58 protein-coding genes and 1 tRNA gene (1 of these 59 running past the window's edge) are annotated in these 54848 nt (G+C 56.5%); 34 read left to right on the top strand and 25 right to left on the bottom strand.

Features of this window, described 5'->3' with window-relative positions; all coding sequences use genetic code 11:
• A protein-coding gene (locus KEHDKFFH_RS15165) for a PaaI family thioesterase (RefSeq protein WP_104322679.1) crosses the window boundary here: on the bottom strand, positions 1–33 show its start. Its footprint begins 522 nt before the window's first position; 33 of the gene's 555 nt are visible here — the first part of the coding sequence; it begins with the start codon at positions 31–33; its stop codon lies off the left edge, out of view.
• A gap of 284 nt (positions 34–317) precedes the next feature.
• Here KEHDKFFH_RS15165 and KEHDKFFH_RS15160 point away from each other — a divergent pair, with 284 nt between their 5' ends.
• Positions 318–1175 carry a hypothetical protein gene (locus KEHDKFFH_RS15160; protein WP_338418385.1) on the top strand — a complete coding sequence of 286 codons (858 nt, stop codon included), beginning with the start codon at positions 318–320 and terminating at the stop codon, positions 1173–1175.
• 9 nt (positions 1176–1184) lie between these two features.
• Here KEHDKFFH_RS15160 and KEHDKFFH_RS15155 read toward each other — a convergent pair whose 3' ends face one another.
• Entirely contained in the window at positions 1185–3071 is a 1887-nt protein-coding gene (locus KEHDKFFH_RS15155) for a methyl-accepting chemotaxis protein (RefSeq protein ID WP_104322677.1), read from the bottom strand.
• 150 nt (positions 3072–3221) lie between these two features.
• On the opposite strand from KEHDKFFH_RS15155, the gene KEHDKFFH_RS15150 reads away from it, so the two are divergent.
• The 4 genes from KEHDKFFH_RS15150 (at position 3222) to selD (ending at position 8299) form a co-directional block, all read left to right on the top strand.
• Positions 3222–4742, top strand: a complete 1521-nt coding sequence (locus KEHDKFFH_RS15150) for a bifunctional GNAT family N-acetyltransferase/carbon-nitrogen hydrolase family protein (RefSeq protein WP_104322676.1) — start codon at positions 3222–3224, stop codon at positions 4740–4742.
• Between the two features lie 172 nt (positions 4743–4914).
• On the top strand, positions 4915–5313 hold the full coding sequence (locus tag KEHDKFFH_RS15145) for a hypothetical protein (RefSeq protein WP_104322675.1): 399 nt from the start codon (positions 4915–4917) through the stop codon (positions 5311–5313).
• A 41-nt stretch (positions 5314–5354) separates the two neighbouring features.
• Positions 5355–6023, top strand: coding sequence for a helix-hairpin-helix domain-containing protein (locus tag KEHDKFFH_RS15140; RefSeq protein WP_104322674.1), 669 nt, complete (start codon positions 5355–5357; stop codon positions 6021–6023).
• Complete coding sequence (gene selD, locus KEHDKFFH_RS15135) at positions 6023–8299, top strand: selenide, water dikinase SelD (RefSeq protein ID WP_104322673.1); 2277 nt, start codon at positions 6023–6025, stop codon at positions 8297–8299. Before KEHDKFFH_RS15140 ends, selD begins: the two co-directional genes overlap by 1 nt.
• Here the strand turns inward: selD and senB are convergent.
• Positions 8296–9282: a selenoneine biosynthesis selenosugar synthase SenB gene (senB, locus tag KEHDKFFH_RS15130; protein WP_104322672.1), complete on the bottom strand. Its 987-nt coding sequence runs from the start codon at positions 9280–9282 to the stop codon at positions 8296–8298. The genes selD and senB overlap by 4 nt on opposite strands.
• A gap of 177 nt (positions 9283–9459) precedes the next feature.
• On the opposite strand from senB, the gene KEHDKFFH_RS15125 reads away from it, so the two are divergent.
• The 4 genes from KEHDKFFH_RS15125 (at position 9460) to KEHDKFFH_RS15110 (ending at position 13217) form a co-directional block, all read left to right on the top strand.
• Positions 9460–10335: a putative selenate ABC transporter substrate-binding protein gene (locus tag KEHDKFFH_RS15125; protein ID WP_192875795.1), complete on the top strand. Its 876-nt coding sequence runs from the start codon at positions 9460–9462 to the stop codon at positions 10333–10335.
• Positions 10335–10985, top strand: coding sequence for an ATP-binding cassette domain-containing protein (locus KEHDKFFH_RS15120; protein ID WP_104322671.1), 651 nt, complete (start codon positions 10335–10337; stop codon positions 10983–10985). The genes KEHDKFFH_RS15125 and KEHDKFFH_RS15120 overlap by 1 nt, the downstream gene beginning before the upstream one ends.
• Before the next feature lie 15 nt (positions 10986–11000).
• Positions 11001–12467 (top strand): PhnE/PtxC family ABC transporter permease, encoded by a 1467-nt coding sequence (locus tag KEHDKFFH_RS15115; protein ID WP_104322670.1) that lies wholly within the window; start codon positions 11001–11003, stop codon positions 12465–12467.
• Positions 12468–12605: 138 nt separating this feature from the next.
• Positions 12606–13217: a hypothetical protein gene (locus KEHDKFFH_RS15110; RefSeq protein WP_104322669.1), complete on the top strand. Its 612-nt coding sequence runs from the start codon at positions 12606–12608 to the stop codon at positions 13215–13217.
• On the opposite strand, the gene KEHDKFFH_RS15105 is transcribed toward KEHDKFFH_RS15110, so the two are convergent.
• Positions 13210–13521: a hypothetical protein gene (locus KEHDKFFH_RS15105; RefSeq protein WP_104322668.1), complete on the bottom strand. Its 312-nt coding sequence runs from the start codon at positions 13519–13521 to the stop codon at positions 13210–13212. The two genes, KEHDKFFH_RS15110 and KEHDKFFH_RS15105, sit on opposite strands and share 8 nt — an antisense overlap.
• 84 nt (positions 13522–13605) lie before the next feature.
• On the bottom strand, positions 13606–14091 hold the full coding sequence (locus KEHDKFFH_RS15100; protein WP_104322717.1) for a hypothetical protein: 486 nt from the start codon (positions 14089–14091) through the stop codon (positions 13606–13608).
• A gap of 132 nt (positions 14092–14223) precedes the next feature.
• Here KEHDKFFH_RS15100 and KEHDKFFH_RS15095 point away from each other — a divergent pair, with 132 nt between their 5' ends.
• The 3 genes from KEHDKFFH_RS15095 to KEHDKFFH_RS15085 are packed head-to-tail and all read left to right on the top strand — an operon-like array spanning position 14224 to position 16446.
• A complete protein-coding gene (locus tag KEHDKFFH_RS15095) occupies positions 14224–15144 on the top strand; it encodes an ABC transporter ATP-binding protein (RefSeq protein WP_104322667.1) in 921 nt (306 codons plus the stop codon).
• Positions 15145–15169: 25 nt separating this feature from the next.
• The gene (locus tag KEHDKFFH_RS15090) at positions 15170–15931 is read left to right on the top strand and encodes an ABC transporter permease (protein ID WP_104322666.1); all 762 of its coding nucleotides are present in this window, start codon (positions 15170–15172) and stop codon (positions 15929–15931) included.
• Positions 15928–16446: a DUF192 domain-containing protein gene (locus KEHDKFFH_RS15085; RefSeq protein WP_241956527.1), complete on the top strand. Its 519-nt coding sequence runs from the start codon at positions 15928–15930 to the stop codon at positions 16444–16446. Before KEHDKFFH_RS15090 ends, KEHDKFFH_RS15085 begins: the two co-directional genes overlap by 4 nt.
• 25 nt (positions 16447–16471) lie before the next feature.
• On the opposite strand, the gene KEHDKFFH_RS15080 is transcribed toward KEHDKFFH_RS15085, so the two are convergent.
• Positions 16472–17263 carry an enoyl-CoA hydratase gene (locus KEHDKFFH_RS15080; protein ID WP_104322665.1) on the bottom strand — a complete coding sequence of 264 codons (792 nt, stop codon included), beginning with the start codon at positions 17261–17263 and terminating at the stop codon, positions 16472–16474.
• A 187-nt stretch (positions 17264–17450) separates the two neighbouring features.
• On the opposite strand from KEHDKFFH_RS15080, the gene KEHDKFFH_RS20245 reads away from it, so the two are divergent.
• The 4 genes from KEHDKFFH_RS20245 (at position 17451) to KEHDKFFH_RS15065 (ending at position 20290) form a co-directional block, all read left to right on the top strand.
• Positions 17451–17594, top strand: a complete 144-nt coding sequence (locus KEHDKFFH_RS20245; protein ID WP_162841257.1) for a hypothetical protein — start codon at positions 17451–17453, stop codon at positions 17592–17594.
• A 38-nt stretch (positions 17595–17632) separates the two neighbouring features.
• Positions 17633–18511 (top strand): DMT family transporter, encoded by an 879-nt coding sequence (locus KEHDKFFH_RS15075; protein WP_104322664.1) that lies wholly within the window; start codon positions 17633–17635, stop codon positions 18509–18511.
• A gap of 53 nt (positions 18512–18564) precedes the next feature.
• Positions 18565–19368, top strand: coding sequence for an enoyl-CoA hydratase-related protein (locus tag KEHDKFFH_RS15070; protein ID WP_104322663.1), 804 nt, complete (start codon positions 18565–18567; stop codon positions 19366–19368).
• 61 nt (positions 19369–19429) lie between these two features.
• Positions 19430–20290, top strand: a complete 861-nt coding sequence (locus KEHDKFFH_RS15065; RefSeq protein WP_104322662.1) for an OST-HTH/LOTUS domain-containing protein — start codon at positions 19430–19432, stop codon at positions 20288–20290.
• A 290-nt stretch (positions 20291–20580) separates the two neighbouring features.
• On the opposite strand, the gene KEHDKFFH_RS15060 is transcribed toward KEHDKFFH_RS15065, so the two are convergent.
• The 4 genes from KEHDKFFH_RS15060 to KEHDKFFH_RS15040 form a co-directional block, all read right to left on the bottom strand.
• Positions 20581–21294, bottom strand: a complete 714-nt coding sequence (locus KEHDKFFH_RS15060) for a hypothetical protein (protein WP_104322661.1) — start codon at positions 21292–21294, stop codon at positions 20581–20583.
• A gap of 97 nt (positions 21295–21391) precedes the next feature.
• Entirely contained in the window at positions 21392–22336 is a 945-nt protein-coding gene (locus KEHDKFFH_RS15055) for an IS5 family transposase (protein ID WP_104322660.1), read from the bottom strand.
• A gap of 490 nt (positions 22337–22826) precedes the next feature.
• A tRNA-Leu gene (locus tag KEHDKFFH_RS15045) sits at positions 22827–22913 on the bottom strand.
• 75 nt (positions 22914–22988) lie between these two features.
• Entirely contained in the window at positions 22989–23630 is a 642-nt protein-coding gene (locus tag KEHDKFFH_RS15040) for a class I SAM-dependent methyltransferase (RefSeq protein WP_104322658.1), read from the bottom strand.
• Positions 23631–23814: 184 nt separating this feature from the next.
• Here KEHDKFFH_RS15040 and KEHDKFFH_RS15035 point away from each other — a divergent pair, with 184 nt between their 5' ends.
• The 4 genes from KEHDKFFH_RS15035 to cydC are packed head-to-tail and all read left to right on the top strand — an operon-like array spanning position 23815 to position 29583.
• The gene (locus KEHDKFFH_RS15035) at positions 23815–25257 is read left to right on the top strand and encodes a cytochrome ubiquinol oxidase subunit I (protein WP_104322657.1); all 1443 of its coding nucleotides are present in this window, start codon (positions 23815–23817) and stop codon (positions 25255–25257) included.
• 2 nt (positions 25258–25259) lie between these two features.
• Positions 25260–26261 carry a cytochrome d ubiquinol oxidase subunit II gene (gene cydB, locus KEHDKFFH_RS15030; protein WP_104322656.1) on the top strand — a complete coding sequence of 334 codons (1002 nt, stop codon included), beginning with the start codon at positions 25260–25262 and terminating at the stop codon, positions 26259–26261.
• The gene (gene cydD / locus KEHDKFFH_RS15025; protein WP_104322655.1) at positions 26262–27974 is read left to right on the top strand and encodes a thiol reductant ABC exporter subunit CydD; all 1713 of its coding nucleotides are present in this window, start codon (positions 26262–26264) and stop codon (positions 27972–27974) included.
• The gene (gene cydC / locus KEHDKFFH_RS15020; RefSeq protein ID WP_104322654.1) at positions 27967–29583 is read left to right on the top strand and encodes a thiol reductant ABC exporter subunit CydC; all 1617 of its coding nucleotides are present in this window, start codon (positions 27967–27969) and stop codon (positions 29581–29583) included. The genes cydD and cydC overlap by 8 nt, the downstream gene beginning before the upstream one ends.
• Here the strand turns inward: cydC and KEHDKFFH_RS15015 are convergent.
• Together KEHDKFFH_RS15015 and KEHDKFFH_RS15010 are read right to left on the bottom strand one after the other, a co-directional pair.
• Positions 29580–30821 (bottom strand): saccharopine dehydrogenase family protein, encoded by a 1242-nt coding sequence (locus KEHDKFFH_RS15015; protein ID WP_104322653.1) that lies wholly within the window; start codon positions 30819–30821, stop codon positions 29580–29582. The genes cydC and KEHDKFFH_RS15015 overlap by 4 nt on opposite strands.
• 67 nt (positions 30822–30888) lie before the next feature.
• On the bottom strand, positions 30889–31305 hold the full coding sequence (locus KEHDKFFH_RS15010) for a hypothetical protein (protein ID WP_104322652.1): 417 nt from the start codon (positions 31303–31305) through the stop codon (positions 30889–30891).
• A 207-nt stretch (positions 31306–31512) separates the two neighbouring features.
• Between KEHDKFFH_RS15010 and KEHDKFFH_RS15005 the strand changes: the two genes are divergently transcribed.
• Positions 31513–31842, top strand: a complete 330-nt coding sequence (locus KEHDKFFH_RS15005; protein WP_104322651.1) for a hypothetical protein — start codon at positions 31513–31515, stop codon at positions 31840–31842.
• A gap of 37 nt (positions 31843–31879) precedes the next feature.
• On the top strand, positions 31880–32353 hold the full coding sequence (locus KEHDKFFH_RS15000; RefSeq protein WP_192875793.1) for a hypothetical protein: 474 nt from the start codon (positions 31880–31882) through the stop codon (positions 32351–32353).
• Between the two features lie 13 nt (positions 32354–32366).
• On the opposite strand, the gene KEHDKFFH_RS14995 is transcribed toward KEHDKFFH_RS15000, so the two are convergent.
• From KEHDKFFH_RS14995 to KEHDKFFH_RS14985, 3 genes are all read right to left on the bottom strand, one after another.
• Positions 32367–33206, bottom strand: coding sequence for a putative RNA methyltransferase (locus tag KEHDKFFH_RS14995; protein WP_104322650.1), 840 nt, complete (start codon positions 33204–33206; stop codon positions 32367–32369).
• 110 nt (positions 33207–33316) lie between these two features.
• Positions 33317–34258: an electron transfer flavoprotein subunit alpha/FixB family protein gene (locus tag KEHDKFFH_RS14990; RefSeq protein WP_064230432.1), complete on the bottom strand. Its 942-nt coding sequence runs from the start codon at positions 34256–34258 to the stop codon at positions 33317–33319.
• Entirely contained in the window at positions 34259–35008 is a 750-nt protein-coding gene (locus KEHDKFFH_RS14985; RefSeq protein WP_008171627.1) for an electron transfer flavoprotein subunit beta/FixA family protein, read from the bottom strand. It lies immediately after the preceding gene.
• Between the two features lie 418 nt (positions 35009–35426).
• Here KEHDKFFH_RS14985 and KEHDKFFH_RS14980 point away from each other — a divergent pair, with 418 nt between their 5' ends.
• Complete coding sequence (locus KEHDKFFH_RS14980) at positions 35427–37079, top strand: electron transfer flavoprotein-ubiquinone oxidoreductase (RefSeq protein WP_104322714.1); 1653 nt, start codon at positions 35427–35429, stop codon at positions 37077–37079.
• A 257-nt stretch (positions 37080–37336) separates the two neighbouring features.
• Here the strand turns inward: KEHDKFFH_RS14980 and KEHDKFFH_RS14975 are convergent, their stop codons facing one another.
• The 7 genes from KEHDKFFH_RS14975 to KEHDKFFH_RS14945 all read right to left on the bottom strand — a co-directional run bounded on the left by KEHDKFFH_RS14975 (position 37337) and on the right by KEHDKFFH_RS14945 (position 42869).
• Positions 37337–37798, bottom strand: a complete 462-nt coding sequence (locus tag KEHDKFFH_RS14975; protein WP_104322649.1) for an FKBP-type peptidyl-prolyl cis-trans isomerase — start codon at positions 37796–37798, stop codon at positions 37337–37339.
• 198 nt (positions 37799–37996) lie between these two features.
• Entirely contained in the window at positions 37997–38563 is a 567-nt protein-coding gene (locus tag KEHDKFFH_RS14970; RefSeq protein WP_104322648.1) for a DUF1285 domain-containing protein, read from the bottom strand.
• 24 nt (positions 38564–38587) lie between these two features.
• On the bottom strand, positions 38588–39484 hold the full coding sequence (locus tag KEHDKFFH_RS14965) for a radical SAM protein (RefSeq protein ID WP_104322647.1): 897 nt from the start codon (positions 39482–39484) through the stop codon (positions 38588–38590).
• 45 nt (positions 39485–39529) lie between these two features.
• Positions 39530–39979, bottom strand: coding sequence for a SixA phosphatase family protein (locus KEHDKFFH_RS14960; protein WP_104322646.1), 450 nt, complete (start codon positions 39977–39979; stop codon positions 39530–39532).
• A gap of 43 nt (positions 39980–40022) precedes the next feature.
• Positions 40023–41090 carry an NAD(P)H-dependent glycerol-3-phosphate dehydrogenase gene (locus KEHDKFFH_RS14955; protein ID WP_104322645.1) on the bottom strand — a complete coding sequence of 356 codons (1068 nt, stop codon included), beginning with the start codon at positions 41088–41090 and terminating at the stop codon, positions 40023–40025.
• A gap of 64 nt (positions 41091–41154) precedes the next feature.
• Entirely contained in the window at positions 41155–41646 is a 492-nt protein-coding gene (locus KEHDKFFH_RS14950) for an STAS domain-containing protein (protein WP_104322644.1), read from the bottom strand.
• Positions 41647–41660: 14 nt separating this feature from the next.
• A complete protein-coding gene (locus tag KEHDKFFH_RS14945) occupies positions 41661–42869 on the bottom strand; it encodes a PP2C family protein-serine/threonine phosphatase (RefSeq protein ID WP_104322643.1) in 1209 nt (402 codons plus the stop codon).
• A 114-nt stretch (positions 42870–42983) separates the two neighbouring features.
• Between KEHDKFFH_RS14945 and KEHDKFFH_RS14940 the strand changes: the two genes are divergently transcribed.
• Positions 42984–44468, top strand: coding sequence for an HD domain-containing protein (locus KEHDKFFH_RS14940; protein WP_104322642.1), 1485 nt, complete (start codon positions 42984–42986; stop codon positions 44466–44468).
• Here KEHDKFFH_RS14940 and KEHDKFFH_RS14935 read toward each other — a convergent pair.
• A complete protein-coding gene (locus tag KEHDKFFH_RS14935; RefSeq protein ID WP_104322641.1) occupies positions 44458–45486 on the bottom strand; it encodes an NAD(P)/FAD-dependent oxidoreductase in 1029 nt (342 codons plus the stop codon). The genes KEHDKFFH_RS14940 and KEHDKFFH_RS14935 overlap by 11 nt on opposite strands.
• Positions 45487–45602: 116 nt before the next feature.
• Here KEHDKFFH_RS14935 and KEHDKFFH_RS14930 point away from each other — a divergent pair, with 116 nt between their 5' ends.
• From KEHDKFFH_RS14930 to KEHDKFFH_RS14885, 10 genes are all read left to right on the top strand, one after another.
• Positions 45603–46559 (top strand): acyl-CoA desaturase, encoded by a 957-nt coding sequence (locus KEHDKFFH_RS14930; protein ID WP_104322640.1) that lies wholly within the window; start codon positions 45603–45605, stop codon positions 46557–46559.
• Complete coding sequence (locus KEHDKFFH_RS14925) at positions 46556–47023, top strand: nuclear transport factor 2 family protein (RefSeq protein WP_104322639.1); 468 nt, start codon at positions 46556–46558, stop codon at positions 47021–47023. The genes KEHDKFFH_RS14930 and KEHDKFFH_RS14925 overlap by 4 nt, the downstream gene beginning before the upstream one ends.
• Positions 47020–47820, top strand: a complete 801-nt coding sequence (locus tag KEHDKFFH_RS14920) for an SDR family NAD(P)-dependent oxidoreductase (RefSeq protein ID WP_104322638.1) — start codon at positions 47020–47022, stop codon at positions 47818–47820. Before KEHDKFFH_RS14925 ends, KEHDKFFH_RS14920 begins: the two co-directional genes overlap by 4 nt.
• Positions 47817–49082, top strand: coding sequence for an NAD(P)/FAD-dependent oxidoreductase (locus KEHDKFFH_RS14915; RefSeq protein ID WP_104322637.1), 1266 nt, complete (start codon positions 47817–47819; stop codon positions 49080–49082). The genes KEHDKFFH_RS14920 and KEHDKFFH_RS14915 overlap by 4 nt, the downstream gene beginning before the upstream one ends.
• Before the next feature lie 2 nt (positions 49083–49084).
• Positions 49085–49969, top strand: a complete 885-nt coding sequence (locus KEHDKFFH_RS14910) for a DUF1365 domain-containing protein (protein WP_104322636.1) — start codon at positions 49085–49087, stop codon at positions 49967–49969.
• Complete coding sequence (locus KEHDKFFH_RS14905; RefSeq protein ID WP_104322635.1) at positions 49957–51231, top strand: SAM-dependent methyltransferase; 1275 nt, start codon at positions 49957–49959, stop codon at positions 51229–51231. Before KEHDKFFH_RS14910 ends, KEHDKFFH_RS14905 begins: the two co-directional genes overlap by 13 nt.
• Positions 51228–51749, top strand: coding sequence for a DUF2878 domain-containing protein (locus tag KEHDKFFH_RS14900; RefSeq protein ID WP_104322634.1), 522 nt, complete (start codon positions 51228–51230; stop codon positions 51747–51749). Before KEHDKFFH_RS14905 ends, KEHDKFFH_RS14900 begins: the two co-directional genes overlap by 4 nt.
• The gene (locus tag KEHDKFFH_RS14895; RefSeq protein WP_104322633.1) at positions 51746–52486 is read left to right on the top strand and encodes a hypothetical protein; all 741 of its coding nucleotides are present in this window, start codon (positions 51746–51748) and stop codon (positions 52484–52486) included. The genes KEHDKFFH_RS14900 and KEHDKFFH_RS14895 overlap by 4 nt, the downstream gene beginning before the upstream one ends.
• Positions 52487–52567: 81 nt before the next feature.
• On the top strand, positions 52568–53380 hold the full coding sequence (gene xthA, locus KEHDKFFH_RS14890; RefSeq protein WP_104322632.1) for an exodeoxyribonuclease III: 813 nt from the start codon (positions 52568–52570) through the stop codon (positions 53378–53380).
• A gap of 18 nt (positions 53381–53398) precedes the next feature.
• Positions 53399–54028, top strand: a complete 630-nt coding sequence (locus KEHDKFFH_RS14885; RefSeq protein ID WP_104322631.1) for a TetR/AcrR family transcriptional regulator — start codon at positions 53399–53401, stop codon at positions 54026–54028.
• Positions 54029–54037: 9 nt separating this feature from the next.
• On the opposite strand, the gene KEHDKFFH_RS14880 is transcribed toward KEHDKFFH_RS14885, so the two are convergent.
• Both KEHDKFFH_RS14880 and KEHDKFFH_RS14875 read right to left on the bottom strand, forming a co-directional pair.
• The gene (locus KEHDKFFH_RS14880; protein ID WP_104322630.1) at positions 54038–54454 is read right to left on the bottom strand and encodes a phasin family protein; all 417 of its coding nucleotides are present in this window, start codon (positions 54452–54454) and stop codon (positions 54038–54040) included.
• Positions 54455–54740: 286 nt separating this feature from the next.
• Positions 54741–54848 (bottom strand): transposase (locus KEHDKFFH_RS14875; protein ID WP_146084220.1); only part of this gene is annotated, 108 nt, incomplete at its 5' end.

Raw genomic sequence — 54848 nt, 5'->3', positions numbered from 1 at the left:
GGTGGCACCGATGAGGTTGTCGATAATTGCCATTATCCTGCTCCATTTTTTGGTCGAAGCCGATGATTACAATGGTCTCCGGCAGCCGCAAGAATCTTTTACAATTTTTTTGGAGATAGTCCGATTTATTTTTGAGTTTTTGTTCTAGAGTGAGAGGTGCCCATATGAATCACGATTGCCAAACAGGCCAGCGTTTCCAGTATTAAGAAAGGATCTCTGATTTGGAATGTTCTCTGCCCGCTTTCATATCCAGTCTCCGCCTTCGGGCACTGGTACTTTGCCTCTCGGTTGTGAGCCTCTGCTTTGGTGCGGCACCCTTGTCCGCTGCAAAGTCAGCCGCCACAACACCTCAAGCTACCAGTCGCGATTATGTCCTCTGGTACCGGAATTATGACAGCCCGGCCATTCGCGCACTCGTTGAACTGGCATTGAAGAAGACTCCGGAGTATGGCGATTTCAGGATTATTCGAAGCGAAGAGTTGAGTCAGGGACGGGTGCTTCGCGAATTGACAGATGGCCAATCCCGCCTGGTTGATATAGCCAATGTAGCCACCTCGGCCGAGCGGGAGGAGTTCCTGACCGCAATTCCTTTCCCGGTTGATGGCGGGCTTCTGGGTTTTCGGGTCTGCGTGGTTCTCCCGGAGTCCTTGCCGAAGTTTGAAGGCATCAAGAATCTGGACGATCTCCGGGCCAGTCAGATCTGGATCGGTCAGGGTTCGCACTGGCCGGACACCCCGGTACTGGAAGCTAATGGCATTCCGGTGGTTACCCACTCCCGATACGAGATACTTTTCGGGATGCTGCGGAATAAACGCTTTGATTGTTTTGCCCGGGGCGTGAGTGAGGTACTTTACGACCTGGAAATGGAGCAGGATCCGAACCTGGTGATCGAACCCAATCTGTTGATTGCTTACCCCATGCCTTCCTATCTTTTCGTCGGCCCCCACGATCAGGAGACTGCCCATCGTCTGCAACTGGGCATTGAACGCGCCATATATGACGGAAGTTTCAGCGACTTCCTGAGGGCCTATTACGCCCGAGCCGTCAGGGATCTCAACCTCGACACCCGCACGGTGATCGCTCTGGAAAATCCGTTTCTTAGCGAGGAATCGCGGTACGTCGGGCGCAGTACACTGGAAAACCTGCGTCGGCGCCTCGATCTGCTCAGTCGTTAGGCTGGCCCGCTACACCCGGAAACGAGCCACGTTCTGGTTCAGCGCGTTGCCGATGCTTTCAATCTGGCCACTGTAGACGTCATTTTCCGTCGCGGCGGCGGCCGCCTCCTGGCCCTGATCCGCAATTCGGGTAATTGACGAGTTCAACTCTTCAGTTACAGACGTCTGTTCTTCAGAGGCTGTCGCAATCTGCGACGTCATCTGGCTGATGGAGGTAATGGCTTCCGCAATACGATTGAGGGCTTCCATGGCGTCCTGGGCTTTCTCCATACTGACATTGGAAACCGCTGTTGAGGCTTTCATCACATCGACCGCATCATTGGCGCCTTTCTGCAGTCGTTCGATCATGTTGTTGATTTCCTCCGTGCTGGATTGAGTGCGCTGAGCAAGGTTGCGCACCTCATCAGCCACAACCGCAAAACCCCGTCCCGCCTCACCGGCCCGAGCAGCTTCAATGGCGGCATTCAGCGCAAGCAGATTGGTTTGCTCGGCAATGCCCTGAATAACTTCAAGCACCGTGGTAATCGAGGCAACATCCTGGCCGAGTGTATCGATGACTTCCGCTGCCGCATTAATCTCCTTCGAAAGCTTCTGGACCGCATCCCGAGAGGCAGCAACGGTCTCCAGTGACGCCCGGCTGTCGCTGTCGGCAGTATTGGCGGCATCGGCGGTTTGTTGTGCGTTCTGGGCGATCTCGCCTGCGGCGGCAGACATCTCGTTAATGGCAGTGGCCACCATGTCGATCTCCGCCTGCTGGCTCTCTACGCTTGAGCGACTGGTACTGGCTGTGTCTCTCAGGGAGCTGACATTCTGGCCCAGCTCGGCGCTACCCTGCTGAACATCCCGAACCACGTTATGGATGTTCTCAACAAACCGGTTAAAGCTTCTCGCCAACTCGCCAAATTCATCCTTTGCACTGTCGTCCAGGCGCTGAGTCAGATCTGCATCGCCGCTACCGATGTCGGCCATGGCCCTATTCAGCCTGCGAACGGGAGCCATCAGCACCTTGATGCCCAGGTGCAGAATCACCAGTGAGACAATCAGGCCGATGACCGCCATGATCAGCCCGGTCATCCGGGCATTTTGAACCGGGGCGTTGATCTTGTCGGCATTCACAAACGTGCCCAGGTACCATTTCACACCCCGAGCCTCACTGATCGGGTGAAAACTGGCCTCCCAGTTCCCCTCCTCATTGCTGTATTCACTGGCAGCCCCGCCGAAGTCTGGCTTGCCTCCAATCAGTTCACTGATGTTTTTGCCGACGAGAGCCTGCCTCGGATGGAACAACACGGTACCGCGCTCATTGATCAGGGCTGCATAACCGGTGTCCGCGAGGGTCACGGTAGACAGGGTTTTCGCGATGGCACCCAGGCCGATATCAGCGCCGGCAACGCCTTCGTATTCGCCGCGTTTCACAGGCGCGAGCGTGGAGATGATCATATCGTTGGTGCTGGCGTCCTGGTACGGCTCGGTAAATGATGCGCTGCCAAGACTCATGGCCTTCTTGTACCAGGGACGTTCCCGGGGATCGTAATCGGACGGCAGCGTTGCATTGGCTTCCTGCGACTTCATGAGCATGTAGCCATCGGTGCGACCGACATAAACATCCCGGAACCCGCCGCCAGTGGTTATGGCTTGCAGCACTACCCTGGCTTCCTCATCATTGTTGGCACTTTCCAGGGCTTTGGCAGTTGCTTCGGTCATCACCAGCCGGGTGTTGAGCCACTCGGCAATGCTTGAGGTGCTTTGCTGCACCGTATCGTCGATCAGAGCGTCTACGTAGGTTTCCGTGGTGTTCTGCAGACGCAAATCGCCGGAGAGCGTGAAAGCCCCCATTACCAACAGCAACAGAATACCGAAAGCAATCAGGAGCTTTTGCCCGAATGTCAGCTGCACAGTCGAATCCTCAGCAATAAAAATTGATATTCGTTAACTTGTCTTTCGGCCTGCGATGCGAAGTCTTTAGCGGCTTCTGTTAAACTTTTACAGTATTGATGCAAATGCTGAGCTTGTCCTCACTTCATAAACGAACGGGAGCCGAACTGAATGGCCCATGAAGAACTGCACCTCAACCTCCGGAACCTGAAGCTTGAAGACTACGAACAGCTTCAGAAGCTCATGGATCGCGTTTACGACGACATCGGAGGCGCCTGGCCCAAGGAAACCATCAAAGCATTGGTGGAGCAGTTCCCTGACGGCCAGATCTGTATTGAGGAAAGCGGCCAGCTTATTGCGGTTGCACTGACGGTCTGTGTGAAATACGAGCGCTTCAGTAACCCGCACACCTACGACGATCTCATCCTCCGGAACGAGAAGATCTGGCACAACGCCAATGGCGACTCCCTCTACGGACTGGATGTCTTCATCCACCCCGACTACCGGGGCTATCGACTGGGGCGTCGACTGTACGAGGCGCGGAAAGAACTCTGTCGCTCCATGAACCTGCGTGCCATTCTCGCGGGCGGGCGTATCCCGAGCTACTTCAAATACGCCGAGCAGTATTCTCCAGAGGAGTACATTCAGCGCGTCGATCGCAAGGAAATCTACGATCCGATCCTGAGCTTCCAGCTCTCGAACGATTTCCAGGTCACCCGCCTGATGCACAAGTACCTGCCGGAAGACGAGAAATCCCAGGGCTACGCCACGCTTCTGGAGTGGAGGAATATCCTTTACACCCCTCCCTCCCCGGTACTGAGCGTAAAGAAAACCCAGGTTCGGCTTGGTGCTGTGCAGTGGCAGATGCGTGAATTTACCTCCGTTGAAGAGGTGCTCGAGCAGGTGGAGTACTTCGTGGATGCGCTATCTGACTACAAAAGCGACTTTGCGATCTTCCCGGAATTTTTCAACGCGCCACTGATGGGCCTGACCGACCAGATGGACCAGACCCGGGCCATCCGCTTCCTGGCCGGGTTCACCCAGCAGTTCCGTGAAGAGATGTCCGAAATGGCGGTCAGCTACAACATCAACATCATCACCGGTTCCATGCCGCTGATCGAGAACGACCGGGTATACAACGTCTCTTACCTCTGCCACCGGGATGGCCGCGTGGATGAGCAGCGCAAGATTCACATTACGCCCCACGAGCGTCGGGACTGGGTTATTGAAGGCGGCAACCAGTTTGAGGTCTTCGACACCGATGCCGGCCGGGTTGCCATCATGATCTGTTATGACATTGAGTTTCCCGAGCTGGGGCGTATTGCTGCCAGCCAGGAAGTCGATATCATCATGGTGCCCTTCTGGACAGACACCAAGAACGGCTACCTTCGGGTTCGCCAGTGTGCTCAGGCCCGGGCAATCGAAAATGAATGTTATGTCGTAATCACCGGGAGTGTTGGTAACCTGCCGAAAGTCGAGAACCTGGACGTCCAGTACGCCCAGTCGTCCGTATTCTCGCCGTCGGATTTCGCCTTCCCTCACGATGCGGTGATGGCCGAAACAACGCCCAACACGGAGATGATCATGTTCTCCGATATGGACCTTGAGAAACTGAAGCTGGTTCGCAACGAGGGGTCTGTCACCAACCTGAAAGATCGCCGCGTTGATATGTATGAGCTTAAAACAAAGTAAACTGGCCTGGTTGGCCAGGTGAGACTGTTAAAAAACTGCCTTAGCGGTCGAACGTATGGCACTGATGGCGTTGCAAAACCAAAACTCAGTGTCTATTGTTTAATCAATATCCAGCCTGTCTCCCGATGAGACAGGTTGCTGTGGATACGGAAATCACCAGAGAACCTGATTCATGAACGAAGCATTGCCGGATCTTGTTGCCCGATTTCGAGTCAGACAGGGCCTTTTCCGAAAGGAGCTTGTCGAGGCTGCCCTCTACGAACTGGACGGCTATGGGTGCGTGATGAAAACCGACAAAGTGTTCAACCCCGGTGATACGGTGGTGCTGGACCTCGTTATGGATATGCCGTTTGACGAGATCCGGGCAGAAGGCCTGTCTGGCCTGGTGACCGAGCGCAGAAAACACTGCAGCAATTTCTTCTACTCCATCGATTTTGTGGAACTCGACTCAAATGGGAGTTCATCATTGGCGGAAAAGCTCCGCAGAATCCGGGAAGTGGTATCCAAAAAGCAGTCACTCAAATCCCGTCGTTCCCCAGGCTCCATTTCCGGTTTCCGGCAAATGGCCTGATCCTGATTTTTCGTTGAAACCTATCCGTAAGGAGACATTCCATGGCGAAGAAAGCCAAACAGAACGTTGATAAAATCGTCAAAAAGGTTAACAAGGAGTTCGAAAAGACTTCCTCCCAGATCGAGGGGCTGGTGAACGATGCGCTGAAGCAGTTCGACAGCCTGCAGAATCAGGTTCAGGAGCCGGTGCGCAAATTGCTCAAGGAAATTGACGAGCTTCGCGACCGCGAGATGAAGCGTTTCCACGAAGAGTTTGAACGGCGCCTTGAGGAATTCCATGAACTGCAGAGCAGCATTCTGGAGCGACTGGGTGTGGCTTCCAAGGAAGCGGGCCAGGAAGTGAAGAAGCTCACCGATGAAGTGAGCAAGGAAGCCACCACAGCCGCCAAGAAGTCGGCTCCGAAGAAAACGGCTAAAACGGCCTCCAAGTCAAAAACGTCTGCCAGCAAGCCGGCTGCTAAAAAGCCAGCCGCGAAGAAGCCTGCGGCCCGGAAAGCACCGGCTGCCAAAGCTGCCAAGCCGGTGGACAAGAGCGACCTGACACTGGTCAAAGGCATTGGCCCTGCCACCGCCAAGAAGATGAAGGATGCGGGCATTACCTCCATCGACCAGATCGCCAACCCGTCTGCGGAAGACCAGGAAAAGCTGAAGGCCTTCTCAAACGTCAAGGGATACAGCGAATTCACAGCTGAAGCCAAGAAAATCATCTGATGCGAACGCCTGACCAGCCTGTATTACGGGACATTGTCCTGATTGGCGGCGGGCACAGCCACGTCGGGGTACTGAAACGGTTCGCCATGAACCCGGTCCCCGGCGTGCGCCTGACCCTCATCTGCCGCGACACCCACACCCCCTATTCCGGCATGTTGCCCGGCTACGTGGCTGGCCATTACAGCTACGACGATGTTCACATTGATCTGAGCCGCCTGGCCGAATACGCAGGCGCCCGGTTTTATCGTGCCGAGGCCATGGGTATCGACCGTGTTCGGAAACGGGTTATCTGCCGTGGCCGTCCGGACGTTCCCTACGACATTCTTTCCATCAACATTGGCTCGTCACCCCGGGTTAATGAGGTGGAAGGCGCCTCCGACTATGCGGTGCCGGTAAAACCTATTACCGGTTTCAATAACCGCTGGCTTGCCCTGCTCTCGCGTATTGAGAACCACGACGGCCCTCTTACGGTTGCTGTGGTCGGGGCTGGTGCTGGTGGTGTGGAACTCACCCTGGCAATGCAATTCCGCCTGAAGAACGAACTGAAGCAGCGGGGTAAAGATCCGGGGCAGCTTCACTTCCACCTCTTTGACGCCGCAGATGAAATCCTTCCCACCCATAACCCGAAGGTTCGCGAGGTTTTTCGCAGGACATTGTCGGAACGCGGTGTGAAGGTCCACCTGGGATCTCCGGTGAGCAAGGTTCAGGAAGGGTTACTGGTCACCGAATCCGGTGAAACCCTGCAAACTGACGAAGTGCTTTGGGTGACCCGGGCCGGTGGTCCGGAATGGTTGAAAGACACAGGCCTCGCGCTGGATGACGGGCTGTTCCTGCGGGTACGCGATACCTTGCAGGTGGAGAACGACGACAGCATTTTTGCTGCCGGCGACATCGCCAATGTGCTTAACCACCCCCGTGAAAAAGCGGGCGTGTTCGCTGTAAGGCAGGGTCCCCCACTGGCCGACAACCTCAAGCGTCTGGCGACCGGCAAGGATCCAAAAGACTTCACCCCCCAGAAAAAATGGCTGGCGCTGATCAGCACTGGCGATAAATACGCAGTCGCCTCCCGGGGCGACATGCAGTTTGATGGCGCCATGGTCTGGCGCTGGAAGGACTGGATTGATCGCCGGTTCATGAAGAAATTCAATGATCTGCCTCCCATGGAGGAAGAATCCAAACTGCCGGATACCGCCGCGGCCCAGAATGCCGAGGAAGCTTCACAGGCGATCTCGGCCGTTGCCATGCGTTGCGGCGGTTGTGGCGCCAAGGTGGGCAGCACGGTGCTCTCGCGGGCCCTGGGAGAGCTCAAGCCCATTGAGCGGGACGATATCCTGATCGGCCTTCACGCCCCGGACGATGCCGCCGTTTTGACGGTGCCACCGGGCAAGGCCGTGGTTCACACAGTAGATTTCTTCCGTGCTTTCATTGACGACCCTTATATCTTCGGCAAAGTGGCGGCCAATCACAGTCTGGGTGATGTGTTTGCCATGGGTGCCGAGGCGCAGAGTGCCACGGCCGTTGCCACTGTGCCCTACGGCATTGAATCCAAGGTTGAGGACGTGGTCTATCAGATGATGTCCGGTGCTGTGGAAGTTCTCAACGAAGCCGGGTGCGCACTGGTTGGTGGGCACACCGGTGAGGGTAAGGAGCTGGCTCTGGGCTTTGCGGTGAACGGCCTGATTGACCCGGAAGAAGTCATGAGCAAGGGCGGGCTTAAGGCCGGGGACGCTCTGATCCTTACCAAGCCGATAGGTACCGGCACCCTCTTCGCCGCCCACGCAAAACTGGCTGCCAAGGGCCGCTGGATCGATTCTGCGCTGGCCTCCATGGTTCAGTCCAACAAGGCGGCGGCGGACTGTCTCAGGAAATTCGGTTCCAAAGCCTGTACCGACGTTACCGGGTTCGGCCTGCTCGGGCACCTGGTTGAAATGACCAAACCCTCGGGTGTTGATGCCGAGCTGGACCTCTCTGCGATCCCCATCCTTCCGGGCGCCGAGGAGACAGCCGCAGCGGGCATCCTAAGTTCTCTGCAACCGGCAAATATCCGTTTGCGCCGGGGTATCAGGGATCAGGAAAAATGGGTTAACCATGCCCGGTACCCACTGATCTTCGACCCGCAAACGGCAGGAGGGCTGCTCGCCAGCGTTTCGGCAGACAAGGCCGAGGAATGTGTTCGGGAGCTAAAGGCTCTGGGTTATCCGCATACAGCCATCATCGGGCGCATTACTGCCCAGGATGATTCCGGGCCCATCGAGCCCATTTCACTCCGGGATTAATTTCTCTGTGAGCAGCGCTGCATCGCAAGCTGTAGCGCCTGTTCCAGGGATGCCTGTTCTTTTTCTGGCAGAAACCGCTCGGCCAGTCCGCCAACCTGCTTTTTGAGGGTATCGAGAAACCCGTGATCGGTCTCTACACGGTACAGCAGATCGGCCAGCGCCTGTTCATCTCCTGCGGGGAAATATCCGGCATAGTCCCGTCCCAACAAACCGGCATTTCCGGGAATGTCGGATGCCAGTACCGGCAAGCCAGCCCGGCAGGCCTCGGATACCACGTTTGCGCCCCCCTCCATTACCGAGCTGATCACCATCACCTGGCTGTTCGCCATCAACTGCCGGGTGTGGGCTTTATCCAACTCCCCGAGCCAGTGGAAGCGGGGGTTCTCCACCATTTCAGCGTCCGCTTTGCTTTGCCACTCTTCGTTGTGAGCCTTGCCGGCACAGCAAACCTGGATCTGCGAATCTTCCGGCAGCAATCGCGCAGCATAGGCCGCCCGGAGCGAATCCTTTTCGTCCCGCAGATGGCCGATCACACATGCGCCGAACGTGCCGTTCTTCTCTTCCGCGCGTGCTACAGGAAAGGACTCCGGACCATCCGCCGACTGGTATAGCGTAACGAGTTTGCTGGCGAACCTGGCGGGTATGTCCTTGGCCACGAGATCGTGCAGACCGATAAGTGCATCCGCCACGTCCATGGAATACAGAGTGTCTTCCGGGAATGTGTGCTGGTGATGGTAGATATCCGTGCCGGTCAGCGCCACGATCAGCGGTTTTTCAGGCCAGGCTTCACGGAACCGACGGATGGCATCCACACTGCGCCAGGCGTGCAGGGCTACGAGGGCATCACAGGGTTCACCGTGGTATTGCGTAACAACCTCCACCCGATGGCCTGCGTTTTCCAGCAAGGTTTTCCAGCGCTCTGCCGTTGCCCGGTTTCCTGCTTTCGAACCGGGCGGTGCCGGCGTGATCATTTTAAGTTGCATAGTCTCTGGTCAGACCCAGGTTACTGAAAAATGAAGCCTTCGGTCCTGAGCCAATTAAACCCGCAAACCGTATAGCTGTTCAGAGTTAACGTAAATCAAGGTATCCTGCAAGGCACCGAGAAGCGTTGACTTCCCAAGTATTACAACCCACACAGTCTGGCAAAGTAAGGAACTGCAATGGCCCTTAATCTTATACGGAAATTGATGGTTTCCAGCCTTTTTTGTTTCACCGCGGCATCGGCATCGGCTGAGACCTTCGTGTTTACCGCCATCCCCGATGAAGACGAAACCAAGCTGGTCGAGCGATTCAAAGGTGTGGCAGATTATCTCTCCAAGGAACTGGACGTAGATGTCCGCTACATCCCGGTTAAATCCTATGCCGCAGCGGTCTCCGCGTTCCGTAACAACCAGGTTCAACTGGCCTGGTTTGGCGGACTGTCCGGCGTTCAGGCACGTCGCCTGGTGCCTGGTTCCGAGGCCATTGCCCAGGGCGTGGAAGACGAAGCGTTCCAGACTTACTTTATTGCAAACACCAGCACCGGAATCGAAAGCGCCGAAGAGCTCTCCGCTCTTGAAGAAGATCTGAAAGGTAAAACCTTCACCTTTGGATCGAAAGGTTCCACTTCAGGACGCCTGATGCCCGAGTTCTACATCCGCGACGTGTTTGGCGCCCAGCCAGAGGACTTCTTCTCCCGTGTTGGGTTCAGTGGCAACCACACACGTACTCTGCGCCTCGTTGAAGCCGGCACCTACCAGGTTGGCGCCCTTAACTTCCAGGTCTGGCAGAAAGAACTGGCCGACGGCAACATTGACACCGATGCGGTTCAGGTAATCTGGGAAACCCCGCCCTACCCGGACTATCAGTGGACCATCCGCGGTGACGTCAACGAACGTTTCGGTGATGGTTTCAAAGATCGTGTAACAGAAGCTCTGTTGAACCTGGACGACCAGGCGTTGCTGGAAAGCTTCCCACGCTCCGGTTTCATTCCCGCATCCAACGACGATTACGAGCCCATTCGCAAAACAGCGGAAGAGATTGGAATCCTGGACTGATGTCAGGGTTTGATCTTTCAGGCCTGACGGCCTCCTTTGGCGGCGAGCGGGTTATCGGCCCGCTCTCGCTGACGGTTAGAGAGGGCGAACAGGTCGCCCTGGTTGGCAAGAGCGGAGCGGGTAAATCCACACTGATCCGACTGATCCACGAGCGGGTAAACCGGGAGTCGTCCCTGGTGCCCCAGGATCTGGGGTTGGTGAACGCTCTGCCGGTGTTCCATAACGTGTTCATGGGCCAACTGGATAAACATGCCACCTGGTACAACACCCTCACCCTGATCCGTCCGTTCTCAAGAAACCGTGACGAGGTTCGTGAGTTGCTCAAGGCGTTGGGCATGGCCGAAAAGTTTTGGTTACCGACGGCCTCGCTCTCGGGCGGCCAGCGCCAGCGCGTGGCCATTGCCCGTGCCTTGTATCGTAACGCGCCAGTGCTTCTGGCGGATGAGCCCATCTCCGCCCTGGATGGCCCCATGGCGCATCTGGTGATGGCACTGTTAAAGGAACGGTTCCAGACCAGTATCATTGCGCTGCACGATGTTGAAATGGCGCTGAAGTATTGCAGCCGTATTGTCGGCATTCAGGATGGCCAGGTGGCTCTGGATGAATCCAGTAAACGCCTCACCGCTAGCGACATTACGTCGCTGTATTAGGGAAACGGCCTCTCCATGCTCTCTTCCCCAACGGTCCGTACCAGTCTCATCTTTGTTGCCGTCGCCCTGATCGGCTTGCTGTTTGCAGACATTGCCATAACCGCTTCCAATCCCTGGAGAGACCTCGGGAATTTCTTTCTTGGAGTCGTAACACCAAATTTCTTCAGCAGCGAGGGGCTGATGACCGCCCTGCTGAGAACGGTTGCCTTTGCGTTTGTTGGGGTGGCACTGGGAAGTGTGTGTGGCTTCCTGTTGTCGCTGGTTTACCGTTTTCTGCCGGTGCGAGTTTTCTGTGCCGTCATACGGGCCATTCACGAGCTTTTCTGGGCCCTGATCTTTCTACAGTTTTTCGGTTTTCACCCGTTGACCGGCGTACTGGCAATCGCCATCCCCTATTCCGGGATTTTTGCCAAGGTGTATTCCGAAATCCTGGATGAGACTGACCCGGAACCGGGGCGATTATTGCCTCCGGGCACCGGTACCATTGCAGCGTTTCTCTATACCCGAATTCCCGACTGCTGGGTGCAGCTTCGTACCTACACGGCCTATCGCCTTGAATGCGGCCTCCGTTCAAGCGCCATTCTCGGGTTCGTAGGGCTGCCGACCCTGGGGTTCTACCTTGAATCCTCGTTTTCACAGGGTCTCTATTCCGACGCGGGCGCCATGCTCATTCTGTTTTACGTGCTGATCGCTACCATGCCGTTGTGGGTGAAGCCGAAACTACTGCCCGTGTATATTCTGGGAGCGCCCTTCTTTCTTGGTGAGGGTTTGCCGATTGTCTGGGGTAACGTAGAGCGTTTCTTCACGGAAGACATTGTCCCGAGCCCACTGCGCAACGGCGAGGGTCTTGCCGGGCTGATCCCCTGGCTCAACGATCTGATGATCAACGAGGCGATGCCCGGTATCTGGAACACCGTGATACTCACCCAGATTGCGCTTGTAGCCACGGGCATACTCACCTCGCTCGCCTTCCCCCTGATCTCCAACCACTTTGGCGGCCCGGTTCGGCGTACTTCTGGCCATGTATTTCTGGTGATTGCACGGTCCACGCCGGAATACATCCTCGCCTACATTCTGCTTCAGCTCTGGGGCCCGTCGATGCTACCTGCGGTGGTGGCGCTTGCGCTCCACAATGGCGGAATCATCGGCCACCTGATTGGCCGCCAGACCAATGGCATTCGTCTGCGGCCAGACGCACCAACCGGCTTCAACCGTTACAGCTGGGAACTGGTGCCCCGGGTATACCGCTCGTTCCTGGCGTTCCTTTTTTACCGCTGGGAAATCATCATGCGGGAGACCGCGATTCTCGGCATTCTCGGAATTTACACGCTGGGCTTTTACGTCGACAGCGCAATCCAGAACATCCGTTTTGATCGAGCGATGGTGCTGATCTTGATCACGGCACTGCTGAACATTGGCGTCGACATTCTTGGCCGCTACATTCGCCGCAAGCTGGCCCTGCAGACCATGCCTACCTGCTAGCCACGATCGGTGCGATCCCCGTCACAGTTCCGTCATTTCAGTCAATCGTAGGCCAGGTTATGGGGACGGGTTGGCGGTATTTGCAGGATACATTCCGTTACAATCCGATCACCTGTTGCAACATTCAGAGTTCTGGTGATGATGGTTAACGGATTGATTCTTTTTATTCAGGTGGGTCTGCTGGCGCTCCTTGTCCTGCTCGCTATACGGATGATCACACTGGTGCGCTCGGAGCCCCTGGCAGCGGGCCATCAGAAAATCTGGTCAGGCAGTCACCTGGTCGACGCGCACCACTCCGAACTTCCCTTAAGCACCTCAGAATGGCCTGTTGCGGAGCGAAAACCGGTGGTGGAGGCTGCCCCGGACCGTGCCGGACTCATTACCCGGCTGCATATCCTGGCAGGTCTGCAGGAAAGGGATTGCCGTGTTAACGGCCTGGAACTGGCAACCGCGCCAGAAGCGGTCAAGGCTTATGCCGCTGCCTGGCTCTATGGCGCCGGTTGTGCCCTCAGCGATAAAAACACCCGACACTCCGCAGCGCTGATCGGCATCGTTGCGCAGATTGCCAGTCGAAAAACCGGGATTCGCCAGCCGGAGGCTGTTCAGGCGATAACAACATTGACGGCCAGCACGGTTTACCTGGCCTGTTTCAGGGCGGGATTGGAAGGCGCGGAATTCTGGCGGTATAACCACTACGTACCGCCGACATCAAGTCTCTACGAAGCCATTACCGCTAACGCATTTATTTAGCAGCCCGACTTGGGGCGGTTTCAAGCACCCAGTCGGTGCCCAGCGCCACGGGTTCGGCATGATCCTGTTCGTCTGCACGGGTGCCGGTAATCTCGGGCCGGCTGAACCCGCCATCATCGGTATTGGCCATGCTGTCCACATCTACCGAACGAACCACGTAGGTCACGCCGCCGGACAACACTTTCGCCCGGTGAGTCAATCCGAACACAAACCGGCAGTAATCCAGCTTGAGCTGAATCAGGTCCTGCTCGGCTTTGCGGATTTTTCTCAGCAGTACCTTCTGAACGCTATCTCCGTAATCCATCACGTTGTCCCTGATAGTGGCGGTATGGTGATTTTACACAATCCCGGCCCGTTGTCAGCCGACGGGCCGCCAGTTCCAGATGGCTCAGTGCGGTTCGGCCTGAAAAACCAGCTTTACCGGGATACCCTCGATGGGCTTTTGGCCCTGCTGAAGGTCAATACGCCACGTCATAGTGGCGTCTACGGCACAGAAGGGTGCGGTAAAGCGGGCGGCGTATTCATTTCCTGCCTGGTTGCCCAGCGGTACCGGGTACTCGCCCATATACATGGATTCGCCCCGCAGAACGGCGAGAAAACGTTCGGGATGCTCTGGTGTAACAACCGTGAGGCGGTATTCCATGCCCTGGGTGCCCTCGCCCAGCTTGCTGAGGCTGACTTCCCAGTCCCCGGAACTGTCTGACCATCGGCACGGGCTATCCTGCAGCAAATCACACCGGGTGTTGGCGGCGGCACTCTCATTTACAGTCCCGGTCTCCGGGTCTTCCTCATCGTCCCCTAGCATGCGTGGACCGAAAACAGCCACGGCAATAAGACCCAGAATCAATCCTGCCACTGCAATAGCGCGTAACATAACGGCACCCCGAACAAACCTGCGGGGCATTATGGAGTTTTCTCCCGCCAAGGCAAAGGTTTCTAAACCGGCGCCAGTCATGAGAAAATACCGCGCCTTCAATTCGACCCATTTTGACCACAGGACACGCCCGTGCAGCCGGATATCTCCGTTAAGCACCTGAGCAAGGTATATGGTGACGGTTTTCAGGCCCTGAAGAACATCAACCTGGACATCCGCCGTGGCGAGATCTTCGCCCTGCTCGGCCCCAATGGCGCCGGCAAGACCACGCTCATCAGCATCATCTGCGGCATTGTCAATCTCTCCTCGGGCGAGGTAAAAGCCGCCGGCTATGACATTGTCAAAGATTACCGCAAAGCCCGCGAGACCATCGGCCTGGTGCCCCAGGAACTGAACACCGATTCGTTCGAAACCGTGTGGGATGCCGTTTCCTTCAGCCGCGGCCTGTTTGGCAAGCCGCCAAAGCCGTCCCATATCGAAAAGGTGCTGAAAGATCTTTCCCTCTGGGACAAGCGCAACAACCGCATCATGTCCCTGTCCGGAGGCATGAAACGCCGGGTAATGATTGCCAAGGCACTATCCCACGAACCTCAGATCCTGTTCCTGGATGAGCCAACCGCCGGCGTGGATGTGGAGCTGCGTCGGGACATGTGGGAGATGGTCCGCAAACTCCGGGAAAGTGGCGTTACCATCATCCTCACTACCCATTACATTGAAGAAGCCGAGGAAATGGCCGACCGGATCGGGGTAATCCGGCAGGGTGAAATCATCCTGGTGGAGGACAAGACCCAGTTGATGACCAAACTTGGCAAAAAGGAGCTGCGCCTCCACCTTGCGCAAAAGCTCGACAAGGTGCCGGGCGAACTCACCCTGGAACCGGTGGAGCTGTCCGAGGATGGATACGAGCTGATCTACACCTTCGATTCCCAGCAGGAACAGGCCGGCGTTGCCAGGCTGCTACGCACACTCGGGGATCTGGGTATCGAATACCGGGATCTGCAAACCCGGGAAAGCTCCCTTGAAGAGATTTTTGTCGGCCTGGTGCACGAGTAAGCCGGCCGGCCCAACGGAGAAAGGCATGAACCTTTACGGTATCCGCGCAATTTACAAATTCGAAATGGCCCGAATGCGCCGCACGGTGATGCAGAGCGTACTCTCGCCGGTGATTTCCACCTGCCTGTATTTCGTCGTCTTCGGCTCCGCCATTGGCTCGCGTATGGGTGATATTGACAACATCGCCTACGGTGCCTACATCATCCCGGGGCTGGTGATGTTGTCCCTGCTGATGCAGAGCATTTCCAACGCCTCGTTTGGCATCTACATGCCCAAGTTCTCGGGGACCATCTATGAAGTACTCTCGGCCCCGGTATCTTACGTCGAAGTAGTTCTGGGTTACGTTGGCGCCGCTGCCACCAAGTCCGTCATCCTGGGGCTGATCATCCTTGCCACGGCGAAATTCTTTGTCGATTACGACGTGCTGCATCCCTTCTGGATGTTGTCCTTCCTGGTGCTCACGTCGGTGACCTTCAGCCTGTTCGGTTTCATCATCGGTATCTGGGCAGATGGTTTCGAAAAGCTCCAGATTGTACCCATGATGATCGTCACGCCTCTGGTGTTCCTTGGCGGCACCTTCTATTCAATCGACATGCTGCCGGAGGTCTGGCAGACCGTGAGCCTGTTCAACCCCGTGGTCTATCTGATCAGCGGCTTCCGCTGGGCGTTCTACGGTGTATCTGATGTCCACATCGCCATCAGCGTGGGCATGACCCTGGTCTTTCTCACCGCGTGCATGGTGGGTATCTGGTGGATCTTCAAAACCGGCTACCGGTTGCGCTCGTGACAGCGCCATCGGGAGTTGTTGGCGGGCTGAAAGTCTGGTTTGTACTGGCGCTCAGTACTCTGATTTACGGTTGCTCTTCAGGCATCGCTGCACCACAGGAAGGTCTTCCGGTTATCGAGGGCTGCTTTGTGTCTGCGGCGGGCACAGTGCCTGTCACACTGGAAGTGGCCAGCAGCTCCGAACAGCGCCAGAAGGGATTGATGGGCCGCACTTCTCTGGCGCCTAACGCTGGGATGCTGTTTGAATACAGCGAGCCCAGGCAAGCCAGCCACGGCTTCTGGATGTACAAGACCCTGATTCCGCTGGACATCGCTTTCCTGAACCAGCACGGCGTGATCGGCAGTATTCGTCAGATGGTACCCTGCGCCTCGGCCAGCGGTTCCGGCTGCCCCACCTACCCCGCCGGTGTGCCCTTTATTCAGGCGGTGGAGATGAACGCGGGCTTTTTCCGGGAACATGAAATCAGGCCTGGCGACCGGCTCTACGTAGGCAAGGACAACTGCCCGGCACGATAGACCGGGCTGATTCCTGCAAGCGAGCCTAACTGTCTTTCCACTCCGGCTTGCGCTTCTCGAGAAACGCGCAGATACCTTCCTGGGCATCGTTGGCCATCATGTTGTCGGCCATCACCCTGGAGGTGTACTCGTAGGCGTCTTCCAGCGGCATTTCCAGCTGCCGGTAGAAGGCCTCTTTGCCAATCTTCAGAGTGTGCCCGGACTTGTCGGCAATGGTGCGGGCCAGCTTGTAGACCATCTCGTCCAGGTGCTGCTCGTCGACTATCTGATTGACCAGCCCGATCCGTTCCGCCTTCACGGCACCGATCATTTCACCAGTCAGCAGCATTTCCATGGCGTGCTTGCGCGAGACATTGCGGGACAGCGCCACCATCGGCGTGGAACAGAATAGCCCGATGTTCACACCTGGCGTGGCAAACCGTGCGGTATCTGCCGCTACAGCCAGGTCGCAACTGGCCACCAGCTGACAGCCTGCGGCGGTGGCAACACCGGCAACCCTGGCAATCACCGGCCGGGGCAGATTGACGATCTGCTGCATCACCTTGCTGCACAGGTTAAACAGCGCCATCTGGAATTCATGGCTATCAAACTGCTCCCGCACTTCCCGAAGGTCGTGGCCGGCACAGAACACATTGCCATGGGCCGCCAGAACCACAACCCGGGTCTCCGTATCGGAGGCGATGATCTCAAGCTCTTCAGACAGGGCCTCCAGCATGGCCATGGACAGGCTGTTTTTCTTCTCCGGCTGGTTCAGCGTGAGCGTGGTAATGCCATTGTCGCTGTACTTGTGAACCAGATCTGCGGTTTGTTCAGTCATGAGGACACTCCATTTTTATCATTGCTGCTCCAGGCAACCTGCAAACTTACCCAGAGTATTGCTGACTGCGTCTATACTGTCGAAGCGACTTTTGTAGGATGCTCAGTTTTCGGGGCCTTGAGGTTGTTATCGCCCTCTGCCGCCCATAGGCTGTCTGTATAAGCCAAAACGCAGAGAGGAAGAACGCATGTCGAAATCGATAATCCTCAAAGCCATCTTTGCCATCGCAGTTATTGGCGGAGCAATCTTCATTATCATCAAAGACGAACCTGCAACACCAACCGGCGACATCAACAGCATCCAGCCGCTGCCAGAGCAGGACAACCCGTAAGCTAAACCACAAACCACTCCGGAACAGGCGAACCCACATTGCAGACAACCCGAATCAAAGGACTGACCATCGCCGCCCTCGGCGTGCTTTTTATCGTCCCGGATGCGCTGCTTGTGAAAATCACCTCCGTGGACCCGGTGGTGTTCCTGTTCTGGCGGGGCTTGTTGCTGGCCATCAGTTTTTTTGTGATCAGCTGGGCCCGTTACCGTTCCCGGCTGTTGCCTGAAATCCGCAAATGCGGCCGTAAAGGCCTGTTCTGTGCCAGTGCCTTTGCCATCAGCACCCTCGGCTTCGTGGTGGGCATGAAGAACACGGCTGCGGGCAACGTGCTGGTGATCCTCAACACCGCGCCGGTGATCGCGGCGGTCATTGCCTGGGCGGTGTGGAAGGAAACCCTGCCGCTGCGAACCTGGGTAGTCATCCTGGTGTGCGTCGGCGGCGCCACCTTGATGGCGGTGGGTGAATTCGGCAAGGGTGACCCGCTGGGCCTGCTGATGGCAGTGGTCGCCGCCACGGCCCTGGCCTCCAACCTTAACGTGGCCCGATCCAAACCCGACAGCGATATGAGCGTGATGCTCATGTTCGGTGCCCTGGCGCTGGCAGTCGTGGCCGCTGTATTTGGCGGAGCCCAGATGCCATTGGGCCGGGATTTCTTCTTTATCGCCCTGCTCTGCCTGGTGTTCCTGCCAACCGCCTGTATTCTGATCCAGATTGGCCCCCGCTATATTCCTGCGGCAGAAGTCAGCCTGATGCTGCTTCTTGAGACCGTGCTTGGGTCCTTCCTGGTGTGGCTGTTCCTTGGCGAGGTGCCGCCAAAACTGAGCCTGGTGGGCGGTGTCATCGTGTTCTCCGCCCTGGCAGTGCACGGCTGGACAGAAGTCAGCCGTTACCGAAAGGCGCGGCTGGCAGTTGATTAATCCGGTTCCCGCGCGCGAAGATACGCGCTGATCAAAAACAAGGAACCGCAATCATGACCACCGTACCCAAGCTCACCGACGCACTGCTCACCCTGGAAAACCGGGTAGCCACCCTTACCCTCAACCGTCACGACCTGCGCAATGCGCTCACAGGCTCAAACCTGATTGACGACATCGTAACCACGGCGGAATGGGTGAACCAGTGCGAGGATGTGTCGGTACTGGTGATCACCGGAGCGGGCTCTGCGTTCAGTGCAGGCGGCAACATCCGGGATATGGCCAACCGCAGCGGCGATTTCGCCGGAGACGTGGCCGAATGCGCCGACCGCTACCGCAAAGGCATCCAGCGCATTCCCCTGGCCCTTCAGAACGTGGAAGTACCCATCATCGCCGCCGTAAACGGCCCCGCTATTGGTGCCGGCTTTGATCTGGCCAACATGGCAGACATCCGCATCGCCTCGGAAAGCGCCAAGTTCGGCGAAACCTTCCTCAACCTCGGCATCATCCCCGGCGACGGCGGTGCCTGGTTCATGCAGCGCCTGATCGGCTACCAGCGCGCCTTCGAGCTCACGCTCACCGGCCGTGTGATCGACGCCGCCGAGGCAAAAGAGTTGGGCATTGTTCTGGAAATGGTGCCAGCGGAAGAACTGATGAACGCTGCGAATACCATGGCAAGCCGCATAGCCAGCCAGCCGCCAAAAGCCACGCGGCTCACAAAGCGCCTGATGAAAATGGCGCCGAGAATGGAACTGAAGGATTTTCTGGACGTTTGTGCCAACTTCCAGGGCATGTGCCACAACGAGCCGGAGCATCTGGAAGCGGTGAATAGAATGCTGGAGGCGATGTCGAAGAAGTGATGGCCAGCGTTCACACAAATCTGGCAGGACTATTCCGGTATCAAGGAGCTGAAAGAAAGCAATGAATGATCTTGGTGGAGAGAGCTTGGAGTCCCTTCGAGCGAAGATCGAGAGAAGCTTCGGTCAATGCCTGCTTCAGCTCCAGAGGTATGAGCTGGGCCTGAAGCGCTTCCTGTCGACGACGGTTATCAGGGGAAACACTGAAACCTTGGAAGCCCATCAGGAAGCTCGCAAGGCCCACTTCTCCAATAAAACCCTTGGGCAACTGATCGGAGAGCTTACGGGAGAATATCTTGTTCCTTACTCAGCTGACGAGGATTCTTCGCCACCGCCGGATGAACCGCTCGAAAACCCGAAACTTTCTGAGTTCCAATTTCGATTCTCGATGTCGATGAACGAAGAACGGCATGAGACTTTAAGGGCAGAACTTGCAGAAATCGTCTTGATTCGAAACGAACTGGTTCATCATTTTCTCGAACGCTTCAATCTCAATGAGGTTTCCGGTTGCGACGACGCTGTCAGGCATCTCGCTAATGTTCAACAAGTAGTCGCTCAGAATTTTAAAAGACTCAAAGAGTGGGATAAAACGCGCCGCTCAGCGGCCAAGCAAGCCGTTGAATTTATGCAGTCGGATGAGTTTGGATCTGTGCTGAGCTACGGCGTTTATCCCGGTCTGCCCATTGTTTGGCGTGATACGACCGCTGTTCACCTTTTGTTCGAGGCAGAAGAACAGTTGGCACGTGATGGCTGGACGGATTTAAAGTCAGCGATCGGGATGATGCAACAAAAGCGGCCAGACCTTGGTCCAAGAATTTACCACTGCAAAACTTGGCGGCAACTTTTAAAGAAGTCTGAGCTTTTCGAGCTCAAAAAAATGATCCATCAAACCGGAAGTACTTCTATGTTGTTCCGCAGTTGCTGAAGTCATCAGGCGACTGGTAAATGAGTGTTGCGATAATTTCTTCTTTGGGTTCTCAACTTGCCTAATTGTGCGCCGAAGAACTCTAGTGACGCATGCACCGATTTTAGGGGATGGTTGCAAAAGGAACCCAACCGGCCGCCGATGTGGATGTGACTGACCTGCGGGAAGCGTTTGATGACGTGCTGGAGTGCGGGCCGATTACGCGCCGCTTTGCCTGGTGAAACGACCTAGACCCGGAATACGTGAGCGCGACGTTTATCCGCTGGTGTGAACTGGATGACTGAACAGCGTCATGCATATCCGTGCCGAAGAGCGAAGTTTTTGCCTGTTTTCGTCAGCGATACTAAAAACTCTCCAGGCATAGTATCGTCTATCTGCACGACACCCAACTGATTGAGTCGATCTATAGTATTTTCGACGCGAATAGAATTCAGCCCTGAAAGTCGCTCAATGTCTTGAGGGCTTATAGGTAGCCCGGCGTCGACCATCGTCCTAAAAAAAGCTTCTATTTTGTCTGAGTCATCATTTTCAAAAACCAACAAATCCAAATTTTGCTGGGAAACCTTGCTCTCCTCGTTTTCCTTCATATTGGAAAACCCATTCGGGCTCAGTTCTGTCGAGTATCTGTTCTTGGCTTGACCAATCTTCTTCTGAAGTTGCTCATTTTCGACCTGCATAGAATCAACTTTTGCTTTTAAATTCTCTATCTCCAACTCTCTTTCATTAAGCTCATCGTGGAACTCTGACTGAAGTGAAGACAGCTTTTGCCTTATCTCCCGTGCCTTTTCTACAGTCAATGGTGTCTCGTTTTCTATTCTGATCTTGATTTGCTTTAGCTTAACTTGCTGAAGGCTCCAGTATTGAAACGCGAACTTTGAAAAAAGAGGATAAATAAAGATAAATGCGAAAGCCGACGCCAGGGGGTATACGAGCAGATTTAAAGCAGAGTCAATGAAGTTAGGGAAGGTCTGAATAACCGCTAATTTTTGCCGATGTTGTTTCAAAGCAGCAAAAATCTCGAATTTCAGACGTTATTTCCCCGTTACTTGTATGTTTCTCGCCCATTTCCCGCCATTTTGGCGGAAAACAGGCGCACTGGCCCTACGCCAGCAGGTATTTTTCACCGATTAGGAGATTACTGAACGCGGCCAACAAGTGCAGCCGATTGGTGTTTTTCACCAGACCGCGATAGCGAACCTTGTTGTAGCCGAACACTTGCTTGATGTACCGGAACGGATGTTCCACTTTTGAGCGGATGCTGGCTTTGATTTTCTCGGCCTTCAGCTTGTCAGCATCCAGGGTTTTCCGTGAACCAGGGCGCTTGGCGATGAACCAAGACACACTTTTACGGTGCTTGTGCTCGCCTCGCTTTTGTATGCCGAGGTAGCCGGCATCACCAAAGACTCGACGCTCTTCGCCGTGCAGCAATTTGCCGGAGGGCACAATGTCATGAACGTTGGCCGCCGTGGTGTCGATGCTGTGAATCAGTCCGAGAGTGTCATCAACGCCGATGTGCATTTTCATGCCGAAGTGCCACTGATTACCCTTCCTGGTTTGGTGCATTTCCGGATCACGTTGGCCACTCTCGTTCTTGGTGGAGCTCGGTGCGGAAATGATGGTGGCGTCAACAATGCTACCTTCACGCAGCATCAGGCCGTTTTTCTCCAGATGCTTGTTCACTTCTTTGAACAGCACCTTGCCGAGACCGTGCTGCTCCAGAAAATGGCGGAACTTAAGGATCGTGGTTTCGTCTGGTAGCCGATCAAGCTTCAGGCCAGCGAACTGGCGCATGGATTCGATCTCGTATAAGGCGTCTTCCATGGCCGGATCGCTGAGGTTATAGAACAACTGCATGCAGTGAACGCGCAGCATGGCAGATAACGGATAGGGAGGCCGTCCGTTCTGACCCTTGGGGTAATAGCGGGCCACCTTCTTCTCCAGCTGCTTCCACGGAATCAGCTTGTCCATGCGTTCCAGAAAGATCTCGCGGCGGGTTTTGCGCTTCTTGGTCTGGTACTCGGCTTCGGAGAAGGTGATCTGATCCATGGTGGCAACGATCCTATGCGGTTGACGATGGCCGTATTATCGCTGATTTTGTAGACTTATTCAGAGTCTCCTTAGGATAAAGATACGTTTCCAAATGATTAATTTTCAGGTAATAGTTTTGGTCATCGAAAACCAGAATAGCTGCTCTAAAGTTAATCGCCAAAAAAGACAAAATAAAAGCCCCGGATAGTGGCGAAACGACCCGGTCATATAGGCTGGCTTTGATAGAGTTTATCAATTCGACAAACATAAATTCCCTTTCAATCCAGTGTACTAAAGTTTGGCAGCAAAGCCAGAGATGCATAGATTCCGCATCATTGATTTAGACGTCAGTCTCTCCTGACGGTCCCACCATTCGGCAGGTGGCGCTACCCCTTGGCAATCCATTGCGAGCGGCTAAATTTTCTATCCTGATGCATCAATGAGGCACCAAAAAATTTGAACAAGTGAAAATCTGAGCGCCCCCCCCCCTGCTACGTACTAGTTTATATGGTGCTCCGGGCCGGAATCGAACCGGCACGACCTAACGGTCGAGAGATTTTAAGTCTCTTGTGTCTACCAATTTCACCACCGGAGCATTCGGGGGAGGTTTTGACGGGCAGAATTGTATAAGTCTGCGTGGGGTAACGCAATTCGGATTCCACCCCCGCCCTCAAGCGGCTGGGCTGGCTGCTGCGGGCTTGGTTGCCCTGCCCTTGTAGATGTATCCGGCGATTTTTGGTGCCTTGGGGATGTAGAGGTTTTCCAGTTCCTGGATTTCGAAGCCCGCGTGTCGGATCAGGTCGGCGATGTGGCGGTTCAGGTGGCAGCCGCCGGCCAGTTTTTTCCATCCCGGGGTGATGCGGTGTTGCCACTTGCGGGTGCCATCGTGGGAGGATTCGCCGTGTTCCAGGAACAGGAGTTCGCCGCCCGGTTTCAGTACCCGCCACATTTGCTGGAGCGCGGCCTGCCAGTCGGGGATGGTGCACAGGGTGAAGGTGAGCAGTACGGTGTCGACAGAGTGGTCTTCCAGTGGGATTTTCTCTCCGGGCAGGTCCAGCCACTCTACCTTGATGGGAGACTTTGCGAGATTCGGTTCGGCCTTGCGGCGCATGCCTTCTGAGGGCTCCAGGCCGTACACCATGTCCACGTGGTCGGCATTGTAGAATTCCATGTTGATGGCCGAGCCCATGCCCACTTCCAGGACCACTCCTTTGGCCTGGGGTACCACCTGGCTGCGCAGCTTCATTACCTGGCCCATCGAGCATGCGCGGTCTATGATGTGGGGCAATATTCTGTCTTCGTAAAAGCTCATTGGGTTCCCCATACTTGTTATAAATCAAGGGGTGCGACAAAACGCCCTATCGGGTTTATCGCCATGTTTAGTAGCATGGTAATCATCTGCCGGTAATAACAACACAACAAAATGAGCTAAGGCAGCGGCTAAACGGGTTCGCTGGGCCCGTTTGTTTTGATGTGAACTTTACCGGAGGGTTCCCATGGAACTTGATCCTCTCATCCTATCGCGAATCCAGTTTGCGTTTGTGGTGTCATTTCACGCCATTTTTCCGGTGTTTACCATCGGCCTTGCTTCCTACATCGCGGTACTCGAAGGCCTGGCTTTCAAAACCGAGAATCCGTTGTGGGTGAAGCTCTCTGCCTTCTGGACCAAGGTGTTTGCGGTGGTATTCGGCATGGGTGTGGTGTCGGGCATTGTGATGTCGTTCCAGTTCGGCACCAACTGGAGTAACTTCGCCCAGGCCTCCGCCAACTTCCTTGGCCCTATCCTGAGTTATGAGGTGGTCACGGCGTTTTTCCTGGAGGCGGCTTTCCTCGGGGTGCTTCTGTTCGGTCGGGATAAGGTGCCGGCCGGCGTTCACCTGTTTGCCGCCATTATGGTCGCGCTGGGTACTTTTATTTCCTCCTTCTGGATTCTGTCGGCCAACAGCTGGATGCAGACGCCGGCTGGCACCGAGCTCCGTGATGGCGTCTTCTATGTGACTTCCTGGAGCGAGGCGATCTTCAACCCCTCCTTCCCCTATAGATTCGCCCATATGGCACTGGCCTCCTTCCTGACCGGTGGCTTTGTGGTGGCCGGTGTGAGTGCCTGGTATCTGCTGCTGGGTCGTGAGGTTGAGGCGAACAAGAAGGCACTGTCCATGTGTCTGTGGCTGCTGCTGTTTATTGCCCCTGCCCAGGCGGTATTGGGTGATTTCCACGGTCTGAACACTCTGGAGCATCAGCCCACCAAAGTAGCGGCGATGGAAGGCAACTGGGAAACCTCCCGCAATGTGCCGTTGCTGCTGTTTGCCATTCCCGATCAGGAGAACCAGCGGAACCTTTACGAGATTGGTATTCCCAGCCTGGCCAGTTTCATTCTCACCCATGAAAGGGACGGTGAAGTGCCGGGCGTGAGCGCAGTGCCTGTTGACGAGCAGCCACCGGTGGCGATCGTGTTCTGGTCGTTCCGAGTCATGGTAGGTATTGGCCTGCTGATGATTGCCTTCGCGGTTACCGGCCTGGTTCTGCGTGCCGGCGGTCGGTACTGGCGCACCGGCTGGTTCCTGCAGGGCATGCGCTTCATGAGTATTGCGCCCTTCTTTGCGGTGCTGACCGGCTGGTTCGTCACCGAGGTGGGCCGGGCGCCCTGGCTGGTCTACGGCCAGATGACTCAGGCAGAGGCCCTGACTCCGTCACTGACTGGCGGTATGGCGCTATTCACACTGATCGGCTATATCGTTGTCTACGCTCTGGTGTTCTCCGCCGGCGTGTATTACCTGATGCGGGTGCTGTATGTCGGTCTTGAAGACCGGGATGAAGACGAGCATGAGGCCGAGCGACCAAAGCGTCCCTTCTCTGCCGCCCATGTGCCCTTTGAAATTGAACATGAATCCGGTGGCACAGTCGGCACCGCCAAGCCAGTCAACGAGGGAGGTCACTGATTATGGAACTGTTTGATCTGCCGCTCATATGGGCATTCATTATTGGCTTCGGCATCATCATGTATGTGCTGATGGATGGCTTCGACCTGGGCGTGGGGATTCTCTTCCCCTTCGCGCCGAATGAGGAAGCGCGGGACACCATGATGAACTCGGTGGCCCCGGTGTGGGACGGCAACGAAACCTGGCTGGTGCTAGGCGGCGCTGGCCTGCTCGCGGCCTTTCCGATGGTCTATTCAATCTTCCTGCCGGCGCTGTACATTGGTGTGTTCCTGCTGCTGGCCGGGCTGATTTTCCGGGGCGTGGCGTTCGAGTTCCGGTTCAAGGCCCGGACGTCCCGTTACCTCTGGAACTGGGCCTTTGCCGGTGGTTCTACCGTTGCCTCCTTCGCCCAAGGTGCAGTTGTGGGCGCCTATATCCAGGGCTTTGAAACCGCCAATGGCGTTTACGTGGGCGGCGCGCTTGACTGGCTCACGCCGTTCACCGTGCTTACCGGCCTGGGCATGCTGGCTGGCTATTCCCTGCTGGGTTCCACCTGGCTGATCATGAAAACCGAGGGTTATCTGCAGCAGTGGGCCTACAAGATCACCCTGCCATTGCTCCTGGCGGTTCTTGTGGTCTTTGGCATCATCGGTGTCTGGACGCCCTTTGTGGATGAAATGGTCCGTGAACGCTGGTTCTCAAATCTGAGCATTATCTGGATTCTGCCGGTTCTGACATTGCTGTGCGCTATCCAGATCTACCGTTCAGTTCGTGATCGCAGGGATGGCATGCCGTTCGTGGCCACCATGGGGCTGTTTATCACCACCTATCTGGGCCTGGTGGTCAGCCGCTGGCCCTATGTGGTTCCGCCGGAATACACCCTCTGGGATGCCGCATCTGCTTATGAATCCCAGCTGTTCCTGCTGTTGGGCCTTCTGTTCGTGATCCCCATCGTGCTGGTGTACACCGCGTGGACCTACTGGGTCTTCCGCGGCAAGGTCCGCGCGGGCGAGGGATACCACTAAGTGCTGGAGCCACGGGCCAAGGGTGGCGGGGAGAATGCCTCCGCCACCGATCAGAAAGCCGTTAAGGGGTGGCTTGCAGACCTGGCCCGTGGCAGCCGCCTGTGGATTCGCGGCACTGTGGTTGCCGGCATCGTTGCCGGCATTGCCACCATCATTCAGATGGTGCTGTTGGCCCGGATTATCCATCTGGGTGTGATTGACGAGGTCCCCGTTGCGGACCTCACTCCTCTCTTTCTCGGCCTGATTCTGGCGCTGGCTGTTCGAGCACTGGGCCAGGGTTATCAAACCCGGTTTGCGGCCCGTTGCAGCGAACAGGTTCGCCGGGATGCCCGGCGTCAGCTCCATAAGCATTGGCAGGCCACCGGTCCTGTGGAACTGGGCCAGTCCTCCGCAGGCACCCTTGCCCGGGAATGGATTGACCACGTGGAAGCCCTGCACGGTTATTTCGCCCGCTTTCTGCCACAGATGACCCTGTCGATAATTGTGCCGGTGCTGATTCTCGCCCTGGTGTTCTGGCTGGACTGGTTGGCTGGCATCTTCCTTCTGTTGTCCGCGCCGCTGATTCCGTTGTTCATGGCCCTGGTGGGCATGGGCGCGGAGAAACTGAACCAGCAGCACTTTGAAACCATCAGCCGGCTTTCCGGGCAATTTCTGGACAAGGTTCGCGGCCTGACCACGCTGCAACTGTTTGGCCAGACAGCCGGAGCAGCCGAACTTATTCGCAAACGCTCGGATCACTATCGGCGCATTACCATGAAAACACTCCGGGTGGCGTTTCTGTCCTCAGCGGTTCTGGAGTTCTTTGCCTCGGTGGCCATAGCCGTTATCGCCATCTACATCGGGTTTGGTCTGCTTGGGTACATCACTTATGGCCCCTCCGAGGATCTAACCCTGTTTTCCGGGCTGTTGATTCTGTTGCTGGCCCCGGAGTTTTTTCAGCCGTTGCGAACACTCTCCCAGCATTACCATGATCGTGCCGCCGCCATGGGCGCTGGCACCGAAATCCTCGAGCGGCTGGACACTCCGGTGAACCCGGAGAGCAAGACCGAGATGGCCTCTGTCGAGGGTGCGGAAGACAGGATTGAGCTGCGTTCTGTCAGTAAAAACTTCCGGCCCGACCAACTGGTTCTGCAGGATCTCGCGTTGACCATCCAGAAAGGTGAAGTGATTGCCCTGACCGGCCCCTCCGGCGGCGGCAAATCCACCCTGCTGCATATGTTGGCGGGTTTTCTGGCGCCGGACACCGGCGAAATCCATCTGTTCGGCGAAGCGCCGGGCAGTTTCCGGTTTGGCTGGCTGGGGCAGAAAGGGTTTCTGGTTCAGGGAACCTGGGCCGATAACCTCAGACTGACTACTCCGGATGCCTCTGATATTGCCATTGAAACCGCCCTGCGCAATGTCGGCCTCGGTTCCCTGCTGGACAGTCGCAAACAGGGGATTCATAGCCCGGTATCGGAAGAGGGCCAGGGGCTCTCCGGTGGCCAGGCCCGGCGGCTGAGTTTGGCCCGTATTTTTCTGGCGGATTACGACCTGATCCTGCTGGATGAGCCCACCGCCGGGCTGGACAGCGACAGTGAAGTGTTCGTGCTGGAGGCACTGCATAAACTGGCGGTAGCCGGAAAAACCCTGATCTTCTCCACTCACCATCAAGCCTTGCTGGCCCTGGCAAACCGTGTGCTGCTGGTTTCTGGCGGGGAGGTACGGGATGCGTGACCTGAAGCCCTGGCTGGACCTGATCTTCAAGCGCCCGGGGCGCCTGGTTGTCGGCGGATTCCTGATTTTCGCCACCCTGCTTTCCGGCATTGGCCTGTTGGCGGTTTCGGGCTGGTTTATTACCGAAACCGCACTGGTTGGCCTGCTACTGGCTGCCGGCGTGGCGGCGACCATAAACCTTTACGTGCCCGGCGGCGCCATCCGGTTTTTCGCCGTTTCCCGCACGGTGTTCCGTTATCTGGAGCGGGTCTACAACCACGATACCGTTCTGAGATTGCTGACAGATATTCGCGTGGCCCTGTTCCAGCGCCTTTCGCGTGCCAGCCCCGTTCGCCGTGGGGAATTGAGCGGCGCACAGTGGCTGTCCCGCCTCACGAGCGATGTGGATGCCCTGGACACCCTGTACCTGCGTTTAATCGCGCCTACCGCACTTGCAGGCCTGGTAACGCTACTGGTAGTTGTTCTGGCCGGGGTTCTCTTCAATATCGGCACGGCGTTGCTGGTGAGCCTGTTGCTGGTGATTGCCCTGGTGATCGCCACCGCCGGGGTTTATCTGAGAACCTGGCGCCTGGCCGCCCGGCAAAGCGACCGGCAGGAAGAACTGAGAACGGCGGTGATCGAACACATCGAAGGTTTCTCCGAACTGACTGCCGCCGGGCGTACCGGAAAACATGCAGCCTGGCTAATGCGCCAGGCCCATCAGGTTACTTCAGAGCAGGCGAAGGCCGACACCCGTGTAGGCTGGCATCTGGCCGGCTCCCATCTTTTCGTTAACCTTTCTGCGGTTCTGGCGCTCTGGGCCGGATTTGCCCTGTTCCAGTCGGGTTCGGTTTCCGGCCCGGTGCTTGTGTTGTTGCCCATTGCCTTGCTCGGCCTTGCCGAGGTCTATGCCATGCTGCCGGATGCCTTTGGCAAGCTGGGAGCAACGGTCGCTTCCGCTGCGCGATTGAACCGGGATTGTCGTGAGGAGGAACAAGCCGCTGCGACCTCCAGTTCCGAATTACCCCCAAACACGGCGCTTCTGGCAGAAAATATTGCGGTAAAACATGATGGTTACGTGCCTCTGTTCACGCGTTTCAATCTGAGGATCGAGGACGGGGAGCGCATTGGTATTCTCGGTCATTCCGGCAGCGGCAAGTCCTCTCTGGCGGATGTACTCGCCGGCCTGTTGCTCACTGCCCAGGGCAGCCTGACGCAAAAGGATTGCGTCTACCTGACCCAGAAAACCGTGTTGTTCGAGGACACCCTTCGCGCCAATCTGTTGCTGGGATCACCTGAGGCCTCGGACACCGAGCTCTGGAGCATTCTGGAGCAGATGGAACTGGCCGAGCGCTTCGCCACGGAACCGGATCAGCTCGATACCTGGCTGGGCAGTGCCGGCAGCCGACTCTCCGGCGGTGAAGCTCGGCGTGTCGCCCTGGCACGGGTGCTACTGAACCCTGCCCCGCTGGTGATACTGGACGAGCCCTTTACCGGCCTGGATGCCGAAACCCGAGCGCGTATCTCGAAACGGATGGAAACACTTCTGGAAGGAAAAACCGTGGTTAGCCTGGCACACGGGCCGGATGCCCTTCCGGGCACCGACCGTGTGATCTACCTGAGTGGTTAGCGGGTTTCCAGAACCTCGAAGGTCAGGCCCGCCTTGCTGGTGAGTCGGTCCATGAGCTTGCCGTCCAGCAATGAGGATGGTGTCCAGAACCCACCCGGCTGATCCGCCGGAATATCGAACGCCAGGCACATGCCCGCCTCGCCCAGCATCTTGCCGGTGGACCCGTAGCCCGGGTCCTGATCGCCGGTCACCTTGGTGATGATGGTTTTGCCATCTTCCGTGCGGCCAACGAAACGAAGGTCATAGAACCCGGCTTTCTGGGCCTCAGGACTGGGGCCTTCGCCCGGCTTGGGTACAAACTTCTCAACCAGCCAGCGAGTCGGTTTGACGGCCGAGGCCATCAAGAATGCCCCCAGGCCACCGGTGACGGCATACGCTGCCAGACGCCCCTTGGTACCTCGCCCGGTCATCATGGCTTCGTCGTAGGTAAACTCTTTGCCATAGCGCGCGTTCTGCAGAGCGTTGGAACGATGCACCACTCGGGTGTTGATCGCTGCCATTACGAAAGGCGCGAGCCAGGCGTTGAAGGTCTTGTCGAACTCTGCGCCTTTAAGGCTAGGCTGACGGGTCTTGGAGCGATGCTCCGGCGGGCAAATTGAGAACGGGTTGGCCATTTGTTTCCGCAGTTTCGGATCGGCCGCCGCTTCCTTTACCGCATTCATCAGGGAGGCAACAGTGCCGCCTGAGAACTCGCCCTTGGCGGTTTTCACGCGCATGCGAACATCCCGGCATGGCGCACCGAAGGTCTGCTCTGCCTGGTTCTGCAGGAACCACACCCCCATATCAGAGGGGATCGAGTCGAAGCCGCAGCAGTGAACAATGCGCGCGCCGGAGGATTTGGCTTCCTCTTCGTAGCGTTCCACCATCTTGCGGATCCACTGCACTTCACCCGTCAGGTCGCAGTAGTCCGTACCACTGCGAACACACGCCTGTACCAGCGGCTCACCGTACAGGGCATAAGGACCGACGGTGGAAATGATCACACGGGTTTGATCGCACATGGCCTTCAGAGCGTCTTCATCGGACGCATCAGCCAGAATCACCGGAACAGTGCTGGCCTTGTCGCCAAGTTCGCCCTTCAGGGTATTGAGCTTGCTCTCGGAGCGACCGGCAATCGCCCATCTCACCGATTGACCCACTCCGTAGGTTTCCAGCAAGTAGCGGGTAAGAATCTGGCCAACGAAACTGGTGGCACCGAACACCACCAGATCATAGGCCGTTTCAGCGGATTTGGTCATTGCTCTTCCTTAGTCAGCTGCATTGAAAACAAGTTGATAGAGAGTTGATTGGGTGCTGGTTCAGAGTTTAACGAACTCCGACAGGCGCTTTCGCACCCATCAGGCGCATGAATACGGCCACGCCCAGGCCCCAGAACCCGTTAAGAAGAAGTCCGCCTACCCAGGTCTGGGCAGACACATCGAGCCCTTTCAGGGGAAATACCACCAGCATGGCGACGGCAGTGGGACCTACTGCCCCTACAATGACATGCCCCAGCCAGAACTTCACCCCCGCCAGGCGGCCGAGGATCAGCCAGAGCAACATGCCCCACAGGCCACCAAAGAATGCCAGGGATACAACCTGGGGAACGCCGAGCGGTGGTACCGGAGACAGGTTAAACGGCGCTGCGGGCACAATACCGCCCAGCCAGAAGAGTGCGAACAGGCCCTGATGAAACACCAGGGTCGCGAGAAAACCACTTGCAAACGCCTTGAACCAAACCATGAACAATCCTCTGTTGGTATGAATAGTTGGCCTTAACTCGTTGATTCTGCGTAGCTCATTTCACAACTGCAACCGATATTAACAGTTTTGAGCGCTCGTTCTACTTTCCTGGCCGCACCGTTGAATCCGTCGTCACGGCCAATCGTTTGTCACACTGCTTGGTGCACACTGGAGGGCAGTGCACGAAACGATTTCCGGAGGTTCGAATTGATCACCTTTTTGATGGTACTGAGTATCCTGCTTGTTCTGTTCAGCGGTTTTGTCTGCTGGCAGGTTCTTGAACAGCGTAAAGTGATCGCCCGAATGATGGAGAACGACGACATCGCAGATTCCGAGCAGGAACCGGAGCTGGTTATTACGCTTCGGGTGCTCAATCCGATTGCCCTGGCCAAGAGGGAATCACGCTCTGCCCGGGTGCTTGCCGACAAACTCCCCGTCATGGTGCGCAAGATGGTGTATCAGGAAGTGATGAAAGAGCTCGAGGAAGAGCTGACCGAGCGTGAAATAGACGTGGAAATGCAGATCGAGTATCGATGATTGGAATATTCAAGATGAATAATGGAAGCGCACTTTCATGATCACTACCGCCATCGTAATCCTGTTGCTGCTTCTGGCATTCAGCGGGTTCTGCATCGCCTACTGGCAGCTGCTGCTGTGCCGCCGTGAGGCCCGGATTCTCAACTCCCATCGGGTGGCGGCCCACAGCGCCATCCAGAAAAGCAGGATGGACCTTCTGGAAGTACGGAACCGTGCCCGATTGTTGGAGGACTCGGTCTCAGGCGGCGCCAGCGCGGTAGAGAAACTCCACAAGGCGATCTCCAACACCACCTTCGGGTTGATTGATCTTTTCTCGAAGGATGAAGAGTTCCGGCAGACGGCCCGTAAAGCCCGGGCCACTCATGATCAGACCAGTCAGCAGATCTACCGAACCGTGCGCACCACCAACAAGGCACTGCATATCCTTGCCGATACCCTGATCATCGGAAAGGCGGAAAAGCGGCTCGCTTCCCGCAAGCGCGGAAAAGCTGAGGGTACTGACGACGGTTAATGAATTTCGGCGGTCAGACCTTTTCCAGACGTTTCAGAACCACGTCGACGGTTACCTCCAGGGATTCGAGTGCCCCAGCCTTCTCAAGCCCCTCAGGGGTAGCCCGGTACAGATGCGGTGTCATGGCCAGCAGATCGGCAATGCTGGCCTGATCTGGAAGGTTCAGCGGCAAACGCACCGCAGTTGAATCCAGCTGCCGGAAACCCTCGGGGGCAGCGCTTTCAGCGTCTGCCGGCGGCTTCAGCTCCGGATAAATGATTTCACGTAGTTCCCTTAGATGGTCCGCACCGGCATCCACCTGTATCACCCGCCCGCCGGGCTTGAGCACCCGGGCGAATTCGCTGTACACCGGAAACCCGAACAGGCAAAGCACCAGATCCAGCGATTCCGGCAGGACCGGCAGGTTGGCATTGCTGCCCACCACCCATCGGGTCTGTTTATCCTGTTTTGCCGCAGCCAGGACTGCCCACTTCGAGATATCAACGCCAATCATGGCAAGCTCTGTGTTGCCGGCCACGTTTGCAAGGTGTCGGAGGTAGTAGCCTTCCCCCGAACCGGCGTCCAGCACCGAGCCAGCGCCCTCCTTCGGGAACGACTGGATCGCAAGATCGCTAACCGCCTCGGCGATCTTTGTGTAGAAGCCGGCACTCAGGAACCGTTGTCTGGCAGAGACCATTTCCTTGCTGTCACCCGGGTCCAGGGTACGTTTCTTCTGAACGGGCAACAGATGCACGTAACCCTGCCGGGCAACATCAAAGCTGTGCCCATTCTCACAGCGCCAGGTCTTTTCATGAGGCGTGAGCGGGCAGCCATCCAGTGGGCAGGCTAAAGCGTCAAACGGCATCGTGGTCATGGTTCGTGTATCCGGTTAACAAGTCGGGGCCGGGTATCATGGCAGGAATTTTGGTTTCACCCAAAACAAAAAGGCACCCGTAGGTGCCTTTTCTCAAGCCGGACAAAAAGTTACAGAACTTTCTTCAGCTCTTCCTCAAGCTGCGGAACTGCTTCGAACAGATCCGCGACCAGGCCGTAATCGGCAACCTGGAAGATCGGTGCCTCTTCGTCCTTGTTGATCGCAACGATCACCTTGGAGTCAGACATACCGGCCAGGTGCTGGATGGCACCGGAAATGCCCACGGCGATGTACAGCTGCGGAGCAACAATTTTACCGGTCTGGCCAACCTGCATGTCGTTCGGCACGAAGCCGGCGTCAACTGCAGCACGGGATGCGCCAACAGCGGCACCCATCAGATCGGCAACCTGCTCAAGCATCTTGAAGTTGTCGCCGTTCTGCATGCCGCGACCACCGGAAACAACGATACCGGCGCTTGCCAGATCAGGACGGTCAGACTTGGCCAGCTCTTCGCTTACGAACTGGGACAGGCCAGCGTCTTTTACAACGTCCAGCTGTTCAACGGCAGCGGAGCCACCTTCACCAGCAACCGGATCAAATGCGGTCGGACGAACAGTAACGACCTTGATGCTGTCACTGGATTTGACAGTGGCAATGGCGTTGCCAGCGTAGATCGGGCGAACGAAGGTGTCTTCGGACTCCACACGCATGATGTCGGAAACCTGGGCAACGTCCAGCAGTGCAGCAACACGTGGCATAAAGTCTTTGCCCACGGTGCCAGCGGCGGCCAGGATGTGGCTGTAGCCCTTGCCTACTTCGGCAACCAGCTCACCCAGGTTCTCGCCCAGGAAGTGACCATAAGCAGCGTTATCGGCAACCAGTACCTTGTTAACGCCTTCGGCCTTGGCAGCTGCTTCAGCAACGGCACCACAGTTCTCACCGGCAACCAGTACGTCGATGTCTCCGCCGATGGCCTTGGCAGCCGCTACAACATTCAGGGTAGCCTGTTTCAGGCTGCTGTTGTCATGTTCAGCAATTACAAGGATGCTCATTTAGATCACCTTCGCTTCGTTCTTCAGTTTATCGACCAGCTCGGCAACGTCGGCCACTTTCACACCCGCCTGACGGGAAGCAGGCGCTTCAACCTTCAGGGTGGAAAGGCGCGGAGCGATGTCGACACCCAGATCGGCCGGGCTCATGTTGTCCAGCGGCTTCTTCTTGGCCTTCATGATGTTCGGCAGAGAAGCGTAGCGCGGCTCGTTCAGACGCAGGTCTGTGGTGACTACCGCAGGCAGGTTCAGGGCAACGGTCATCAAACCACCGTCTACCTCGCGGGTTACATTGACCTTGTCGCCCTCAACAACCACTTCGGAAGCGAAAGTGCCCTGACCCATGCCGGTCAGCGCGGCCAGCATCTGGCCGGTCTGGTTGTTATCGGAATCGATGGACTGCTTGCCAAGAATGACCAGCTTTGGCTCTTCTTTCTCAACAACAGCCTTGAGCAGCTTGGCCGCTTCGAGAGACTGAACCTCCTCGTCGGTTTCGACGTGGATACCACGGTCAGCACCCAGCGCCAGCGCAGTACGGATCTGCTCCTGGGAGGCCTTGGGACCAATGGAAACCACCACGATTTCACTGGCAACACCCTTCTCTTTCAGGCGAACGGCTTCTTCTACCGCGATTTCGCAGAACGGGTTCATTGCCATCTTGACGTTGGCGAGATCAACACCGGTGTTGTCCGGCTTGACGCGCACCTTTACGTTGTAGTCGATTACTCGTTTTACAGCGACCAGAACCTTCATAGATTCCTCGTTCTTCTACGATGGGTTTATGACTTGCAGTCCTCGCGCAGAGCCTGCCGACATTCAATGCGCACTAATGATGGAGGCAACACTCAGCAGAATCAATAGCCTCAAACGACGCGCCAGGACTGAACTTTCAGCCAACTCCCCGGTATTGACCGGGGACGGCAATGAGACGATACTAGATTTCGACTCAAAACACACGATGTTTCAGTGTGCTCTTACAATGCCAAAGGACAGAGCGAATTTCAAACAAACGTTTGTTTGATTCTTCAAATACGGTATCCTTTTGGCTATGCAAGTCGGGTCAAACGGCTTGGGGCAGTCGTCTATAGGGACTTTTACCGGTATGATGGCGGCCCAGAATAATTGGCCTGCGGGCATATAATTTCCATTAAAGATGTTTGAGGAGACCAACGTGGAACGCGAATCGATGGAATTTGATGTTCTGATCGTCGGCGGCGGCCCGGCGGGCCTGTCGGCAGCGTGCCGTGTCATGCAACTGGCGCAGGAAGCTGGCGAGGAACTTACCGTATGCGTGGTAGAAAAAGGTTCTGAGATCGGCGCTCACATTCTGGCCGGTACCGTATTCGAGCCCACTGCCCTCAACGAACTCTTCCCGGACTGGAAAGAGAAAGGTGCCCCGCTGAACACGCCGGTTACCCGTGACGATATTTTCCTGCTGAAGAACCAGGAAAGCGCCACCAAGATCCCCAATGCGTTTGTGCCCAAGAACATGCACAACCATGGCAACTACATTATCAGCCTGGGCAACCTGTGCCGCTGGCTCGCCGAACAGGCCGAGCAGCTGGGCGTTGAGGTGTATCCGGGCTTTGCCGCCTCCGAGACCATCGTTGAGGACGGTCAGGTTAAAGGCATTATTACCGGCGATATGGGCGTGGCCCGTGACGGTTCCGAAAAAGACGGCTACATGCCGGGCATGGAGCTGCGCGCCAAATACACCCTGTTCACCGAGGGCTGCCGTGGTCACCTTGGCAAGCGCCTGATCAACGATTTCAACCTGGATGAAGGCAAGGATCCCCAGCACTACGGTATCGGTATCAAAGAGCTGTGGGACATTGATCCGGCAAAACACGAGCCGGGCCTGGTAGTTCATACCACCGGCTGGCCGCTGAAAGAGACCGGTTCCACCGGCGGCTCCTTCCTGTACCACCTGGAAAACGGCCAGGTATATGTGGGCCTGATTACGGATCTTTCCTACAGCAACCCGCACCTGAGCCCGTTCGAGGAATTCCAGCGCCTGAAGCATCACCCGGAGATCAAGAAACACCTCGAAGGCGGCAAGCGCGTCTCCTACGGCGCCCGCGCAATAACCAAAGGCGGCTACAACGCCCTGCCCAAGATGAGCTTCCCGGGTGGTCTGCTGCTGGGCTGTGACGCTGGCACCCTGAACGGCTCCAAGATCAAGGGCTCCCATACCGCCATGAAGTCCGGCATGCTGGGCGCCGAGGCTGTTTTCGAAGCGCTCAAAGACGGCAAGAGTGGCGAAGAGATCAGCAGCTTCCAGAAGAAGTTTGAGGACAGCTGGTTGTTCAAGGAGCTTTACGCTGAGCGTAACTTCGGCCCGGCCATGCACAAGTTCGGCAACGTGGTTGGCGGTGCTATCGCCTTCTTCGAGCAGAACATTCTCCGTGGCAGCCTGCCGATCACGTTCCACGATACCACTCCGGACTACGCCACTATGAAGCCGGCGGCCGAGTGCAAGAAGGTGACCTATCCCAAGCCGGATAACACACTGACCTTTGACCGTCTGTCCTCGGTGTTCATCTCCAACACCAACCATGAGGAAGATCAGCCGGTACACCTGAAGCTGACGGATCCGGAACTGCCGATTCGCGATAACCTGCCGAAATACGACGAGCCTGCGCAGCGTTACTGCCCGGCTGGTGTGTACGAAGTTGTCGAGAAAGATGATGGCAGCGGCAAGCGCTTCCAGATCAACGCCCAGAACTGTGTTCACTGCAAGACCTGTGATATCAAGGATCCTGCCCAGAATATTAACTGGGTGACTCCGGAAGGGGGCGGTGGCCCGAACTATCCGAACATGTAAGTTTGGATTCCGGTTATAAAACGGCCCTGCGTGGGCCGTTTTTTTTGCTTTCGGAAAAGGGGGCGGATGAAATATTCATCTGAGCCCACTTTTATTGTCGGATTACGGCTTCGCCTAATCCGACCTACAAAGACACATTTCGAAGCTTCACACCAACCCGTAGGTCGGATTAGGCGAAGCCGTAATCCGACATAATTATTTCCGGACACAAAAAAACGGCTCCCGCGGGAGCCGTTTCTGTAGCGCTTCGGAAAAGCTTAGTGAGCGTGGCCGTGCTCTTGCTCTTCGTCAGTCGCTTCGCGAGCTTCTACAACTTCTACGTCGAAGTGCAGAGTCTCTCCGGCGAGCGGATGGTTGGCGTCGATGGTGACGGTTTCGTCGCCAACTTCAACCACGCGAACAACCTGAGGGCCGCCCGGGGTCTGCGCCTGGAACTGCATGCCCGGCTCGATGGTATCGACGCCTTCAAATGCAGAACGCGGAACCGGCTGGATCAGCTCTTCGTTAACTTCGCCGTAGCCTTCAGCAGGCTCTACAGAAACCTTAACCTGATCGCCTGCGTTCTTTTCGTTCAGTGCACTTTCCAGTCCACCGATAATGTTCTGTGCACCTTCCAGATAAGACAGAGGCTCACGACCTTCTACACGGGAGGAGTCAAGCTGCTCTCCCTGATCGTTGGTGAGCGTGTAATGGATGGTGACAACACGAGGTTGGGCCATGTGATCTCCTTGCGTGTCGCAATGACTGTTTAATTGATTTAGGCAATCGAAAGTGATCGTGAACAGCCAGACTGCACAGAGGGACTAACGACCACCGGGCCTCGTTAGAGAGCCAGGCTCATAACAAGTATGAAAACACAGTTTAACAACTGAGCTAATGCGTTTTCTACCGTAATTCTGGGGCCGTAGTATGGGTTTTCAACCACCCTGCCCGATTTCGTAGAAAATTCCGTGACTAAAAACGCCAAGAACAGGATGACCGCCTTCATTCCGCTCGACCACATGCTCGGCCAGATCATAATAGGCGGCGGTTACCAGGCGAGCTTCGACGCCGTGGCGAACCTTGACGACAGGCCGCGGTTCGTCGGAGTCCGGATAGGTTCCCACTTCAAGGGGGTGGTGCTGGCCAATCTCGAGGGTTTCGCCCACGTTGGTGGTCAGTGAGATGATCTGCCGGTCGCCCTCCCCGGTCACCCGGAGCGAATGCGCCAGAAGCGGTGCGTCCTCGACCTGAATGCGCCACTTTTCCACCGGCGTCACCAGGTAGTACTCACCATCTTCCTCCCGGCGCAGAATGGTGGAGAACAGTCTTACAATGGCTTCCCGTGCCAGCGGCTCACCCTTGAAGATCCACTGACCATCACGGCTGATGCGAAGATCCATGTCGCCTGACAGTTCGGGGTTCCACTGATCAATGGGCGGATTGCCGGGGTTTATCACGGTTTCCTCCACCTTTTTAGCGAGATTATCCGGATTCATGCTCATAACGGTGGCTCCCGGTTCAGTGATTTACAACCCGCGCATCCATTCCGCGCGAAGCGGCGCCGCGCCAGGATTTGTGATGGCCAGGTTAACCTGCTCCAGCATTTTCTGCTTGTCGCGCCCAAGGGTTCCTTTCAACACCAGGTAATTCGAGGCGTGGTCGCTGCGGAAGATGGTTCTGTCGAGCTCCAGATGTTCCAGGAAAAGACGGATTTCCTCGAACAGCCCCTGCTGCGAAAGCGGGACGAAATCATCACCGAAACCTTCCCGGAAACGTTCTTCACCCTGGGGGAAGCTCACCACGAGGGTTGACAGGTAGTCTGGCTGGGTTTCATTACAGAGCGTGGCGGTGTTGATGGCATGCTGGCGCGAGAGGGTCTCACCGCCCAGACCATTCAGCACCATCACAGAACTGGTCAGGCCGGCCTCCCGGATCTTCAGCAACGCCGAGCGGGTCGATTCCCAGGTTTCGCCCTTGTTAACGCGGCGTAGAATTTCATCATCGCCGGATTCCATTCCAACATAGAGAATCTGGAGACCAGCTTCTTTAAGCTGTGCCAGCTCTTCCACGGTCTTTTTGGCAAGGTTGCGAGGCAGGCAGTAACTGGAAACCCGCTGAAGGTCCGGAAAAGCCTCTCGGAGCTGGCCGAGAATCTCCAGCAGCCGGCGGGTCGGCAGCACCATGGCATCACCGTCCGCCAGGAACACCCGGCGCACGCCGCCAAGGCTTCGGGCGGCGTTCTGGATATCCTGGAGCACGTCGTCGGGCTTGCGGGCCCGGAATTTCTTCTGCGGTTGGGTGTACATCTCGCAGAAGGTGCACTTGTTCCAGGAGCAGCCGTTGGTAACCGGCAGGATCAGGGACTTGGCTTCGCTGGGGGGCCGAAATACCGGCTCTACGTAGTCAATCGGAAAGCTGTACATAGTCAGGCTCGAATTTGAGGATTCAGAAGTCGGATAACTGGAGTATCAGGGCAGAAACTGCGCTTTCAAGTCTGCGCAGCCAGGGCCAACCACCGGCATGTCGAGCATCACCGCCTGGGAGGTCATGAACGGAATGCCCCGGCGGTGGGCGTCTACCAGAAGGGTGGCAAGGCCACCAACCAGTGGCATGTGGGAGACGATCATCAATGGCGATGCGTGCTGTTCGATCAGCGCATCGAGGCACTCGCCGGGGTCGTCGTCCGGAGTGAGGAACATCTTTTCCTCTACGGGGCAATTGAGGATCTCAGACACAATAGCGGCGGTTTGCCGGGCCCGTACGTAAGGGCTACTCCAGATCAGCTTTGGCCGCCAGGGCGACTCTGCGATGCGGGCAGCAACCTCGGCAACGCCCAGCCGGCCGGATTCGGTGAGTTCGCGCTCCTGATCCAGTGTATGCCAGCCAGCTTCGCCGTGACGCATGATGAGCAGTTGCAAGGGCTCTCTCCTTTCAGACCTTCTCCGGCGTGTCCGGGCCGTTTTACTGGCTGATGGTACGGGGCAATATAAACTCTACGTCGGAATTCTGGACCGACATCATCAGGCTATTGATCACCGCCCTGATTGAAGCATTATCGTAAAGAATCTCGTAAAGCCCACGGACCAGGGGCATATAGATACCGATCGCCTCGGCTTTTTCCTTCACCAGCTTCAGGGTATAGATACCTTCTGCAACCTGCCCAAGCTCAGCGACGGCATCGTCCAGATTCTGGCCCTGCCCCACTGCGTAGCCCACGCGATAGTTTCGGCTCTTCGACGACGTGCAGGTGACAATCAGGTCGCCTACACCCGCCAGCCCCATAAAGGTCATCGGGTTGGCACCGAGGCTGACGGCAAACCGGCTCATTTCTGCAAGGCCACGGGTAATGAGCATGGCCTTGGCGTTCTCCCCCATCTCCAGGGCCGAGGCAAGGCCGGCAACAATCGCATAGATATTCTTCAGTGCCCCGGCGAGCTCGACACCATACACATCCACATTGGCGTAAACCCGGAAGTACTCGCAGCCCAGGAGATCCTGAACAGCACGGCGAACATCCGGATCCTTGGCTGCGATTACAGTGGCGGTCAGGTCCCGGTTGACGATTTCCCCCGCCAGATTGGGGCCACTGAGCACGCCAATGCGACAGCGGGGAATCTCTTCCTGGAGAATCTCGCTCATTAGCTTGAAGCCGTGTTCTTCAATGCCCTTGGTCAGGCTGACAACAATCTGGTCGTCGCGGAATTTATCGCAGTTTTCACGGATAACGGCCCGAAAGGCCTTGCTGGGAATGGCAACGAACACAATCTCGGCCTTGCTGACAGCATCCGCAAGGTCGGTGGTGGGCTGGATATCACCGGCCAGTTCAATGCCTGGCATATAGCGGCTGTTGACGCGGGTGGTGCGAATTTCCTCAGCCTGGGCTTCTCCGCGCATCCAGAAATGGACGCGGTGGCCGTTTTCACCCAGTACCTTGGCCATGGCGGTGCCAAAACTGCCACCGCCGAGAACCGCTACATCGTGCACTGGTCCGGTTGCCCCAGTGTCTTGAGGCATCGATTGTTCAGACATAGTTCTTCCGTTTTGTCAGATCAGGTGTGAAACCGGCGGCGCCGCGCACATAGGGCAGGAGGCGTTAGCCGGGCTCTTCACATTCAAGAGCGCGCACCAGATTCTTGAATTCTTCCCTGTTTCGGTTGTTCAGGCCCATCAGCACCTTGTGGGCATCGAGAACCTTGTCCCGAACCTGCTGTTCGCTGGCCCTGAGTACAGGTATTTCTTCAAGCTCTTCAATACGGGACGCGGGTTCTCGAACAATGATGAAAATCTTGTCGAACCCCATGGAAGTGATAATGCGGGTAATGTCGGGGTTGGTCGAAATGAGTGTGGGCAGGAAATGACTCTGTTTCTGGGCCGCCATGGCGATCTTGGCCAGCAGGCCAAGCGTGGTGCTGTCGATGATATCGGTTTCGGTCAGGTCGATCACCACGGTTTTGAACTGAGGGTCCTGGGTGATGGACTCAACCAGATTGTCCAGCGTCGAACACAGGTTCAGCCGGATTTCCCCGATAAACTTCAGGACATATATGCCCTGTTTTTCAGCTTGCAGGATCTTGTAACCAGCCATGTTTCACACTGCCACTATTTCGACGGGGTGTTATCTGATCCGTTCATGGTATCAGTTACGGACACGATAGCGATATCGTCCGGTAGCTCTGTGATCTGATCGAGATCCAGAGCTTCACTAAGAGAGGCGACAGTGTGACGACCTCCCGATACGAGTTCAAGTAGTGTCCGTTCCTTTTCATCCAAACCTTTTTCCCGGATAACCTCCAGAATTCCATCCGAAAACAGGGTCAGATGAAAAGGTTTGTTCAGGGGTACTTCGTACACCTCCCACTCCGGCGTCTCGAACAGCCCTACCGGCAGCCCGCTGCCTTCGAGAAAAGCCGTCTCTCCTCCCTCGAATGACAGGATGGGCATTGGGAAATGCGCACCCACTGCGTAATTCAATTTACGCTCACTCAGGGAAATGATGCCAACGAAAACGGTTACGTGTTTGCCGAGGCCGGTATCCAGCAGCTCCGAGTTGATGCGCTCCAGGAATCGGTCTGGGTACAGGATATCCTCACTGGACCCCCTTCGCAGGTTTCGCTGCAGGCGGTTGGTGAGGTTTTTCAGCAGTACGGTCACGAACGCGGAGCTGGCGCCATGACCGGAAACATCAGCGATGTACACCAGCACCTTGTCGTCGGAAATGCGGAAGTAATCCAGAAAGTCACCGCTCAGGTAGAGCGACGGCTTGATCAGATGATCGACGTGCAGGCCACTCATTACCTGCTCGTGTTCAGGCAGCATCCGTAACTGGACTTTCCGGCCGGCACGCTGGTCTGCCCTGAGCTCGGCAATGCCATCCCGAAGATCCCGGTTCGCCTCTTCCAGTTCCTGCCGGTACAGCTGGTTCAGGCGGTTGACCCGCACCCTGTCGAACAGTTTGCCGAGAACGTCATCCAGGGCGCCCTTGTCGTCGTTGCAGGGCTTGAGCACAAAGTCCGCGGCCCCGGCCCGAAGCGCACTGACCACATCGGCACTGGATTCACTCGATGAGCAGGCAACGATCGGGGTGAAGGTTTCGGCTTCTTCCAGGCGGTTGGCAAGATCCCGGATGGCCTCCGGAGACAGATCTGCAAAGATGACGTCGGGAATGTTATCGTCAAACAGTGCCTTGGCGCCGGCGAGATCCGGATATCCCGTCACATAGAATCCCCTCGCTTCAAGATACCGGGCGAGATCCGTACGGGCCTTTTCATCGGCGTCAATTATAAGTATGCGCTCGGTGCGCGAGGTCATGGCGACTGCCCTAAACTACCAGCGATAAACGATAAATTGGCATGATTAAGCCTATTCTGGCACGCCCCTGTGATATAACAAGGCCAGTTTTATGAAATTGGGAGATTCCATCTGATGCGACGTGCCGTTAACGATCTTCTCGGAGCCTATGACAAGCTGATCATGGATCCGGTTCACGGAGGGATTCCACTCTACCGGCACGAAATCCAGGTGATCGACCACCCGCTGTTCCAGCGACTGCGCAACATCTGTCAAAACGACATCCTGAGCCTGGTCTTTCCCGGCGCGACCCATTCCCGATTCCTTCACAGCATTGGTGTGATGCATGTAGGTACGCGGATGTTCCGGTCGATGATTGACGCCTATCTGAGAGAACGGCAGCTCAGTGAGCAGACGGACCTGAGCCTGAGCCAGCTGGATGCCATCGACTACCTGGCCAAAACCATCCGGCTGGGCTGTCTGCTGCACGACAGTGGCCATTCCAGTTTCTCCCACCAGTTCACCCAGGCCCGGCGTATTCGGGAACTGATGTCGCGGCCGGGCCGTTTTGCGGATCTCTGGCGGGGTGTGGATTATTCCGCCTACCACCCGGAAGAGCCCGATGAACTGGAACACGAGCATTATTCCGTACGGGTCGCTCATGACGTACTGACGGCCGTAGATCTGGAGAGTGCCGGTCTTTACGCCCGGGATGTCATCGGCATCATGGAGACCACCGAGGTCAGGCCAAGCGAGACATTCTGCCGTCATGCCCGGACTTTCTGGGCTTTTATAGCCGGTGAGGATGCCGCTGCGGGATCGCCCCTGAGTGAAAATATTCCCGGCCTGGTGATGGACCTCCTGTCGTCCATTGTCTCCGGCGAAATCGATGCCGACCGCGCCGACTATATGCTGCGGGATGGCTTCCACTCATCAGTCACCATAGGCGGTTTCAATCTGGACCACCTGCTGAGTAACCTGCGGTTTGGTTGGGATGTATCTGAGCCCTGGCTGGGGCTTGCCATTACCCAGAAAGGGCTGGGGGCGCTTGAAGACTTCGTTTACAGTCGCCACCAGATGTACCGGAAGGTGTATGCCCACAAGACTGCGCTTGGCTTTGACTGGCTGCTTCGGGAAGCGATCAATGAAGTACTGGATGACCCGGAGAATTTCGAATGGGTGGATACCTGCCTGAGCGACATGGCCTACTTTGCCGAGCTCACCGATAACTTTTTCTGGGAGGCCTTCCGCAAAGTGGCGCGCAAACACCCGAAAAGTTTCTCCTTTTGTATTGTGAACCGGGTGAAGCTGAATCACCTGGATACCCGGGAAGACCTCTCGGCCAGGGGAATTGAGCGGCACAGCGCCTGGCTGGCCGGGGAGCTCTCCCTGAATCCGGCCCAGGTGGTGACCTGCTCCATGCGGGCGCGCTTCTCGAATATCCAGGACAATTTCAACGGTATAAAGGTGCTGGTGCGCGAGCCCATTCATCGCACCCGTTCACTGAAGAAGATCACCGATGTGAGCGCCTTCTTCAGTAAATTCAGTGACGGCACGATCACCCATTTTTACACTCGCCCGGATGTCACCACCGGTAGCCAGGAATCCCTTACTGAGTAGCAGTCTCTGCATTCAGCTCAGCAACCACTCCGCAGGCGCTGTCGAACGCGCCCTCAACCCGACCACCGCTGAGCCAGTCGCCCGCCAGTCCGAGCCCGTAATCCGGGAACCACAGGTGACCGGGCTGTTCTCCGCCCTCAGAGCGCGCATAAAGCCAGCGATGGGTGACAACGTCGTCTGGCCCGACATCAAAGCCCGTCAGCTCCTGGAAGGCAGCGAGGAGTTTGTCGGCAACCTCATCTGCGGGTGCATCCACATGGTCTTCCGTCCAGGCGGGGCTGGCATGCAAAACCCACCACTGACCGTCGTCATCCCGACCGGGTTTGCTGGAGTTGTTGGCCACCCAGAACAGTGCCGGTTGCTGGCAACGCATGCCTTCATGATGCGGCCAGGGTGAGGTCGGGAAGTGGGCGGCGACGGCCCAGCACGGCAAAACCCGGCTCACCGGATCATCGAGATGCGCGGCCAGTTCGTCCAGGCCACTGTCGGCAAGCAGATCCCGGGCCTGTGCCGGAGGCGCGGTGATGATCACCTGGTCAAAGTCGCCCAGGTGGGTGCCGGAGGTATCCAGAACACGCCAGGACTGGTCGTTTCGGGCCAATTTGCCAACCCGGGTTTCAGTGACAACCGAGGCATGAGCGGACAACGCCCGGGTGATGGCGGTCATACGTGGCGTGCCCACAAAACGCGTTTCCGGAGGGAACGGCTCCCAATTACCTGCCTCTGTCTGGAAACCAAACCGGCCTTCCCACGGTCCGAAACTGTCAGTGCCGGCAAATTCACGGAGAAACGGCAGAAAGTCCGGGTTTCGGGAGGTGAAGTACTGTGCGCCCACATCGGCCGAACCGCCGGTTACCCGTTTTGCTGCGAGCCTGCCACCAGGCCCCCGGCTTTTTTCAAAGACGGTGACGTGATGGCCGAGGCCCTGCAGTTTAATAGCCGCTGTCAGGCCGGCGAGGCCTGAACCAACAATAGCGATACGGCGTATAAGAGGCGAATGAAAGGTTTGATTAAACATGGTTTATCGTGCATCCAATTCCGGTAGTTAGATCGTACAACTCCCCATGAAACTGCTTTGGCCACAAGGCTGAGCGTGCGATCAAGGTTCCACAAAAGAGAAAGGGCAATCAGGGTATGACCCGAATGCAGCATTGGCTTACAAACATTCTGAGGTGGTTCGACTCCGAGGCGGGTTCGGATCACATAGACACCACGTCCAGATCGTTCAATTTTTTACGGGTTATTCCGTTCATAGCGCTTCACCTGGCGTGTTTGCTGGCGTTCTATACCGGCGTTAGCGCCTTCGCCATCGGTTTTGCGATCGCATTCTTCCTGGTGCGCATGTTCGCGATCACTGGATTCTACCATCGTTACTTTGCACACAAGACGTTCAAGACCAGCCGCCCTGCCCAGTTCGTTTTCGCCGTTCTTGGCGCCAGCGCTGCCCAGCGGGGACCATTGTGGTGGGCCGCTCACCACAGGCATCATCATCAGCATTCCGATGATGTCCAGGACCTCCACTCACCCCATCAGGGTGGCTTCTGGTGGTCGCACATGGGCTGGTTCACCTGTGACGCCGGCTTCGCCACCGACGAACGCCGGGTTCGCGATTGGCTCAAATTTCCCGAGCTGAAACTGATCAACCGGTTTGATGCGCTTGTGCCAGCCCTGGCCGCAGTGGGTATCTACGCCCTGGGTGAGGCTCTGGCCGCCTGGGCACCAGGCCTGGGAACCAATGGTTTGCAGCTTCTGGTGTGGGGGTTCTTTATCTCTACGGTGGTGTTGTTCCATGCCACTGTGTCGATTAACTCCCTTTCTCACGTATGGGGAAAGCGCCGGTTCGAGACATCTGATGACAGCAGGAACAACTTCTGGCTGGCCCTGCTCACCCTCGGCGAGGGATGGCACAACAATCATCACCGCTGGCCCCAGTCTGTGCGCCAGGGGTTCCGCTGGTATGAAATTGATATTACCTGGTACGGGCTCTGGCTGATGTCCAAGCTGGGAATTATCTGGGAGCTGAACCCGATCCCGAAACACATTCAGGAAGAAACACGCGAACTGGACAGAATGAGGAGGAGCAGGCAATGACAACCGCCTCAAAGATCGAAGTAGGTGCGCGTAACTCGGCGGTGCCGGCAACGCTCGACAATTTTCGGGCGCTGTTCAATGAACTCGATAAGGGCAATCTCAACAAACTTTCCCGGGTCTACAGCGAGGATATCCGGTTTCAGGACCCGCTGAACACGGTTCACGGGCTTGATGAGCTCACACATTACTTCGCTGGGGCCTACGCCAACGTGATCTCCTGTCGCTTCGAGTTCGGTGACGCTGTTGTACAGGGAGAGTTTGCTGCGCTTCCCTGGGTTATGCATTTGCGCCACAAACGCATTCGCAAGGGCCAGGAAGTTCAGGTGCAGGGCATGAGCCACCTGGAAATCCGGGATGGCATGGTGTGCTACCACCGGGATTACTTTGACGCCGGAGAAATGCTTTACGAGAACCTGCCAGTCGTTGGCAGGGTCATTCGCTGGATCAAGGATCAGGCAGGATGAGTGATCGACTTCAGGAAACCTCGAATATCTGGATTACCGGAGCCAGTTCGGGCATTGGCGAATCCGTAACCCGTGCTCTTGCACGCGGTGGTCACCGCCTTGTGATTACCGGTCGACGTCAGGGAGCCCTTGAGGAGCTTGCTTCGGTTGCGCCCGAGCGGATCATTCCGGCTGCAGCAGACACCACCAGCAAGGAAGATCTGCAAGCCATTGCCGGGACACTCGAGAACCACGGCGACCTGAATATGGTGATACTTAATGCCGGCACCTGTGAGTATCTCGAGATTGCCCATTACAGCAGTGACGTGATCGAAAAGAACATACGCACCAACGTAATCGGCACGGCCCGGTGCCTGGACATCGCCCTGCCCGCCCTTCGCCGCAGCCGGGCAAAGGGGCAGCCTGCCACCCTTGTGATTGTCAGCTCCTCGGCCTGGTGGTTTCCCTTTGGCCGGGCCGAAGGTTACGGCGCCTCCAAGGCCGCTCTGACCTATTTCGCCCATGCCCTCAGGGCCGATCTTGCCGCCGAAGGTATCGACGTCGTCGTGGTGTCACCCGGCTTTGTAAAGACCCCGCTGACCGACCGCAACGATTTCCCGATGCCTTTTCTGGTCTCGACAGAGGACGCGGCGGAGCGGATTGTCAGTGGCCTGGCCCGTGGTAAGAACGAAATCGCATTCCCCAAGCGTTTCACCTGGATGTTGAAAGCGCTGGGCGCCCTTCCCCGGCCCCTAATAGACCGTATGTCGGCCTCCATGGCCCGAAAAAGCAACACCGAAGAGGAAAACAATGGATGAGTAGTGAACGTCAGCGAATTGCTGTCATTGGGGCCGGCGTTTCCGGCCTCACGGCTGCCTGGCTTTTGGCCGAGAAACACGAGGTTCAGGTTTTTGAAGCAGGTGACTATGCCGGCGGTCACACCAACACCGAGCAGGTTGAAGCCGGTGGTAGAACCTGGCCGGTCAACACGGGGTTTATCGTGTTCAACGACTGGACCTATCCCAATTTCATCAAATTGATGGATCGGCTTGGCGTGCCATCGGAAGTCAGCGACATGAGCTTCAGCGTGGATTGCAGCAGCACCGGACTGCAATACAACGGTACCAGCCTGAATACCCTGTTTGCCCAGCGAAAGAATCTGGTCAACCTGCCGTTTCTGAAAATGGTGCGGGAGATTCTGCGCTTCAACAAGGAAACCCGGGCAGACCTTGAGGCGGGCAACATCAACAATGAGGAAACCCTTGGCGAATATTTGAACCGGAACGGTTATTCCCGTTACTTCCGGAATTACTACATCGTGCCCATGGGTGCGGCGATCTGGTCAGCGCCGGAGATCATTCTGGAACAGTTTCCCATCCGGTTCTTCCTGCAGTTCTTTAACAACCACGGCATGCTGTCCGTGGATGATCGCCCCACGTGGCGGGTGATTTCCGGCGGTTCCGCCCAGTATGTGAAAAAGATGATGGAACGCCTGGGTGACGCCACCCACCTGAACAGCCCTGTGGACAGGGTGGTGAGGGATGAAAACGGTGTCACCGTCTCGGTGAAGGGCGAGGATCATCACTTCGACCAGGTCATTTTTGCGTGCCACAGCGATCAGGCGCTGGCCATGCTTGGAAACCCAACTGACAACGAGCGGGATATTCTGGGCGCCATGGCGTACCAGAACAACGATGTGGTGCTTCATACCGACAGCAGCGTGTTACCGGATAATCGCCGCGCCTGGGCCGCCTGGAACTACTTTATCCCGACCCACAGCACGGAGCCTGTCTCCGTTACCTACAACATGAACATCTTGCAGAACTTCCACGATGCTCCGGAAACCTTCTGTGTGACTCTCAATCGCAGCCGTGATATCGATCCCGACAAGGTGATCAAGCGCTTTGAATACGCTCACCCGGTGTTCACCCTGGATGCAGTGGCCGCTCAGGAACGCTACGATGAAATCGGCAACCAGAATCGCACCCATTACTGTGGCGCCTATTGGTTCAACGGATTCCACGAAGACGGTGTCCGCAGTGCGCTGCGGGTAACACAGGCCTTCGGGGTGGAGCTTTGACCATGAACAGCCAGTGGCTGGAGGGTACTGTCCGGCACAGACGGAAGTACCCGGTGCAACACGAATTCAGCTACAGCACCGGCATGCTGGCTCTGGATACCGATGAGTGGGGCAAGGTTGCCGGGGTCAGTCCGGTTTTCTCCCTGGAGCGATTCAACTGGATTTCTCTGAAGCGGAAGGATTACTTTCGCCCGGACACTGGCGACCTGTCGGTGGCTGTTCGCGATCACGTGGAAGAAGCCACCGGTTGGCGCCCCGACGGGGAAGTGGAACTGATTACCCACCCCCGCTACTTCGGCTATGTCTTCAACCCCGTCAGTTTCTATTTCTGCTATCGGTCCGGGGAATGTCCCGCTGATGGTGTGGTTCCCAAAGTGATCGTTGCCCAGATTACCAACACACCCTGGCACGATCGCCATGCCTATTGCCTGGAAACCACAGGAACGGAACCCAACCAGGCCGGTTGGCGCACCGAGCAGTTTGGCTTCAGCAAACGCTTCCATGTGTCGCCGTTCAATGGCATGAATCAGCATTACGAGTGGACATTCAGTTTCCGGGGCCCGGATCTGAGAATCCACATGAATGTTCTGGAGGAAGGCCGGAAGCATTTTGATGCCACCCTGGTAGTCCAACGCACCCCTCTCAATCGTAAAGATGTGCACAGAAGTCTTCGAAAGTTTCCGCTTGAGGCGTTCAAGGTTGTAGCAGGCATCTACTGGCATGCTCTGCGTCTCAAGCTGAAGGGTGCACCGTTTTACAGCCACCCGGACAAACTGCCCGAAGACGACGGTGCCTACCGCCGTGGGCACGATGATTCCGGGCTGGATGTCACCAGCGCCGAGACCAATGACGAGATTCGCGGAAGGGTAAGCTCATGGAGAACCTGAATACTTCGGTTGAAAACACCTCATCCGGCTCCGGCAGCCTGCCGGCCCTCAGCCGGTTTGCGAGGACGCTGGTGATTCAGCAGCTCCGGTTACTGGGCGAAGGGCAACTGACGGTCAAGGAATCCGGGTTTGAAGACCTGGTATTCGGAGACGGCAACAGCCAATACCAGCCCGCCGAACTGATTGTTCATGATCACAGTACCTGGCGTGACTTGCTGACCGGCGGCAGCGTTGGAGCAGCAGAGGCGTACGTGGCCGGTGACTGGTCGACGCCCGATCTGGTCGCCCTGCTCCGGTTCTTTACCCGGAACGTCGACCGCATGAACGAGTTCGAAGACCGATTCAGCTGGGTTACCAAGCCGGCTCTGAAAGGTTTGCACTGGCTGAACCGCAACACCAAGGAAGGCTCCCGGAAGAATATCAGTGCCCATTACGACCTGGGCAACGACCTGTTCGAGACCTTCCTCGACCCGACCATGATGTATTCCTCGGCCATCTACCCGAGTGCTGAATCCACGCTCGAAGAAGCCGCCGTTCACAAACTGGATACCATCTGCCAGAAACTGGATCTCCAGCCGGGTGACAAGGTGATTGAAATCGGCACCGGCTGGGGTGGTTTTGCGATTCACGCTGCCAGACATTATGGCTGTCACGTGACCACGACGACCATTTCCAGAGAACAGCTGGAGTTGGCAAAAGCGCGGGTTCAGAAGGAAGGTCTGGAAGACCGTATAACCCTGCTGTTCGACGATTACCGCGATCTTGACGGCCAGTTCGACAAACTGGTCTCCATCGAGATGATCGAAGCCGTTGGCCCGCAGTTCCTGGATAGCTACTTCTCCCAGATTAACGCCCTGCTCAAGCCGGATGGGCTGGCGCTTGTGCAGGCCATCAATATGCCGGAGCAGCGTTACCAGAGAGCCCTGAAGAACGTGGACTTCATCCAGCGCTTCATATTCCCCGGTAGCTTTATTCCCTCCTTCGGGGCGATCCTCGAGTCGGTTCGCAAGGAAAGCAAGCTGGTGCTGACCCATGCGGAAGACACCGGTTTCCACTATGCCCGCACGCTTCGCGACTGGTGTGACCGCTTCATGGCCCAGCGCGATAAACTGGATTCGATGGGTTACGACGAGGCATTCCGACGGCTGTGGCACTTTTACTTTGCCTACTGTGAGGCGGGCTTCAGCGAGCGCGCCATTGGCGTGGCTCAGCTGGTGTTCGCCAAGCCCGGCAACAAACGCGAGAATATTTTGAGCGTATGATTGCGTCAGAAACGGCCCGTAACGTACTGAACTTCCTGCTGTTCCAGGCAGGCTGGTTTGCCTGTGTGTTCTATCCGGGGCTGACTGGTGCCGGGATCGTCGTTGTGTTTCTGATCCTGCATTTTGTGCTGGTTAGCCAGAACCGGATGACCGAATTGCAATTCATCGGCTTGGGCACCGTGGTTGGCTCGGTTCTGGACGGCATCTGGTTCCAGACCGGTATTCTGGACGACGGCACCGGCAAGGTAATGCTGACACCACCGTGGCTGGTGGCTATCTGGGCCATTTTCATGACCACCCTGAGCCATTCTCTGGACTGGATCAGCAAGAAAGCCTGGCTGCCGTTCGTGCTTGCGCCCTTCGCCGGTCCATTCGCTTACTGGTCCGCAAGCCAGCTCGGTGCAGTGCAGCTGCCGGAATTGATTCCCTCGCTGATTGCACTCGCATTTGGCTGGCTGGTTGTTTTCCCACTACTCTTGTTCGCCCGTAAAACGCTTTATCCGGAGCTGGTGCGATGAGAAACGAAACCGTGATGGTTACCCTTGCCCTGATGACTGCTTCTATACCAGCGGTAGCTCAGGATTTCCGCTTCACCGGTACCGCGACCACTGACAACGGTAGCGTCATCTACGAGGAGCGCCACGCCGTTAACGGCACCTGTGAGGATGGAATCTTCCGACCTCAACAGCATGAGGTGGCCTATCACAAACCAGATTCAGAGGAGTCGTTCGCCAGTAAGGCGCTCGAATATGACGCCTCAGTGCTGCGCCCCACCGTAGACTTCTATCAACCGACGTTCGATGAAAAAATGGAGATAACCTACCCCGAACCGGAGACCCTGGTGATTAACTGGCAGACGCCCCGGGGCGAATCGGAAAGGTTCGAGGTTGCGTACCCGTCCAATACCGTTGTGGACGCGGGATTCGACAACTTTGTCCGCCAGAACTGGCAGAGTGTGGTAGCCGGCGAGCCCGTGGAATTCCGGTTTCTCGGGCCTACCCGGGGCGAGCACTATGGCTTCGTGCTGGAACGGGTCAAAAACGACCGGGTGGATGCCGACCATGTTGTCCAGATACGCCCGACCGGCATGGTGCTGAGGTTCCTGGTAGATCCGATTGTGTTGGGTTACAGCGACTCGGGAGCTCTTTCCGATTATCTTGGCCTGACCAATATCCGGAAAAATCAGGACGAGAACTACACCGCTCACATCCGCTATTCCGTCGAAACCAGCCCGGATTGTGAACTGACCCCCTGAAACTGTCGCCTCTGCCAAGTCAGAACCCGGGGGCCAGTGTGTTAAACTTCGGCGGGAACCAACGCCGGAGAGTTTTTTGCAATGATGTTCGTCTCTTTCAACGTCAACAGTATCCGTACCCGCCTGCACCAGCTTGAAGCCGTCATCGACGCCCTCGCTCCCGATTTTATCGGTCTCCAGGAAACCAAGGTTCAGGACGATGACTTTCCGGTAGAAGCGATCCGTGAACTGGGCTACCACGTGCATTTCCACGGCCAGAAAACCCACTACGGCGTTGCCCTGCTCTCAAAGGCGGAGCCGGAAACGGTTGTTAAAGGCTACCCCTGGGACGGCGAGGATTCCCAGCGCCGACTGATTACCGGCCATTTCACCGTTAATGGTGAAAAGCTGACAGTAATTAACGGCTATTTTCCCCAGGGCGAAAGCCGTGACCATCCGGTGAAGTTCCCCGCCAAGGAAAAATTCTACGCGGACCTGATGCGCTACCTGGACGAGCTCAAGCAAGCCGGCGGCCACGTGGTGGTCATGGGTGATATGAACATTTCCCCAACCGACAAGGACATTGGCATTGGCGCAGACAACGCCAAACGCTGGTTGCGGACCGGCAAATGCTCTTTCCTTCCGGAAGAACGGGAATGGCTTGGCCAGGTTGAGTCCCGTGGTTATACCGATGTGTTCCGGCACCTGCACCCGGATGAGGCGGATACCTTCAGTTGGTTCGACTACCGCAGCAAGGGATTTGAACGCGACCCCAAGCGGGGCCTCAGGATCGACTTGATCATGGCCAGTGAAAGCCTGCTGCCGAAAGCCCGGCAAGCCGGCGTTTCCTACGATATCCGCGCCATGGAAAGGCCGTCCGACCATTGTCCGGTCTGGGCGAGCTTCGAACTCTAGGGGCTGGCCCGGCGCGACATGAAAAAAATCAAAACCCGCGACCGTATCCTCCAGACCAGCCTGGCGCTGTTTAACAGCGTCGGCGAGCCCAATGTCACAACACTGCTGATCTCCGATGAGATGGACATCAGCCCGGGCAACCTTTATTACCACTTCAAGAGCAAGGGCGACATTGTCGAGGAGCTGTTCGACGATTACGAGCGCGACATGGTGGATCTGCTGGCGGTCCCGGAAGATGCCGACATCAGCCTCGAGCAACAGGGATTTTTCCTGCATCTGCTCTTCGAGGCCGTTGCCCGCTACCGGTTTCTCTACCAGGACCTGGTGAACGTTTTGTCTCGCTACGATCAGTTGCAGGTGCGCTTCAAGCGAATTCAGAAGAAAAAAATGATCGCTTTCAAAACCATTTGCGAAAGCTTTCGGCGCCAGGGAATTATGGCAATCGAACCGGAAGAACTTGAATCTTTATGTGAACAGTTAACGCTAACTGCCTGTTATTGGAGTGCTTTTGATACCCTATCTCACCTGGACGACAGGGAGTCGGTGGATCCGGGTCGCGGCGTTTATCAGATGATGCACCTCATCCTCCCCTACCTGGAACCCGGCCACCGGGAAGAAGCCCGGTTGATGAGCCGGGACTATCTTTGACCGGCGTAATTATTCCTCTTCATCGTCGCCGGCACGATTGCGCAGGCGGGCGAGTTCTGATTCAAGGGCCTCAATCCTCCGCTCCAGGGATTCGATCTCTTCCCGACGGTGGATCCCCAGGCGTCTCAGTGCCCCGGATACCCGTTCATCAAACATGTGCTCAAGCCGGTCCCAGGTGCCAGTCGCCCGTTCGCGAACCCCTTCAACCCGGTCCTCCACGGACTTGATCTGTTTTTCGACCACGCCCCGGGTTTTGTTCTCCAGCTGCTCACCTTCCTGAACGAGACGATCGAAGAAACGGCCGGTGTCCTCCTCGGCCTTGGTGTAGGCGCCCAGCCCGGCCAGCCAGATCTGGCGGGCGGAACCCTTGATTTTTGCCGCCAGTTGCGGATCATTCTCCGGCTTATTGTCGTTCTCGTCAGACATGTAACAACCTCGGGGGTACGGATATTTCTTTCGAAGGCTTATTGTATTACAGGTTTGACCGGATTTCAGTCGGTCTGGAAGCCGCACCATGAAAGGCCGCAGTATAAAGACGTATCCGATATGAAAAAATGTTTTCAAACGAAAGTCGCTCTCGCTTGAAGTGTTCAAAATATAGTCAATACTTCCCAATACCGGCGTCCCTGCTGATGCCGGTTTGTCTGGAAGTCTTTCATGGATACTACTCGCACGCCTCTGCCCGGCATCCTTTGTCGGGCTTTTTTTTGGTTCATCGCGCTTTACCGGGAAACGCTGCTTTTATCTTTAGGAAGAAGTAATCGTTGTCCCGGTAGCCATAAGCCATCCGCTTGATCACCTTGATCTTGTTGTTCATTCC

The organism is Marinobacter maroccanus (genome assembly GCF_002933275.1).
Lineage (GTDB): Bacteria > Pseudomonadota > Gammaproteobacteria > Pseudomonadales > Oleiphilaceae > Marinobacter > Marinobacter maroccanus.
The sequence above is the reverse complement of the archived record's forward strand: the minus strand, read 5'-3'. Positions and strand labels throughout refer to the sequence as shown.

Excerpts from the sequence above, each read along its gene's own strand:
- KEHDKFFH_RS15150 (WP_104322676.1), top strand. The coding sequence starts at position 3,222 with ATGGCCCATGAAGAACTGCACCTCAACCTCCGGAACCTGAAGCTTGAA.
- KEHDKFFH_RS15145 (WP_104322675.1), top strand. The coding sequence starts at position 4,915 with ATGAACGAAGCATTGCCGGATCTTGTTGCCCGATTTCGAGTCAGACAG.
- KEHDKFFH_RS15140 (WP_104322674.1), top strand. The coding sequence starts at position 5,355 with ATGGCGAAGAAAGCCAAACAGAACGTTGATAAAATCGTCAAAAAGGTT.
- selD (WP_104322673.1), top strand. The coding sequence starts at position 6,023 with ATGCGAACGCCTGACCAGCCTGTATTACGGGACATTGTCCTGATTGGC.
- senB (WP_104322672.1), bottom strand. The coding sequence starts at position 9,282 with ATGCAACTTAAAATGATCACGCCGGCACCGCCCGGTTCGAAAGCAGGA.
- KEHDKFFH_RS15125 (WP_192875795.1), top strand. The coding sequence starts at position 9,460 with ATGGCCCTTAATCTTATACGGAAATTGATGGTTTCCAGCCTTTTTTGT.
- KEHDKFFH_RS15120 (WP_104322671.1), top strand. The coding sequence starts at position 10,335 with ATGTCAGGGTTTGATCTTTCAGGCCTGACGGCCTCCTTTGGCGGCGAG.
- KEHDKFFH_RS15115 (WP_104322670.1), top strand. The coding sequence starts at position 11,001 with ATGCTCTCTTCCCCAACGGTCCGTACCAGTCTCATCTTTGTTGCCGTC.
- KEHDKFFH_RS15110 (WP_104322669.1), top strand. The coding sequence starts at position 12,606 with ATGATGGTTAACGGATTGATTCTTTTTATTCAGGTGGGTCTGCTGGCG.
- KEHDKFFH_RS15105 (WP_104322668.1), bottom strand. The coding sequence starts at position 13,521 with ATGGATTACGGAGATAGCGTTCAGAAGGTACTGCTGAGAAAAATCCGC.
- KEHDKFFH_RS15100 (WP_104322717.1), bottom strand. The coding sequence starts at position 14,091 with ATGTTACGCGCTATTGCAGTGGCAGGATTGATTCTGGGTCTTATTGCC.
- KEHDKFFH_RS15090 (WP_104322666.1), top strand. The coding sequence starts at position 15,170 with ATGAACCTTTACGGTATCCGCGCAATTTACAAATTCGAAATGGCCCGA.
- KEHDKFFH_RS15080 (WP_104322665.1), bottom strand. The coding sequence starts at position 17,263 with ATGACTGAACAAACCGCAGATCTGGTTCACAAGTACAGCGACAATGGC.
- KEHDKFFH_RS20245 (WP_162841257.1), top strand. The coding sequence starts at position 17,451 with ATGTCGAAATCGATAATCCTCAAAGCCATCTTTGCCATCGCAGTTATT.
- KEHDKFFH_RS15070 (WP_104322663.1), top strand. The coding sequence starts at position 18,565 with ATGACCACCGTACCCAAGCTCACCGACGCACTGCTCACCCTGGAAAAC.
- KEHDKFFH_RS15065 (WP_104322662.1), top strand. The coding sequence starts at position 19,430 with ATGAATGATCTTGGTGGAGAGAGCTTGGAGTCCCTTCGAGCGAAGATC.
- KEHDKFFH_RS15055 (WP_104322660.1), bottom strand. The coding sequence starts at position 22,336 with ATGGATCAGATCACCTTCTCCGAAGCCGAGTACCAGACCAAGAAGCGC.
- KEHDKFFH_RS15040 (WP_104322658.1), bottom strand. The coding sequence starts at position 23,630 with ATGAGCTTTTACGAAGACAGAATATTGCCCCACATCATAGACCGCGCA.
- KEHDKFFH_RS15035 (WP_104322657.1), top strand. The coding sequence starts at position 23,815 with ATGGAACTTGATCCTCTCATCCTATCGCGAATCCAGTTTGCGTTTGTG.
- cydB (WP_104322656.1), top strand. The coding sequence starts at position 25,260 with ATGGAACTGTTTGATCTGCCGCTCATATGGGCATTCATTATTGGCTTC.
- cydC (WP_104322654.1), top strand. The coding sequence starts at position 27,967 with ATGCGTGACCTGAAGCCCTGGCTGGACCTGATCTTCAAGCGCCCGGGG.
- KEHDKFFH_RS15015 (WP_104322653.1), bottom strand. The coding sequence starts at position 30,821 with ATGACCAAATCCGCTGAAACGGCCTATGATCTGGTGGTGTTCGGTGCC.
- KEHDKFFH_RS15010 (WP_104322652.1), bottom strand. The coding sequence starts at position 31,305 with ATGGTTTGGTTCAAGGCGTTTGCAAGTGGTTTTCTCGCGACCCTGGTG.
- KEHDKFFH_RS15000 (WP_192875793.1), top strand. The coding sequence starts at position 31,880 with ATGATCACTACCGCCATCGTAATCCTGTTGCTGCTTCTGGCATTCAGC.
- KEHDKFFH_RS14995 (WP_104322650.1), bottom strand. The coding sequence starts at position 33,206 with ATGACCACGATGCCGTTTGACGCTTTAGCCTGCCCACTGGATGGCTGC.
- KEHDKFFH_RS14990 (WP_064230432.1), bottom strand. The coding sequence starts at position 34,258 with ATGAGCATCCTTGTAATTGCTGAACATGACAACAGCAGCCTGAAACAG.
- KEHDKFFH_RS14985 (WP_008171627.1), bottom strand. The coding sequence starts at position 35,008 with ATGAAGGTTCTGGTCGCTGTAAAACGAGTAATCGACTACAACGTAAAG.
- KEHDKFFH_RS14975 (WP_104322649.1), bottom strand. The coding sequence starts at position 37,798 with ATGGCCCAACCTCGTGTTGTCACCATCCATTACACGCTCACCAACGAT.
- KEHDKFFH_RS14970 (WP_104322648.1), bottom strand. The coding sequence starts at position 38,563 with ATGAGCATGAATCCGGATAATCTCGCTAAAAAGGTGGAGGAAACCGTG.
- KEHDKFFH_RS14965 (WP_104322647.1), bottom strand. The coding sequence starts at position 39,484 with ATGTACAGCTTTCCGATTGACTACGTAGAGCCGGTATTTCGGCCCCCC.
- KEHDKFFH_RS14955 (WP_104322645.1), bottom strand. The coding sequence starts at position 41,090 with ATGTCTGAACAATCGATGCCTCAAGACACTGGGGCAACCGGACCAGTG.
- KEHDKFFH_RS14950 (WP_104322644.1), bottom strand. The coding sequence starts at position 41,646 with ATGGCTGGTTACAAGATCCTGCAAGCTGAAAAACAGGGCATATATGTC.
- KEHDKFFH_RS14945 (WP_104322643.1), bottom strand. The coding sequence starts at position 42,869 with ATGACCTCGCGCACCGAGCGCATACTTATAATTGACGCCGATGAAAAG.
- KEHDKFFH_RS14940 (WP_104322642.1), top strand. The coding sequence starts at position 42,984 with ATGCGACGTGCCGTTAACGATCTTCTCGGAGCCTATGACAAGCTGATC.
- KEHDKFFH_RS14935 (WP_104322641.1), bottom strand. The coding sequence starts at position 45,486 with ATGTTTAATCAAACCTTTCATTCGCCTCTTATACGCCGTATCGCTATT.
- KEHDKFFH_RS14930 (WP_104322640.1), top strand. The coding sequence starts at position 45,603 with ATGACCCGAATGCAGCATTGGCTTACAAACATTCTGAGGTGGTTCGAC.
- KEHDKFFH_RS14925 (WP_104322639.1), top strand. The coding sequence starts at position 46,556 with ATGACAACCGCCTCAAAGATCGAAGTAGGTGCGCGTAACTCGGCGGTG.
- KEHDKFFH_RS14920 (WP_104322638.1), top strand. The coding sequence starts at position 47,020 with ATGAGTGATCGACTTCAGGAAACCTCGAATATCTGGATTACCGGAGCC.
- KEHDKFFH_RS14915 (WP_104322637.1), top strand. The coding sequence starts at position 47,817 with ATGAGTAGTGAACGTCAGCGAATTGCTGTCATTGGGGCCGGCGTTTCC.
- KEHDKFFH_RS14910 (WP_104322636.1), top strand. The coding sequence starts at position 49,085 with ATGAACAGCCAGTGGCTGGAGGGTACTGTCCGGCACAGACGGAAGTAC.
- KEHDKFFH_RS14905 (WP_104322635.1), top strand. The coding sequence starts at position 49,957 with ATGGAGAACCTGAATACTTCGGTTGAAAACACCTCATCCGGCTCCGGC.
- KEHDKFFH_RS14900 (WP_104322634.1), top strand. The coding sequence starts at position 51,228 with ATGATTGCGTCAGAAACGGCCCGTAACGTACTGAACTTCCTGCTGTTC.
- KEHDKFFH_RS14895 (WP_104322633.1), top strand. The coding sequence starts at position 51,746 with ATGAGAAACGAAACCGTGATGGTTACCCTTGCCCTGATGACTGCTTCT.
- xthA (WP_104322632.1), top strand. The coding sequence starts at position 52,568 with ATGATGTTCGTCTCTTTCAACGTCAACAGTATCCGTACCCGCCTGCAC.
- KEHDKFFH_RS14885 (WP_104322631.1), top strand. The coding sequence starts at position 53,399 with ATGAAAAAAATCAAAACCCGCGACCGTATCCTCCAGACCAGCCTGGCG.
- KEHDKFFH_RS14880 (WP_104322630.1), bottom strand. The coding sequence starts at position 54,454 with ATGTCTGACGAGAACGACAATAAGCCGGAGAATGATCCGCAACTGGCG.